This window comes from Streptomyces sp. NPDC054866 (assembly GCF_053610745.1).
Genome location: NZ_JBSGZA010000002.1, coordinates 670,190 through 717,708, shown reverse-complemented (window position 1 = coordinate 717,708; position 47,519 = coordinate 670,190). Strand labels below are relative to the sequence as shown.

At 71.4% G+C, this 47,519-nt stretch carries 38 protein-coding genes, 2 pseudogenes and 1 riboswitch (1 of these 41 cut by a window edge); of the genes and pseudogenes, 17 read left to right on the top strand and 23 right to left on the bottom strand.

What is annotated here, in order from left to right:
• Positions 1-538: 538 nt before the first annotated feature.
• Together ACWGI2_RS11975 and ACWGI2_RS11970 are read right to left on the bottom strand one after the other, a co-directional pair.
• Positions 539-2,215: an alkaline phosphatase D family protein gene (locus ACWGI2_RS11975; RefSeq protein WP_453695091.1), complete on the bottom strand. Its 1,677-nt coding sequence runs from the start codon at positions 2,213-2,215 to the stop codon at positions 539-541.
• Between the two features lie 121 nt (positions 2,216-2,336).
• Positions 2,337-2,984, bottom strand: a complete 648-nt coding sequence (locus ACWGI2_RS11970; RefSeq protein WP_453695090.1) for an HNH endonuclease family protein — start codon at positions 2,982-2,984, stop codon at positions 2,337-2,339.
• Positions 2,985-3,564: 580 nt separating this feature from the next.
• On the opposite strand from ACWGI2_RS11970, the gene ACWGI2_RS11965 reads away from it, so the two are divergent.
• Positions 3,565-4,143 carry a TMEM165/GDT1 family protein gene (locus ACWGI2_RS11965; RefSeq protein WP_160504813.1) on the top strand — a complete coding sequence of 193 codons (579 nt, stop codon included), beginning with the start codon at positions 3,565-3,567 and terminating at the stop codon, positions 4,141-4,143.
• Positions 4,144-4,389: 246 nt separating this feature from the next.
• Positions 4,390-5,055, top strand: a complete 666-nt coding sequence (locus ACWGI2_RS11960; protein WP_453695089.1) for an HAD-IA family hydrolase — start codon at positions 4,390-4,392, stop codon at positions 5,053-5,055.
• A 495-nt stretch (positions 5,056-5,550) separates the two neighbouring features.
• On the opposite strand, the gene ACWGI2_RS11955 is transcribed toward ACWGI2_RS11960, so the two are convergent.
• Positions 5,551-6,540 carry a peptidoglycan-binding domain-containing protein gene (locus ACWGI2_RS11955; RefSeq protein ID WP_453695088.1) on the bottom strand — a complete coding sequence of 330 codons (990 nt, stop codon included), beginning with the start codon at positions 6,538-6,540 and terminating at the stop codon, positions 5,551-5,553.
• 154 nt (positions 6,541-6,694) lie between these two features.
• On the opposite strand from ACWGI2_RS11955, the gene ACWGI2_RS11950 reads away from it, so the two are divergent.
• Positions 6,695-8,809 (top strand): DHA2 family efflux MFS transporter permease subunit, encoded by a 2,115-nt coding sequence (locus tag ACWGI2_RS11950; protein ID WP_453695087.1) that lies wholly within the window; start codon positions 6,695-6,697, stop codon positions 8,807-8,809.
• A gap of 28 nt (positions 8,810-8,837) precedes the next feature.
• On the opposite strand, the gene ACWGI2_RS11945 is transcribed toward ACWGI2_RS11950, so the two are convergent.
• From ACWGI2_RS11945 to ACWGI2_RS11930, 4 genes and pseudogenes are all read right to left on the bottom strand, one after another.
• Positions 8,838-9,389: a GNAT family N-acetyltransferase gene (locus ACWGI2_RS11945; protein WP_453695086.1), complete on the bottom strand. Its 552-nt coding sequence runs from the start codon at positions 9,387-9,389 to the stop codon at positions 8,838-8,840.
• Between the two features lie 67 nt (positions 9,390-9,456).
• Positions 9,457-10,095 (bottom strand): LysE family translocator, encoded by a 639-nt coding sequence (locus ACWGI2_RS11940; protein WP_453695085.1) that lies wholly within the window; start codon positions 10,093-10,095, stop codon positions 9,457-9,459.
• A 60-nt stretch (positions 10,096-10,155) separates the two neighbouring features.
• The gene (locus tag ACWGI2_RS11935) at positions 10,156-10,485 is read right to left on the bottom strand and encodes an antibiotic biosynthesis monooxygenase family protein (RefSeq protein ID WP_453395325.1); all 330 of its coding nucleotides are present in this window, start codon (positions 10,483-10,485) and stop codon (positions 10,156-10,158) included.
• Positions 10,486-10,516: 31 nt separating this feature from the next.
• Positions 10,517-10,925, bottom strand: a pseudogene (locus ACWGI2_RS11930) (DnaJ family domain-containing protein).
• 114 nt (positions 10,926-11,039) lie between these two features.
• Here ACWGI2_RS11930 and ACWGI2_RS11925 point away from each other — a divergent pair.
• Positions 11,040-11,432 carry a hypothetical protein gene (locus ACWGI2_RS11925; protein ID WP_453695084.1) on the top strand — a complete coding sequence of 131 codons (393 nt, stop codon included), beginning with the start codon at positions 11,040-11,042 and terminating at the stop codon, positions 11,430-11,432.
• Positions 11,433-11,450: 18 nt separating this feature from the next.
• On the opposite strand, the gene ACWGI2_RS11920 is transcribed toward ACWGI2_RS11925, so the two are convergent.
• Positions 11,451-12,119 (bottom strand): O-methyltransferase, encoded by a 669-nt coding sequence (locus tag ACWGI2_RS11920; protein WP_453395322.1) that lies wholly within the window; start codon positions 12,117-12,119, stop codon positions 11,451-11,453.
• Between the two features lie 266 nt (positions 12,120-12,385).
• Between ACWGI2_RS11920 and ACWGI2_RS11915 the strand changes: the two genes are divergently transcribed.
• Positions 12,386-13,468, top strand: a complete 1,083-nt coding sequence (locus tag ACWGI2_RS11915; protein WP_453695083.1) for a serpin family protein — start codon at positions 12,386-12,388, stop codon at positions 13,466-13,468.
• 243 nt (positions 13,469-13,711) lie between these two features.
• On the opposite strand, the gene proP is transcribed toward ACWGI2_RS11915, so the two are convergent.
• Positions 13,712-15,148, bottom strand: a complete 1,437-nt coding sequence (gene proP / locus ACWGI2_RS11910) for a glycine betaine/L-proline transporter ProP (RefSeq protein ID WP_453695082.1) — start codon at positions 15,146-15,148, stop codon at positions 13,712-13,714.
• A gap of 521 nt (positions 15,149-15,669) precedes the next feature.
• Here proP and ACWGI2_RS11905 point away from each other — a divergent pair.
• Complete coding sequence (locus ACWGI2_RS11905) at positions 15,670-17,733, top strand: bifunctional glycosyltransferase 87/phosphatase PAP2 family protein (RefSeq protein WP_453695081.1); 2,064 nt, start codon at positions 15,670-15,672, stop codon at positions 17,731-17,733.
• Here the strand turns inward: ACWGI2_RS11905 and ACWGI2_RS11900 are convergent.
• Positions 17,687-19,309 (bottom strand): hypothetical protein, encoded by a 1,623-nt coding sequence (locus tag ACWGI2_RS11900; RefSeq protein ID WP_453695080.1) that lies wholly within the window; start codon positions 19,307-19,309, stop codon positions 17,687-17,689. The two genes, ACWGI2_RS11905 and ACWGI2_RS11900, sit on opposite strands and share 47 nt — an antisense overlap.
• 149 nt (positions 19,310-19,458) lie before the next feature.
• Positions 19,459-20,703, bottom strand: a complete 1,245-nt coding sequence (locus tag ACWGI2_RS11895) for a cytochrome P450 (RefSeq protein WP_453395317.1) — start codon at positions 20,701-20,703, stop codon at positions 19,459-19,461.
• Between the two features lie 262 nt (positions 20,704-20,965).
• Here ACWGI2_RS11895 and ACWGI2_RS11890 point away from each other — a divergent pair, with 262 nt between their 5' ends.
• Positions 20,966-22,135, top strand: coding sequence for a steroid 3-ketoacyl-CoA thiolase (locus tag ACWGI2_RS11890; protein WP_453695079.1), 1,170 nt, complete (start codon positions 20,966-20,968; stop codon positions 22,133-22,135).
• Between the two features lie 85 nt (positions 22,136-22,220).
• On the opposite strand, the gene ACWGI2_RS11885 is transcribed toward ACWGI2_RS11890, so the two are convergent.
• The 7 genes from ACWGI2_RS11885 to ACWGI2_RS11855 all read right to left on the bottom strand — a co-directional run bounded on the left by ACWGI2_RS11885 (position 22,221) and on the right by ACWGI2_RS11855 (position 30,204).
• Entirely contained in the window at positions 22,221-22,676 is a 456-nt protein-coding gene (locus ACWGI2_RS11885) for an aggregation-promoting factor C-terminal-like domain-containing protein (RefSeq protein ID WP_453695078.1), read from the bottom strand.
• 346 nt (positions 22,677-23,022) lie between these two features.
• A complete protein-coding gene (locus tag ACWGI2_RS11880; RefSeq protein ID WP_453695077.1) occupies positions 23,023-23,856 on the bottom strand; it encodes an ECF transporter S component in 834 nt (277 codons plus the stop codon).
• The gene (locus ACWGI2_RS11875; protein ID WP_453695076.1) at positions 23,853-25,529 is read right to left on the bottom strand and encodes an ABC transporter ATP-binding protein; all 1,677 of its coding nucleotides are present in this window, start codon (positions 25,527-25,529) and stop codon (positions 23,853-23,855) included. The genes ACWGI2_RS11880 and ACWGI2_RS11875 overlap by 4 nt, the downstream gene beginning before the upstream one ends.
• Positions 25,526-26,965, bottom strand: coding sequence for a CbiQ family ECF transporter T component (locus ACWGI2_RS11870; protein ID WP_453695075.1), 1,440 nt, complete (start codon positions 26,963-26,965; stop codon positions 25,526-25,528). Before ACWGI2_RS11870 ends, ACWGI2_RS11875 begins: the two co-directional genes overlap by 4 nt.
• Before the next feature lie 7 nt (positions 26,966-26,972).
• Positions 26,973-27,644: an SCO2322 family protein gene (locus tag ACWGI2_RS11865; protein WP_453695074.1), complete on the bottom strand. Its 672-nt coding sequence runs from the start codon at positions 27,642-27,644 to the stop codon at positions 26,973-26,975.
• Entirely contained in the window at positions 27,641-28,858 is a 1,218-nt protein-coding gene (locus ACWGI2_RS11860) for a prenyltransferase/squalene oxidase repeat-containing protein (protein ID WP_453695073.1), read from the bottom strand. Before ACWGI2_RS11860 ends, ACWGI2_RS11865 begins: the two co-directional genes overlap by 4 nt.
• A 144-nt stretch (positions 28,859-29,002) precedes the next feature.
• Positions 29,003-29,073, bottom strand: a riboswitch (cobalamin riboswitch).
• An 81-nt stretch (positions 29,074-29,154) separates the two neighbouring features.
• Positions 29,155-30,204 carry an MBL fold metallo-hydrolase gene (locus ACWGI2_RS11855; protein WP_453695072.1) on the bottom strand — a complete coding sequence of 350 codons (1,050 nt, stop codon included), beginning with the start codon at positions 30,202-30,204 and terminating at the stop codon, positions 29,155-29,157.
• Positions 30,205-30,437: 233 nt separating this feature from the next.
• On the opposite strand from ACWGI2_RS11855, the gene ACWGI2_RS11850 reads away from it, so the two are divergent.
• From ACWGI2_RS11850 to ACWGI2_RS11825, 6 genes and pseudogenes are all read left to right on the top strand, one after another.
• Positions 30,438-31,904, top strand: coding sequence for an aldehyde dehydrogenase (locus ACWGI2_RS11850; protein WP_453395309.1), 1,467 nt, complete (start codon positions 30,438-30,440; stop codon positions 31,902-31,904).
• Entirely contained in the window at positions 31,904-32,137 is a 234-nt protein-coding gene (locus tag ACWGI2_RS11845; protein WP_453395308.1) for a ferredoxin, read from the top strand. Before ACWGI2_RS11850 ends, ACWGI2_RS11845 begins: the two co-directional genes overlap by 1 nt.
• Before the next feature lie 205 nt (positions 32,138-32,342).
• A complete protein-coding gene (gene lanKC, locus ACWGI2_RS11840; RefSeq protein WP_453695071.1) occupies positions 32,343-34,994 on the top strand; it encodes a class III lanthionine synthetase LanKC in 2,652 nt (883 codons plus the stop codon).
• A 45-nt stretch (positions 34,995-35,039) separates the two neighbouring features.
• Positions 35,040-35,165 (top strand): SapB/AmfS family lanthipeptide, encoded by a 126-nt coding sequence (locus tag ACWGI2_RS11835; RefSeq protein ID WP_383271570.1) that lies wholly within the window; start codon positions 35,040-35,042, stop codon positions 35,163-35,165.
• 781 nt (positions 35,166-35,946) lie between these two features.
• A complete protein-coding gene (locus ACWGI2_RS11830) occupies positions 35,947-37,677 on the top strand; it encodes an ABC transporter ATP-binding protein (protein WP_453695070.1) in 1,731 nt (576 codons plus the stop codon).
• A gap of 20 nt (positions 37,678-37,697) precedes the next feature.
• Positions 37,698-39,593 (top strand): annotated as a pseudogene (locus ACWGI2_RS11825) (ATP-binding cassette domain-containing protein); the annotation flags it as partial.
• A gap of 285 nt (positions 39,594-39,878) precedes the next feature.
• Here the strand turns inward: ACWGI2_RS11825 and ACWGI2_RS11820 are convergent.
• Both ACWGI2_RS11820 and ACWGI2_RS11815 read right to left on the bottom strand, forming a co-directional pair.
• On the bottom strand, positions 39,879-40,487 hold the full coding sequence (locus ACWGI2_RS11820; RefSeq protein ID WP_453695069.1) for a LuxR C-terminal-related transcriptional regulator: 609 nt from the start codon (positions 40,485-40,487) through the stop codon (positions 39,879-39,881).
• A 184-nt stretch (positions 40,488-40,671) separates the two neighbouring features.
• Positions 40,672-41,307 (bottom strand): TetR family transcriptional regulator, encoded by a 636-nt coding sequence (locus ACWGI2_RS11815; protein WP_453395305.1) that lies wholly within the window; start codon positions 41,305-41,307, stop codon positions 40,672-40,674.
• Between the two features lie 243 nt (positions 41,308-41,550).
• Here ACWGI2_RS11815 and ACWGI2_RS11810 point away from each other — a divergent pair, with 243 nt between their 5' ends.
• The 3 genes from ACWGI2_RS11810 to ACWGI2_RS11800 are packed head-to-tail and all read left to right on the top strand — an operon-like array spanning position 41,551 to position 44,740.
• Positions 41,551-42,909, top strand: coding sequence for a glycosyltransferase family 4 protein (locus ACWGI2_RS11810; RefSeq protein ID WP_453395304.1), 1,359 nt, complete (start codon positions 41,551-41,553; stop codon positions 42,907-42,909).
• Positions 42,909-43,652 (top strand): class I SAM-dependent methyltransferase, encoded by a 744-nt coding sequence (locus ACWGI2_RS11805; RefSeq protein WP_160504786.1) that lies wholly within the window; start codon positions 42,909-42,911, stop codon positions 43,650-43,652. The genes ACWGI2_RS11810 and ACWGI2_RS11805 overlap by 1 nt, the downstream gene beginning before the upstream one ends.
• On the top strand, positions 43,649-44,740 hold the full coding sequence (locus ACWGI2_RS11800; protein ID WP_453395303.1) for a prenyltransferase: 1,092 nt from the start codon (positions 43,649-43,651) through the stop codon (positions 44,738-44,740). Before ACWGI2_RS11805 ends, ACWGI2_RS11800 begins: the two co-directional genes overlap by 4 nt.
• 45 nt (positions 44,741-44,785) lie before the next feature.
• Here the strand turns inward: ACWGI2_RS11800 and ACWGI2_RS11795 are convergent, their stop codons facing one another.
• Entirely contained in the window at positions 44,786-45,076 is a 291-nt protein-coding gene (locus tag ACWGI2_RS11795; protein WP_453395302.1) for a hypothetical protein, read from the bottom strand.
• A gap of 125 nt (positions 45,077-45,201) precedes the next feature.
• Here ACWGI2_RS11795 and ACWGI2_RS11790 point away from each other — a divergent pair, with 125 nt between their 5' ends.
• Positions 45,202-45,753 carry a hypothetical protein gene (locus ACWGI2_RS11790; protein ID WP_453695068.1) on the top strand — a complete coding sequence of 184 codons (552 nt, stop codon included), beginning with the start codon at positions 45,202-45,204 and terminating at the stop codon, positions 45,751-45,753.
• A 78-nt stretch (positions 45,754-45,831) separates the two neighbouring features.
• On the opposite strand, the gene ACWGI2_RS11785 is transcribed toward ACWGI2_RS11790, so the two are convergent.
• Both ACWGI2_RS11785 and ACWGI2_RS11780 read right to left on the bottom strand, forming a co-directional pair.
• Positions 45,832-46,842 (bottom strand): LLM class F420-dependent oxidoreductase, encoded by a 1,011-nt coding sequence (locus ACWGI2_RS11785; protein ID WP_453695067.1) that lies wholly within the window; start codon positions 46,840-46,842, stop codon positions 45,832-45,834.
• Positions 46,843-46,957: 115 nt separating this feature from the next.
• Positions 46,958-47,519: the 3' portion of a hypothetical protein gene (locus tag ACWGI2_RS11780; protein WP_453695066.1), read on the bottom strand. The gene runs 305 nt beyond the window's last position; only the last 562 of its 867 coding nucleotides appear in the window; the start codon falls outside the window, past its right edge; it ends in the stop codon at positions 46,958-46,960.

Below are 47,519 nucleotides of genomic sequence, written 5' to 3'. Positions count from 1 at the left end.
TCAACTACCAGGGCCGCGAGGGCGGCCAGAGTGCGCGAGACGTGTGAGGTCCGTGAGCCCACAGCTCCCCGCCGCCAGGGCGGCTGGAGCGCGCGAGAGTCGTGTGGCTGCGAGGCCTGTCAGGCCGGTGAGCCCCCAGCCTCGCGAGAGCGAAGGCAGCGTGGGAGAAGGCTGACGCGGGGCTGTCAACTCCCTGCCGCACCCTGCTGCCTCAACTACCAGGGCCGCGAGGGCGGCCAGAGTGCGCGAGACGTGTGAGGTCCGTGAGCCCACAGCTCCCCGCCGCCAGGGCGGCTGGAGCGCGCGGGAGTTATGAGGCCCGCAGGCTCCGTGCGACCCGCGTACCCGTGCACCCCTGTGCTACCCCAGCCCCCGCGACTTCGCAAAAGCCGTCAGCCCCGCGGCTTCACGAAAACCGCGCGCCCCCGCGACTTCACGAAAGCCGTCAGCCCCGCGGCTTCACGAAAACCGCGCGCCCCCGCGACTTCACGAAAGCCGTCAGCCCCGCGCGTTCACGAAAGCCACCAACCCCGCGCGTTCAAGACAGCTTCGACTCCTGGGTTGTTTCCAGGCGTACGCCCACGCCCTTCACCACCCGCGCCTGATCCAGCCGTACATCCGCCGAACGGCCCCGCAGTGTCAGTGTCATGAGTTGGTTGCCGAACCAAGGGCCGCCCGTTTTGCGCCAGTTGATCGCTGCCCGTGCTGTTCGGCCGTGTCGTGCGAAGCGGCGGCCCAGGGCCCTGCCCACCCTGCTCCAGCCGAAGTGGAAGCCCAGCTTTATCGACGCGGGGATGGAGTTGTGGACGGGGGAGCACGTCAGTTGCAGGACGCGGGAGTCGGGGCCGCCGCCGCCCGGCCAGGTCGGTTCCGCGATGTACGCGTGGTGGACGTCGCCGGAGAGCACGCACACCGTCGCCGGGGCCCCCGCCCCCGTGCCCGCCTCGGCGATCAGGGAGGTCAGCGCGTCGAAGGACGAGGGGAACGCCGCCCAGTGCTCCAGATCCGAGCGCCTGCGCAGGTTCTCGCCGAAGCGGGCCCAGCGCGCGCCCCGCTCGCCACGGCACAGCGCGGCGTTCCAGCCCTCTGCGTCATGGATGAGGTGCGGCAGCAGCCAGGGCAGCGACGTACCGATCAAGAGGTGGTCGTAGCCACCCGTCACGCCCCCGTGTCCGCCCCCGCCCCCGCCGTCCAGAGCCTGCTCGCGCAGCCACCGCGCCTCGTCCGGGTCGATCATCGCGCGGTTCTGCTCGTCCAGGACCCGCGCCGCCCGCGTATCGATCATGAGCAGGCGTACGCGGCCGAAGTCCCGCCGGTAGCTCCACCGGGTCGCCCTGGGATCGGCGTCCGAGGCCGCGGCGAAGGCGCGCAGCGCGTCCGTGCCGTCCGGCGTCGCGCGCAGCAGGGCGTACAGCTCGTCGCGCTCCAGCTCCGCGGGCGGCAGATTGCCGATGTGCTGGTAGACCCAGTACGACATCAGGCCGCTCAGGACCCGCTCACGCCACCACGGCGTCGCCCGCATCTCGGCGAGCCAGGCCGCGCTGGTGTTCCAGTCGTCTATGACGTCGTGATCGTCGAAGATCATGCAGCTGGGCACGGTCGAGAGCAGCCACCGCACCTCGGGGTCGAGCCACGATTCGTAGTAGAGGTGGGTGTACTCCTCGTAGTCCGCGACCTGGTCGCCCGGCGGGTCGTTCAGATTCCGGCGGGCAGCGAGCCAGCGCCGCGTCGCCTCGGAGGTGTTGTCCGCGTACACCTGGTCGCCCAGGAGGAGCAGGACGTCCGGGCGGTCGGCCGCCGTGCCGGTGGCGATGCGGGCGGCGAGGGTGTCCAGGGCGTCGGGTCCGACGGGGTCGTGCTCGTCGCTCGGCGGAGCCGCCCAGCGGCAGGACCCGAAGGTGACACGGAGCGCCTCGTCGTCGCCCTCGCCCGGCGTGCGGATGGTGCTCGGCGGGAAGGGCGAGCCCGGCAGCGGCCACACGGGGCCACCGCTGTCGCCGAGCCGCACCTCGTACGTGGTCTCGGTGCCCGGACGGAGCCCGGTGACCGGGACGAGCGCGTAGTGGTGGCCCGCGATCTGGAACGTGTTCGCCGTGCCCTTGGCGCCGTCGGCGCACCGCACTTCGGCGGTGCACGGGCGGTCGGTCTCGACCCAGACCGTCGCCGTCGAACCGTCGACATACCTCAGCAGTGGACCCAGGCGCAGCCGTGCCACGATGATCACTCTCCTCCGTCGCCCCGTACGGTACGGAACGACGGAGGCCAGTGGGGAGGTTCCGGGGATTCCCGCTGGTTACAGGCCCGTGACCTCAGCAACTCTTGAGGATGCGGTGACTTCAGCAGCCGCTGAGGACCGAGGACAGCTTGGTCTTCTCCTCCGCGTTCACCGTGAGGTTGTAGTGGTGCTTCACGTCCACCCACATCCGGGCGTAGTAGCAGTGGTACGACGTCGTCGGCGGCATCCACTCCGCCGGGTCCTGGTCGCCCTTGCTCTGGTTGACGTTGTCGGTGACGGCGATCAGCTGGGGGCGGCTGAGGTCGTTGGCGAAACCTTCCCGCTGGGCGGTGGTCCAACTGCTCGCGCCGGACTTCCAGGCCTCGGAGAGCGGGATGACGTGGTCGATGTCGACGTCGGACGCCGCGGTCCAGGTGCCGCCGTCGTACGGGGATTTCCACGTACCCGAAGTGGCCGCGCAGCTGGAGTCCTGCTGGACGTTCGTGCCGTCGCGCTTGAGGACGACCTCGCGGGTGTTGCAGGTGCCGGACTGGGTCTTCCAGTGCGGGAACTTCTCACGGCTGTAGCCGTCGGACGAGCCCTCGGCCTTCTCGGTGAGCTGGCCCAGGTAGGTGCGGGCGGTGGCGGCGGAGACCGGCGCCGGGGGAGCGGCCTGGGCCGGGGCCCCGGTGAGAAGGGCCGCCGCGGAGGCCAGCGCGGTCAGGGCGGTGAGAGTGGCGAGGCGTCGACGCGCGTAGACAGCGGACATACGAACTCCCTTGATGTGGGGGGATGTTGGCCGTTGGGGCGGCCATGCTGACGCGGTGGGGTTTCCGGTGGATGTGCGTCAGGTGACAGGGTCGCGTCAATCAGGTGGTCAGTTCAAGAGTTCTGGCGCTGTGTCATGTGCGGTCATCTGTGCGGGAGTTGGTGCGGAGGTGTCGAAATGGCTGCCAGGTGTGGCGCGGATCACTTTTCCGGGGGGCGGCAGGCCCCCTGGTGCCGGAGGTCGAAAGGCCCTGGTTCCGGGGGGTCGAAAGGCCCTGGTCCGGGGTGCGTGGGCGTCCCGTACGATGGATGGCGCAGAAGGGGAGTAGCTCTTCGCCGGACCGTCGACATACTGCTCAGCTCGCCTGAGCCGGCGCCCGGAGGCAGGCCCCGTCATCCACGCGATGGATCGCGATGGACCGCGATGACCGCGGTGGACGAGGCCGGCCAGCGAGACCTTCGGCAAGCAGTGCCCGACGTACACGACCGTGTACGTCCGTGTGCGCTGCCGTGCCGAGGTGTCGTACGTACGTGACGTACAGAATGCTCTCGGTGGGGCAGCCTCGACCGATTGAGGAATCTTGATCAGCATCAGCGTGATGGCGCTCGTCTTCGGCGTCGTCTTCCTTGCCGAACTCCCGGACAAGACAGCGCTGGCCGGGCTCGTCCTCGGGACGCGCTACCGCGCCTCGTACGTCTTCGTCGGGGTCGCGGCCGCCTTCGTCGTCCATGTCGTGCTCGCCGTGGCGGCGGGCAGCGTACTGACGCTCCTGCCGCAGCAGTTGCTGCACGCCCTCACCGGTGTCCTCTTCCTCGGCGGGGCGGCGATGCTGCTCATGAAGGGCGGCGAGGACGAGGAGGAGGTCCGCGAGCCCAAGGACCAGAGCTTCTGGAAGGTCTCCGGCGCGGGATTCATGCTGATCCTCGTCGCGGAGTTCGGTGATCTGACGCAGATCATGACCGCGAACCTGGCCGCCCGGTACGACGACCCGCTCTCCGTGGGTCTCGGTGCGGTGCTCGCGCTGTGGGCGGTGGCCGGGCTCGGCATCGTCGGCGGAAAGGCGCTGATGAAGCGTGTTCCGCTCTCGCTCATCACCAAGATCGCGGCGCTGCTGATGCTGGGGCTCGGTGTGTGGAGCCTGTACGAGGCGATTGCCTGAGGGGTCTGGCCGGGGGCCTTGTCGGGCCTGGCTCTGGGTCTTCCTGGGGGCCCCGGTGGGGGTGTGACCTGCGGTGCTGGCGTCTGGTGGCCCCTTTTTGTATCGTAGAGGAACAAAGTGGCTCCGCCCGTGTTCCCTGACCGGCGGGCGGAGCCGCCTTGATTCTTCCGCTGCTCTTCCTCCGCGCTTCCTCCGCTCTGCTTCCGCGGAGTCCGTGAAGCCCCCTCTGTGCTCTGGAGTACGTCGATGACGGCTGAGACTGCCTCTGTACTGACCGCCCGGGCCCTCCTCCTGGACATGGACGGGACCCTCGTCAACTCCGACGCGGTGGTCGAGCGCTGCTGGCGGCGCTGGTCCGAGCGGCACGGGCTCGACTTCGACGAGGTCATCAAGGTCGTCCACGGGCGCCAGGGGTACGCGTCGATGGCGGTGCTGCTGCCGGAGCGGGCCATGGAGGAGAACTACGCGGAGAACCGCGAGATGCTGGCCGCTGAGACCGCGGACATGGAGGGTGTCGTTCCCGTGCCGGGAGCCGCCGCCTTCCTGGCCTCGCTCGAAGGGCTGCCGCATGCGCTCGTGACGTCCGCGGATGTGCCCCTGTCCACCGGGCGGATGGCCGCGGCCGGCCTGCCGCTGCCTGCGGTGAGGGTCACCGCGGAGAGCGTGGGGGCGAGCAAGCCCGACCCTGAGGGATTCCTCAAGGGGGCCGCCGAGCTGGGCTTCGACCCCGCTGACTGCGTCGTCTTCGAGGACTCCGGGGCGGGAATCGCGGCGGGGCTCGCCGCGGGTATGCGGGTCGTGGGGATCGGCCCTCGGGCGGGGGAGTTCGGGCCCACTGTGCATGTCGACGACTTGACGCAGGTCCGGGTCGAGCCGGTTGCGGGTGGGGCGCTTCGGCTGACGTTCGGCTGATCTGCGAGCTGAGCCGAGCCCCGTCAGGGGCGCGGGGAACTGCGCGATCAGCCCCCACGCACGTGCAGACGTGAGGCGGTCGGGGTTGGCGTAGCCGGTGTGGGACGCACTGTTTTCGGCGGACGAGGGCGGACCGCCCTGCTGAGCGGGCCCCGTCAGGGGCGCGGGGAACTGCGCGCCCAGCCCTCACGCACGTGCAGACGTGAGGCGGCGGGGGTTGGCGTAGCCGGTGTGGGGCGCACGGTTTTTGGGCGGCGGGGCAGCGGGACGTCGGCGGGGTAGCGGACAAGGGCGGACCGCCCTGCTGAGCGGGCCCCGTCAGGGGCGCGGGGAACTGCGCGCCCAGCCCCCACGCACCCGCAGCCGAGAGGCAGCCTCGGTAGCAGGCGTGAAGCCGCCGGGGCGGCAGCCTCGGTAGCGGACGAGAGGCAACCCCGGCGGCAGACGTGAGGCAACCGGAGCTGCCGAAGCCGGTGTGGGCCAGGCGCCCGCGCCTTACGGCTCCCTCGTCTCCCGCTCCAGCGCCACCCGCGTCCTCTCCCCGTAGACCCCCTCGCCATCCCCCTGCGTCCCCCGGGCGTACTGAAAGCGGGTCACCGCGTCCGCGACCGGGGTGGTGTACGTGCCGTGGGCCTCGCCCATGTAGAGGTACAGCTGTTGCAGGCGCTGCTGGAGTTCCTTGACCTCTGGGCCCTTGTCCCCACGCCTCAGGACTCCCTCGGCCCTCGGCGTCGCCGACTCCACCGAACCCGTCGCCCGCGCTGTCGAGCGGCTCGGAGGCGGGGTGGACCGCGGCTTGGGCGAGGCCGAGCGTGACGGGGACGCGGAGGGGCTCGCCTCGGGCGACGCGGGCGCGGACGAGGACGTGGACGGGGGCGCTGAAAGCGACGGGGAAGCCGTCGACGGCGGCGGCTCCGTGGCGGAGCCGGACGGGGCGGCGGTCGCCGCACGTGTCGGCACGTCCGGCATCGCCTGCTCCCGTTGCGGCTTGTCGGGCGAGAGCAGTACCGCCGCGAGCACCGCGACGGCCACCACGGCCACCGCCGCGCTCGCCCCCGCGTACAGGCCGGTACGGCCGCGCCGCGGCTCCGGTTCGTCGTCGTACGGCGGAGGGGGCGGGGAGGGCGGGGAAAGGGCCGAATCCGGTCCGCCGGGCGCGAAAAGCCCCACATCCGCCGACCGCGGCGGACCCACAGCCTCCGGTGGAAGAACGGGCACAGGAGCCGGCCCCGGCTCAAGAGCTTCCTCCCCCGCCTCCGCAGGACCAGGCTCCGGCAGCGTCACGTACGGCCGTATCCGCAGCGGATCGAAGTCCTCCGCGGCGGCGGCGTCCGCGGACCTCACGTCACGCGCCGCGTCGGCGGCCCGCTCCGTACAGCCGCAGGCAGGCGCGCTGCCCGGCTCCCGCGACGTACCGCACTCGGGACATCGCTGACCGTCCCTGTGGCCCTCGGCGCCGTCCGGACGTCTTTCCTTGCTGCTCACTCGTCGTACCCCACCCCTAGAGAACTCCAGCGATTATGCAGACCCTGGCTTCAACAGGCCATAACGGGTCACACGGACCAGGATGGAGAGGGAGAGCCCCCGCAGCACACACAGCAGGACACGCAGGACACGCAGGAGCCCTCAGGAGGTGTCCATGACGCAGGACGTCAGCGCCCGCCCCGTGGGGCCGGAGCCAGATCCCGTCCCCGGGCCACCGGACGAGCACGCGCACGGCGGCGTACTGGTCTCCATCGGTGCGCTGCTGCTCGGCATGCTGCTCGCCGCCCTCGACCAGACCATCGTCTCCACCGCGCTGCCCACCATCGTCAGCGAGCTCGGCGGCATGGAGCACCTGTCGTGGGTCGTCACCGCGTACCTGCTCGCCGCCACGGCCGCGACGCCGCTCTGGGGCAAGCTCGGCGACCAGTACGGCCGCAAGAAGCTGTTCCAGCTGGCCATCGTGATCTTCCTGGTCAGCTCGGCCCTCTGCGGCATGGCACAGAACATGCCGCAGCTCATCGGCTTCCGCGCGCTCCAGGGAATCGGCGGCGGCGGCCTGATGGTCCTGTCGATGGCGATCGTCGGTGACATCGTCTCGCCGCGCGAACGAGGCAAGTACCAGGGCCTGTTCGGTGCGGTCTTCGGTGCGACGAGTGTCCTCGGGCCGCTGCTCGGCGGCCTCTTCACCGAGCACCTCAGCTGGCGCTGGGTCTTCTACATCAACCTTCCGATCGGTGTCGTCGCGCTCGTCGTCATCGCAGCGGCCCTGCACATCCCGGTGCGCTCGACGAAGCACGTCATCGACTACCTCGGTACCTTCCTCATCGCGGCCGTCGCCACCTGCCTCGTGCTCGTCGCCTCGCTCGGCGGCACCACCTGGGAGTGGGGCTCGCCGCAGATCATCGTCCTCGCGGTGCTCGGCGTCGTGCTCGCCGTGGCCTTCGTGGTCATCGAGCGCAGGGCGGCCGAACCGGTCATCCCGATGAAACTGTTCCGGGTCAGGACGTTCACGCTCTCCGCGATCATCAGCTTCGTGGTCGGCTTCGCGATGTTCGGCGCGATGACCTATCTGCCGACGTTCCTCCAGGTCGTCCAGGGCGTCTCGCCGACGATGTCGGGTGTGCACATGCTGCCGATGGTGATCGGCATGCTGATCTCGTCGACCGCGTCCGGCCAGATCGTCAGCCGCACGGGCCGCTGGAAGGTGTTCCCCATCGCGGGCACCGGGGTCACGGCTCTCGGCCTGCTCCTGCTGCACCAGCTCGACGAGAACAGCTCGACGGGCGAGATGAGCGCCTACTTCTTCGTCTTCGGCTTCGGGCTCGGCCTGGTCATGCAGGTCCTGGTACTGATCGTGCAGAACGCCGTTCCGTACGGGGATCTGGGCGTCGCCACGTCCGGCGCGACGTTCTTCCGCTCCATCGGAGCCTCGTTCGGTGTCGCGATCTTCGGCACGATCTTCGCCAACCGCCTCGTCACCAAGCTCTCCGACGCCGTCGCGGGCCAGCAACTGCCGCCAGGCGTCAGCGCGGACTCCCTGACGGCCGACCCGCGGGGCATCGCCGAACTCCCGCCGACGCTGCGCCCGGACGTCGTGCACGCGTACGCCTCGTCCATCACGGACGTCTTCCTGTACGCGGCGCCGGTGGCCCTGGTCGCCTTCGTCCTGGCCTGGTTCCTGCGCGAGGACAAGCTGCGCGGCTCGGTCATGGCGCCCGATCCGACGCAGACGCTCGCCAGCAATCCCGTCGAGCGTTCGTCGTACGACGAGGTGGCGCGGGCGCTGTCGGTCCTCGGCACGCGGGAGGGGCGTCGCGAGATCTACGTACGCATCACCGAGCGCGCGGGCTACGACCTGCTGCCCGGTGCGAGCTGGCTCCTCCTGCGCATCAGCCGTCACGGCCACGTGGAACCGGCGGTGCTCGCCGAGCGCAGTCCCGTGCCGCTGTCCGTGATCACGGCCGCGTCCCGCCAGGTCGAGGAGCGCCACCTCGCCCGGCGCGAGGGCATGGGCCTGCGTCTGACCGACGAGGGCCGGGTGGCCGTCGCCAAGCTGGCCAAGGCCCGCGAGGAGTCCCTGGCCGAGCTGCTCGGCGACTGGTGGGGCCCCGACCGGCCCACCGACCTGGTCAAGCTCGTCGAGGAACTCGGCGCCGAGATGTGCGGCTCGGACGCCGAACAGCCGCACAACGGTCCGCACGGCGGCAGGTCTGGCGGCAGGCCTGTTGGCAGGTCCGGCAGGCCACCACAGCGCGGCGTTGCGGCCTGAGCGGCGCCGCAACGCCGCTCAGTCCGGATCAACTGACCGCAGGGGCCAGCTTCTTGGCGTACCAGCACTCGGCGTACATCCGCTCGGTGAGCGGCTCGCTCTCCTCGTAGCCGTGCCGTGCGTAGAGCGCTCTGGCCTCGACCAGATCGAGGCGCGTGTCGAGGATGATCCGCTCGGCACCGAGGGCGCGGGCGGCGTCCTCGGCGGCGGCGAGGAGGAGCGTGGCGCCGCCTTTGCCGCGCATGTCCTCGTGGAGGAAGACGCGCTTGAGCTCAGCGGTACGGAAACCCTTCAGGTCGCCCATGAGCCGTACTCCGGCGGTCCCTGCGGGCTCGTCCCTGTACCGGGCGACAAGGAGTGTGCCGGTGGGCGGGCGCAGGTCGTCGCCCGTCTCCGCCGCGATCTCACGCTCCAGCTCCGCGGGGTCGGTCCTGCGCCCCTCGTGGAGGAGGTAGTACCGGTCGCTCACCTCTGTGTAGTACGCGCGCCAGAGCGCCGCGGCGACAGGGGAGTCGACGGCTTCGGGGGCGACGGTCCAGGAGGCGGGTCTCGCTCCGGCGCGGGGATCGATAGGGATCATGGGGGCCATTCTCGGGAGGCGACTGCCGTACCCCGCAAGCGAATTACTCCCACCCAGGCGCCTCTGCTCAGTCCTTGCGCCCTGTGGCGGCGACGCTGACGCCGAGCCCGATCATGGTGAGCCCGCCGGCTCCGCCGACCATCGAGAGCCGCCGCGGCGATTGCGCGAACCACCCGCGCGCGGTGGCCGCGACCAGGCCCCACACGCTGTCGGATGCCAGGGCGATGGCGTTGAAGACGAGGCCGAGCACCAGCATCTGCAACATGACGTGCCCTTGCTCGCGGTCGACGAACTGCGGCAGCACGGCGGCGAAGAAGACGATGGTCTTGGGGTTGGCCACACCGACCGCGAACCCTTCCCACAACGTACGCAGCCCACTGTGGGCGGGAGCGTCACCGGTGAACGCGGCGTACAGCGACCCGCGTTGGCGCACCGCTTTGACCCCGAGGTACACCAGGTAGGCGGCGCCCAGGAGCTTCAGCGCCGTGAAGACGACGACGGAGCGTTCGACCACGGACCCGACCCCGAGCGCGACGGCCACGACGAGCACGTACGCGCCGACCGTGTTCCCCACCACCGAGGTCAGCGCGGCGCGACGCCCCTGAGCCAGCGCCCGCCCGATCACGAACAGGACGCTGGGCCCGGGAATCACGATCAGCAGGAACGACATGGCCGCGAAGGCGAGTATCCGGTCGGTGGACATCATGGGGCCCATGGCACCACGGGGGCGGGGGCGCCGGTACCGGTTTTCCGCTCAGTCCAGCGGCTACTGGCTCTTGGGCGCTGCCTGCTGCACGACCTCGAAGGACCACACCGCGGCACTGCTGGACGCGGGCTTGGGCCGCTCGCCGCCGCCTGCACCCCCACCCTGGTGCGCGGCCTTCATCGGACCCTCCATCCAGGCCTTGAAGGACTCCTCGTCACGCCAGCGCGTGTAGACCAGGTAGTCGTCGGTGCCCTCGATGGGGCGGAGAAGCTCGAACCACTCGAAGCCGTCCGAGTTCTCCACGGCGCCGGCGCGGGACGCGAAGCGCTTCTCCAGGACCTCTCGCTGTTCGGCGGGCACGGTCAGGACGTTGATCTTTACGATGCTCATGCGCCCATCCTCGCGCATGCCCCCCGTGCGTTCAGGCCGGGTGGCGTTCGCGCCAGGTGTGGGCCACTTCTTCTACGTCGAAGGGCTTCAGGCCCAGGGGCGGGCCCGGGGGTGGCATGCGCAGGGCCTCGCGGATCTTGGTGTTGAGGTCTGTGACGAGCTTGCGGGCCGCCTGTTCGGAGGGGGCGTCCGGGGCCGCGGCCAGGACGTCCTCGGCCTCCTTGCGCAGGGCGAGGGTCGGGGGGGAGGTGGGAGAGGCCTTCGCGGGCCATCTTCTGCTTGATCCACCACTGCTCGTCGTACGAGGAGGTGTCGAGGCCCTTCGGGAGCGGCTTGCCGTAGCCCGGCAGGGTGGCGAAGTCGCCTCGCTCCTCGGCCTCGCGGATCTGTTTGTCGATCCATGACTCGAAGCTGACCTCAGGTGGTTTCCGTTCAGTCATGGGTTCATTGTTCCAGGCCCGGTGCGGTCGCGTGAGGTGCGCCATAGGATGCGGCGGCGTGGGGGCGTGTGCGGCCGCCGCGCGTTCTGACCGCTGAGAGCTGGGGGAGCGTACGTGCTGGAGCTGACCATGGCCTGCGTGTCCGGGGCGGACGAGGGGGCGACGGCGGGCATGCTCATGGCTGACGCGCCGAGCGCACCGGGTTCCGCGTTGCGGGTGGGGCGCGATCGCAGCGTGTGCCGTCTTGTGCCGCCCGATGACTGGCTGTTCGTGTCGCGTACGCATCTGGAGTTCCGCTGCGGGCCCGACGGGACCTGGAGGCTCACCTGGCTGCGCGGGTCACATCCCGAGCCCTCGTCGGAGGTGCGGCTCACCGTGGGCGGGGTGCCGTCGCCTCTTGAGTACGGGGGGTCGGCGCCGCTGCCCCGGGGCGGTTCCGGTGACGTCGTCATCCAGGACCGGGCCGGGCCTCGCAGCGTGAACGTCGGGTTCTACGTGGAGGGTTGATGGGTTGAGGTCCCGTACTCAGTCCAGTACTCGGGCAAGCGCCAGGCCGTCGTAGCCCTTTGTGCCCACCGTCTGCAGCGCCGTTCCGCTCAACTTCGGGTGGCTGGCGAAGAGTTCCAGCGCCTTGCGAGTGCCCTGCACGCTGGGGTCGGTGGAGTTGGCGTTGGCCACCTCTCCGCTCCGTACGACGTTGTCGACGATGATGAGGCTGCCGGGGCGGGTGAGCTTGAGCGACCACTCCACGTAGTGCGGGTTGTTGGCCTTGTCCGCGTCGATGAAGACCAGGTCGAAGGGGGGCGCCTCCTCGCTTACGAGCGCGGCCAGCGAGTCGAGTGCCGGGCCCACCCGGACCTCGGTGAGCTTGTCGAGGCCGGCACGGGCGAGGTTGGCGCGGGCCACGTCGGCGTGGACCGGGGAGTACTCCAGGGTGATCAGGCGGCCGTCCGCGGGCAGGGCGCGGGCCAGCCAGATGGTGCTGTAGCCGCCGAGCGTGCCGATCTCGAGGATGCGGTGCGCACCCTGGATCTGGGCGAGGAGCTGGAGCAGCTTGCCCTGGTTCGGCGCGACGCTGATCTGCGGCAGACCGGCGGCGTCGCTGTCGTGCAGGGCCGCGGTCAGGGCCTCGTCGGCGGGGGTCAGGAGATCGGTGAAGTACGTGTCGACCGCGGTCCATTGCTGCTGGGTCATGGGGGCCTTTCCTGGTGTTCGTTAGGTTCGCTAAGGATGTTAGTGGGGTGGGGGTCGATTGTCAGTGGTGACTCGCATACTGGGGTTGTCGGTCTGTGATGGCGGTACGAGGGCTGTGGGCTGCGGGGGTTGAGATGACGTACGGGGCGAGGGCTGGGACCGGGACTGGAGCTGGGGCTGGAACCGGGGCTGAGGCTGGGACTTGGGCGGGGCAGATGCTGCCCGCGTCGGCGATTCGGGGGCTTGCCGAGCGGTGGCTGCCGCTGATGGCTTCGCCTGGCTCGGGGGGCGGGCCGGGGCAGGGCCGCAGTGACGGTGCGGGTGCGGGGGACTTCGTGTGCTCACCCGCCGGGCTGTGGCTCGCGCTGGCCGCCGTCGCGGTGGGCGCGCGGGAGGAGACCGCCGGGGAGCTGCGGGAGTTGCTCGGCGTGGCGGGTGAAGAGGCCGCCGGTGCGGTCACGGCAGCCGCGCGGGCGTTCGCCGGCACGGACGCGGTGGCCGTCGCCACCCGGGTGTGGAGCCGGGTTCCGGTGTACCGCGCCTATCGGGAGGCGCTGCCCGACGTGGGATTCGGGCCGATGGACCCGGACGGCATCGACGCGTGGGTGCGGGAGGCGACGGACGGGCTCATCGAGCGGCTGCCGGTGGTGATCACTCCGGATGTGCTGCTGGTGCTGGTCAACGCGCTTGCGCTCAAGGCGCGTTGGGAGATCCCCTTCGAGGGGGCGGGCACACGCGATCAGGACTTCACGGACGCGCTGGGCGTGCGGCACCGGGTGCCCACGATGCACCGGCCCGTTCCGCTGAACTGTGCCTGGACGGTGGGCGGCGCGAGTGTCATCGAGCTGAAGTGCCGGTCGGAGGACGGGCGGGCGCCTGCGCGGGTGCGGTTCGTGCTCGGTGAGCCGGGAGCCGGGGCCGCCGAGGTGCTGCCGCTCGCGTGGGCGCCGGAAGGCCGGTGGACGGGGATCGACGCCGAGCAGATCAATATGGCGTTGCCGCGGATGTCCTTGCGTACGCGGGTCGACGCGACGGAGCAGTTGGCGGTGCTGGGTGTGCGGTGGGCCATGAGCGAGGGGGCCGACTTCTCCGGGATGTCGCCGGAGCGGCTTGCGATATCGCAGGTGGTGCAGGAGGCCGTGGTGAAGGTTGCGGAGGAGGGGGTTGAGGCGGCGGCGGTTACGGCTGTGCCGATGGCTCCTGGTGGGGCTCCGTATGTCCCTCGACGGATCGAGTGGATCGCCTTTAACCGGCCGTTCGGGGTTGTGGTGCTTGATGGGGGTGGGGAGGTGCCGTTGTTTGTGGGGTGGCAGGCGGGGGTGCCGAGCCCTGCGGGGGTGCCGAGGTAGGGGCGGGTCCCTGCGGGGCTTTCCCCAACCCCGCCCCTTCCCGAAAACCCGCTCTGGCGCGGGGGCCTTGCGTGCCCTCATCACCGGCTCCGCCGAGTTCGTCCTCAAACGCCGGACGGGCTGGTTGATCCCGTCCTCAAGCGCCGGACGGGCTGGTTGATCCCGTCCTCAAGCGCCGGACGGGCTGGTTGATCCCGTCCTCAAGCGCCGGACGGGCTGGTTGATCCCGCGGAGGTCCGTTGTTTACCGCTTGCCGGACGGGGTGGTTGATCCCGCCGGGGCGGTAGAGCCTAGCTCGATCGCCGGGCGCGAACCCGGCAGTGGCCTGCCCGCGCTTTCGGTCATGAACCACACCGCGATTCCGCCCACCACGGCCGCCGCCATCATGTAGTACGCGGGCATCATCATGTTCCCCGTCGCTCCGATCAGTGCCGTCACCACCAGCGGTGTCGTGCCTCCGAAGATCGATACGGAGATGTTGAAGCCGATGGAGAGCGAGCCGTAGCGGACCTTGGTCGGGAAGAGGGCGGGGAGTGTCGACGGCATCGACGCCGTGAAGCAGACCAGGAGCAGGCCGAGCGCCGCCATGCCGAGGCCGATCGCCCAGAGCGAGCCCTGGCGGATCAGGAGCAGGGCGGGGACGGAGAGGAGCAGGAAGCCCACGCAGCCCGCGGCGATCACCGGGCGGCGGCCCACCCGGTCGGTCAGCGCGCCCGCGAACGGCTGGACGCACATCATCAGCGCCATCACCGCGAGGATGACCATGAGGCCGTGCGTCTCGTCGTACTTGAGCTCGCTCGTCAGGTAGCTCGGCATGTACGACAGCAGCATGTAGTCCGTGACGTTGAAGACCAGGACCAGGCCCATGCACAGGAGCAGCGCCTTCCACTGGCCCTGGACCATGTCGCGCAGGCGGACCTTCGGGCGGGACTGCTCGTCCTTGTGTGCCTTACTGAGCTCCGCGGCGAACGCCGGGGTCTCCTCCAGCTTCATCCGCAGGTACAGGCCGATCAGGCCCATCGGGCCCGCGATGAGGAACGGGACGCGCCAGCCCCAGGAGAGGAGATCCTCCGTGGAGAGGAGGGCCGTCATGACGGTCACCAGGCCCGCCCCGCCGATGTAGCCGGCGAGCGTGCCGAACTCCAGCCAGCTGCCGAGGAAGCCCCGCTTCTTGTCGGGGGCGTACTCGGCGATGAAGGTCGACGCGCCCGCGTACTCACCGCCCGTCGAGAAGCCCTGCACCAGGCGGGCCAGCAGAAGGAGGATCGGGGCTCCTACGCCGATGGACGCGTAGGAAGGGATCAGGCCGATCGCGAAGGTTCCCGCCGCCATCATGATCATGGTGAGGGCGAGGATCTTCTGGCGGCCGACGCGGTCGCCGAGCGGGCCGAAGACCATGCCGCCGAGCGGGCGGATCAGGAACGCCGCCGCGAACGCGCCGAAGGCGGAGAGCAGTTGGGCCGTGGGGTCGCCCGAGGGGAAGAAGACCTTGCCGAGCGTCACGGCGATGTAGCTGTAGACGCCGAAGTCGAACCACTCCATCGCGTTGCCGAGAGCGGCCGCCTTCACCGCCCGCTTGACCAGCGCCGGGTCGACGACGGTGACGTCCGCCGAGGCGTGCGCGGACGGAGGGGCCTGGGTCTGCGGAGCTACGGGTGCGACGGGGGCGGCTGCCGGCAAGGGTTCGCTCGCCTGCCTCTCGGTTGACTGCAAGGGCAGAGCCGCCCAGCGAGGGGCGGCCCGCAAGCGACCATAGGTGTAGGTGGCATCATTACGGTCGGTGTCCGGCCAACCGCACACTGCCCGGAAAGTGCCGCTATCCAGGGCAAATGGTTCCGCTTCCGCTGGTGGCCGGAAGGCGCCTTTGTGATCTATGTCGCGGCTCGTGCGGGGAACCGCCGTGCGGGGCCCGGGCCGTCGTTACATGGATGGAAGGTGGACGGCCTGTGGAGATCCGGTCGTCAACCGGACAAAAGGCCTGGTTGGGAAGTCTGCGCAAAAGCCGGTAGAAAGCGGTGTGGCTGCCAGGTGAAATGGAGGTTGCGCGCGTCTCATCTGAGGGCGCGGGCCTTTCGGGTCCGACGAGGGCGCGAGCCCTTCGGGTCCGGCCGCACACCTCGGAACCGAGGGAGAACTCTCGGAGCCGACCGGACGTTGGGACCGAGCAGAGATGACGAGCGGGGCGGGAGGGCCGACGGCGCGTGGCGAATGTTGAGCACGGGGGACCGGGAAATGCCTTTGGGGCGGGTACGCCCGGCACACCGAGGACGCGGATCGGGGTGCTCCGCGTCACCCTCTGGCTGATCGCTGCCGTACTCGCGGTACGACAGGTGGCCGTCGTCCTGCGTACGCCGAAAGGGGAGCGGCTCACCGATCTGGAGACCTGGATCGGCCCGGAGGGCGTCCTGCATGTGAACGGTTCCTTCTACGACGCGGACAAGTTCACCGGCACTCCATTCGCCGGACTCGTGCTCAAACCGTTCTCCCGCGCGGCCGAGCAAGCACTCGGCTGGGGCTGGACGTTCGGCACGCTGACCCTGGTCGTGATCCTCGGCATGGTCGCGGCCCGTGCGCTGCCGCAGCCCGTGTCCCGGCGCACCTCACTGCTCGCCGCGCCCGTCGCGATCTGCCTCCTGATGCTGTCGCTCCCGGTGCGCAACACCCTGCACCTGGGCCAGACCAGCATCATTCCCGTGCTCCTCGTCCTGCTCGGCTGCTTCGCCGTCCGGGGAGAGCGCGCCAGCGGCGTCCTCATCGGCATCGGGGCCGCGCTCCAGCCCACGCTGCTGCTCTTCGCCGCCCTGTTCTGGTTCACCGGCCGCAGGCGCGCCACGGCGTCCACCGGCGCCACGTTCCTCGCCGTCACCGCGCTCGCCTGGGCCGCGATGCCGCACGACTCGTGGACGTACTGGATACACCACCTGGCGGGCGCGGGCCTCGGCGCGAGTCCGGACGGTCTCGCCAACCAGTCGCTGCACGGCGCCCTGCTCCGGTTCGGCCTCGAAGGGCCGCTGGAGATCGGCGTGTTCGTGGTCCTGGGCGTGGCCGTCATCTGGTTCGGCGTGCGCCGCGCAGTCCGTTACGCCAAGGACGGGCAGCTGCTGCTCGCCGTCGCGATCACCGGCTGCGTCGCCGTCGCCGTGTCCCCGACGACCTGGCAGCACCAGCTCCTGTGGGTGCTGCTCGCGGTGGTGGGCCGGGTCGGCAAGAAGCAGTCCGACCGGTACATGTGGCCGATCGCCGTCATCCTCGTGTCGACGCTGCCGGCGAAGATGATGCTGCCGAACATGCCGGTCGTGGAGCCCATCCGCGACAACGTCGTGCTGATCGCCGCGCTCGCCGCCGCCACGGTGGTGCCGTTCCTCTCCCGCGCGCACCCTCAGTACCAGGAGCCCGTCCCGACCGACTACGCCAAGCCCGTTCCCGCGCGCTGGAGTCGGGTGCCGCTGCTCCCGTTCTGGCGGCGGGTCACGACCCGGCCGAACCTCCTCCTCGAACTGCTCCTGATCCGCGTCGGCTACTCCGCCTACCAGCAGGCGCGGCTGGCCGCGACGGGCGGCACCAACTCGGGCGGCCGTGCCACCGCCGAGCAGCACGGCGAGCAGATCTACTCCATCGAGCAGTTCCTGCACATCGACATCGAGCACTGGGTCAACCACGCGGTGGTGAAGGTCGACTGGCTCGAGGAGTTCTTCAACTTCTACTACACGTCGTTCCACTTCGTGGTGCCGCTGACCGTCCTCGGTGTGCTCTACGTCCGGCGTCCCGCCGACTACCGCTGGGCACGCTCGGCGCTCGGCTTCGCGACGGTCCTCGCGCTCGTCGGATTCTGGCTCTACCCGCTGGCCCCGCCGCGCCTGATGCCCGGGCTCGGCTTCATCGACACGGTCCACGGCGTGCAGGACTTCACCCAGCCGGACTACGGCACGCTGACCGCGCTCACCAACCAGTACGCGGCGATGCCCTCGCTGCACTTCGGCTGGTCGCTGTGGTGCGGCGTGGTGATCGTGATCCTCGCGCCGAAGTGGTGGATGAAGGCGCTCGGTCTGCTGCACCCGCTGTTCACGGTCTCCGCGATCGTCGCCACCGGGAACCACTGGGTCCTGGACGCGGTGGGCGGCGCGAGTGTCGTCGGCGCGGGCTTCGGCCTCGGCTACCTCCTGGCCGGGCCCCGCGTGGGCAGGACGGTGAAGGTGGCGACGGGGGCGGAGCCGCCGGTCATCGACATGACGAAGGACGCGGCGAAGGACCGTACCCCGAGCTGATCCTGTACGTGCCCGGCGTGGACACCGTGAGTCGGGTGAAGTCGCCGTCCCGCTTCAGGCAGGCCCCCTCCGCCCGGAGCCACGGCGAGTACACCAGGCGCAGCGTCACCGGCTCGCGGGTGGGGACGCGCACCACCATGGCGGAGCCGGTGGACCGTACGACGGTCGCGGGCCTGGACACCATCGGCACCGCGTCCTTCACCCGGAACACCCGCCAGTTCGCGTCCCGCCACACAGGTTCGAGCCACTTGGGGCCGCTGGCGACCAGGGCCGCCTCGTCCTCGGCGAACCCGTCCGGCTTGCCCGAAGGCAGCACCACATAGCCGACCGCCCACTTGTCCAGCCACGCCCGGTAGGTGGCGGCCGAGAAGGACCCGTCGTAGAAGAGGCGGCCGCGCTCGATGTCGAGCTGCCGGTTCCAGCCGCGCGCCATGTTCACGTACGGCGCCAGGGCCGTGGCCTCGCGGTGGTTGCGGGCCGGGACCACCTCCACGCGCCCCCGGTCGGCGCCGAGCCGCTCCAGCTCCCGCACCACGCCCTGGGTGTCGGCGGCCCACTTCGGCACGGCCGTCGACACCGTCAGATCGTCCGCCGTCTTCTGCGTCACCCAGGCCGTGGAAAGGACGAGCGCGACGATGAGCACGACGCGGCGTACGCGGGACAGCGCGGGCATCAGCAGGGCGCCGAGCAGCGCGGCGGGCGCGAGGAGCTCGGCGAGGCGCTCCACGTTCGTGCCGATCGGGGACGGGATGAGATACGTCAGGACCGTCCCCGCCGCGTACACGCCCGCCCCCCACCGCAGCACCCGCCACTCGCGCGGAGCCGCCACGATGAGCGCCAGGCCGAACACCACGGGCGGGAAGATCCGGTCGAACGGCATCAGATGCTCGCCGGTGAACGGGAAGAGCGCGGTGGTCGCCCCCACGACCACCACCGGCGGCACGATCAGCGCCGCGGCCCGGCCCCAGTCCCGTACGAGGAAATAGGCGGCGCCCGCCACCACGAGGAAGAGTCCGGCCACCGGGCTGGACATGGTGGCGAGCGCCGCGCACACCACGGCGACCCCCACGCGCCGCTCCCGCACGAGCGCCAGGCACGCGGCGAACCCGAAGGCGATGCCGAGCGCGAACGTCGTGCGCCCCGACGCGACGTTGCACCACACCGCGAGCGAGGCGAGCACCGCGGGCCACAGCGGGCGCCGCATCCCGGTGCGTTCGACGAGCGCGGCGACCAGCCAGGCACCGGCGACGCCCGACACCACCGTCACCGTCTTCACGCCCACGGCGGCCATCAAGTAGGGCGAGATCAGGCTGTAGTTGGCGGTGTGCATGCCGCCGTACCAGAACAGGCCGTACGCGGCGGCCCCGTGCTCCGAGGCGAAGCGCGCCCAGGCGTACTGCGCCGCCAGGTCGCCGCCGCCGGTGGCGAGGAACGCCGCCCACACCGCGTACAGGGGAAGGGTGGGCAGGGTGGCGACGAGCGGGATCCGGTGGCGTCGGCAGAAGGCGCGGAGGGAGGTCTTCCGCTCATTGGGTGTGCTGCCCGATGGTGCCAGGGAGAGACCTGCGGAGACCACGGCGACCGTTTCCGTTCGAAGTCTTGGAAAGGCAAGGTTCACTTCTCAAGACGCGTCACGCAACGGAAACGTTGGCTCCGCGGGAAAAGACCCGGGGGAGGCAGGGGCAGGGCGTAGGGGGGAGTCGCCCCTGCCTCCCTGGCAGCGGGTCAGCCCGTGCTGACCTGCAGTTCCTTGACCCCGTTCAGCCAGGCCGAGCGGAGCCTGCGGGGGTCGGATACCAGACGCAGATCGGGCAGCGCGTCCGCGATCGCGTTGAAGATGAGGTTGATCTCCAGGACGGCCAGGGACTTGCCGAGGCAGAAGTGCGGGCCTCCGCCGCCGAATCCGAGGTGCGGGTTCGGGTCGCGGGAGATGTCGAACTTCTCCGGCTCGTCGAAGACCTCGGGGTCGTTGTTGGCCGAGGAGTAGAAGATCCCGACGCGGTCGCCCTTCTTGATCTTCGCCTCGCCGATCTCGGTGTCCTGGGTCGCGGTGCGCTGGAAGGAGACCACGGGGGTCGCCCAGCGCACGATCTCCTCCGCGGTGGTCTCGGGGCGCTCGCGCTTGAAGAGCTCCCACTGCTCCGGATGGGTGAGGAAGGCGTGCATGCCGTGGGTGATGGCGTTCCGGGTGGTCTCGTTGCCGGCCACCGCGAGCAGGATGACGAAGAAGCCGAACTCGTCGGAGGAGAGGTTGCCTTCGTCCTCGGCGGCCACCAGCTGGCTGACGATGTCCTTGGCCGGGCATTCCTTGCGGGCGGCGGCGAGGTTCATCGCGTACGAGACGATCTCCATGGCCGCCTCGGCACCGACCTCCTCGGTGATCGCGTACTCCGGGTCGTCGTAGGCGGCCATCTTGTTGGACCAGTCGAAGATCTTCGTCCGGTCGTCCTGGGGTACGCCGATGAGCTCGGCGATGGCCTGGAGGGGAAGTTCCACGGCGACGTTCGTGACGAAGTCGAAGGAGCCGTCGGCCGCGGCGTTCGCCAGGGCGGTCTCGACGATGGAGCCCGCGCGGTCGCGCAGGGCGTCCTCCAGGGAGCGTATGGCGCGGGGCGTGAAGCCGCGCTGCACGATCTGGCGGACCCGGGTGTGCTCGGGCGGGTCCATGTTCAACATGATCATCTTCTGGACCTCGATCTGGTCCCGGCTGATCGTCTCGTTGAAACGGATGACCGCGGTGTTGAGGTTGGAGGAGAACAACTCCGGGTGCGTGGACACGTACTTGACGTCCGCGTGCCGTGTGACGGCCCAGTAGCCCGCGTCGTCGAAGCCGGAGATGCGCGGCGGCTGGGCGATCCAGCGCACCGGTTCCGTCTGCCTCAGCTGGGCGAACTCCGGTAGGGGTACGCGCTCTTGGAGCAGGTCGGGGTCGGTGAAGTCGAACCCGTCGGGCAGCGCTGGACAGGGCATCGGCAACTCCAGGAGTTCAGTTCTGGCAGCTCTGTAGCTGTCCTGACGGTCCATCAGGAGATGCCCGCAAGGTAGTAACGGGTTCTACAAGTGGCAAGGCCCGCGACGGGCTGGCTTTCGTGCAGGTCGTGCGCAAGGTGCGTGCAAGCCCCTTGCGGCGGCGGGGTCGGGCTCAGCAGACTGCTTGCAGAACTAGAACGCGTACTAGTTCTCCGCGTGGGTGCCGGGACACTCCCGCGGGATGTGGATGGAGAGGACGCCCATGGCCGCGGAACCTGTCATCGTCGAAGCCGTACGCACCCCCATAGGTAAGCGCGGCGGCGCGCTCGCCAATCTCCACCCCGCCTATCTGCTGGGCGAGACCTATCGCGAGCTCCTCGGCCGTACGGGCATCCACGCCGACTGTGTCGAGCAGATCGTGGGCGGCACGGTGACCCACGCCGGGGAGCAGTCCATGAACCCCACGCGCACGGCCTGGCTCACGATGGGCCTTCCGTACGAGACCGCGGCGACGACGGTGGACTGTCAGTGCGGCTCGTCGCAGCAGGCCAGCCACATGGTCGCCAACATGGTCGCGGCGGGCGTCATCGACGTGGGGATCAGCTGTGGCGTCGAGGCGATGTCACGGGTGCCGCTGGGCTCGGGCTCCAAGCACGGTCCCGGCAAGCCGTTCCCCGAGGAGTGGAACGTCGACCTGCCCAACCAGTTCGAGGCGGCCGAGCGCATCGCCCGCAACCGCGGCCTCACCAGGGAGAACGTCGACTCGCTCGGCCTCATCTCGCAGGAGCGCGCCGCCACTGCCTGGGCCGAGGAGCGCTTCAAACGCGAGACGTTCGCCGTCCAGGTGCCGACGACGGAGGAGGAGCAGGCGGCGGGGCAGGGCATGTGGCGGCTCGTCGACCGGGACGAGGGGCTGCGGGACACCACGATGGAGGGCCTTGAGCGGCTCAAGCCGGTGATGCCGACCGCCGTGCACACCGCGGGGAACTCCTCGCAGATCTCGGACGGCGCGGCGGCGATCATGTGGGCGTCGAAGCGGATGGCGCGAGCCCTGAAGCTGAAGCCGCGCGCGCGGATCGTGGCGCAGGCGCTGGTGGGCGCCGATCCGCACTTCCACCTGGACGGGCCGATCGACGCGACGCGGGCGGTCCTGGGCAAGGCGGGGATGTCTCTGAAGGACATCGACCTCGTGGAGATCAACGAGGCGTTCGCGTCGGTGGTGCTCAGCTGGGCGCAGATCTTCGAGCAGGACCTGGAGAAGGTGAACGTGAACGGGGGCGCGATTGCGTTGGGGCATCCCGTGGGGGCGACCGGGGCTCGGCTCATCACGACTGCCCTGCATGAACTGGAGCGCCGGGACAAGGAGTTCGCGCTGATCACCATGTGCGCGGGGGGTGCTGTGGCTACGGGGACGATTATTCAGCGGCTGTGAGTGATCCATTCCCTTGCGTACGACGAAGGCGGCCACCCCGCAGAGGGGGTGGCCGCCTTCGTGTGCTTCAGGGCGTCCTGTCGGCTCAGTAGGAGCCGTTGGCCTGCCAGTGGTTCCACGCGCCGACCGGGCTGCCATAGCGCTCGTTCATGTAGTCGAGGCCCCACTTGATCTGGGTCTCGGGGTTGGTCTTCCAGTCCGAACCGGCCGACGCCATCTTCGAGGCGGGCAGGGCCTGGACCAGGCCGTAGGCGCCGGAGGAGGCGTTCGTGGCCTTGGGGTTCCAGCCGCTCTCGTGCTCCACGATCTTGCTGAACGCCTTGTACTGAGCGGGGTCCGGGATCATCTTCTTCGCGATCGCCTGCGCCGAGGAGGGAGCCGCGGCGGGGGCGGCGGCCGGAGCGGCCGCCTTCGCCTCGGTCGGGGCCGCGGCCTGGGCCGGACCCGCCGCGAGCACCATGCCGGTCGTGGCGGCGGCCACGGCGGCACCGGTGAGGGCCTTCTTCGGGGTGGCGATACGGCGGAGGAGCGTGGCGGACAAAGCGTGACCTTCCGTGGGGGACATGGTGTCGCGGGCACGCCGTTGGCCACGGGAGTGTGGCGGGGGGAATGCGTCGGCGCCCTGGGCCTTGAGGCCGGCGGCGCCGTGCGACTCGATCCAGAGAAGCAGGGCTGGAGCGCCTCCGCAATGACCGTTTTTACTAGTGGATGTCGCATGTGGGCGAAAGGTCCCGCGTGTGACGTGGCTCTCAATTCGCAGGTCAGGGCACGTTTTGACGCGTACGCGCCAGGGGGTCGTATCTACGGCCCGCCCTAGTAGAGGACCAAAGTACTGTGGGCCGCCTCACCGCGAAGGCCGCCCCGCGTGACGCAGAGCCAGCGCCCGCCTACGCCTTCGGCCCCTCGAATGTGACCTGGGCCTCGAAGGCGGCCCGGCGCGTGGCCCGGCGCAGCGCCTTCAGGACGGCCGGCCCGAGGGCGAGGCTCAGCAGGACGGTGACGACGGCGCGGGGCAGGTCCCAGCCGAGGGAGGTCGCCAGGCAGTACGCGATGAAGCGGCCGAGGTTGTCACCGACGGGATCGCCGGGCACGAAGGAGACGCCGGTCGCGAGGCCGCCGAGGTAGGGCCAGCCCTGCAGATTCATGACGGTGCCGTACAGGACGGACGAGACGGCCCCGTAGGCGGCGAGCAGCCACAGCTCGCGGCGCCCGCGGATGCTGTCGGGGCCCGGCAGCAGCCCCGCGCCCATGCAGACCCACCCCATGGACAGCATCTGGAACGGCATCCACGGACCGACGCCACCGGTGAGCAGCGCGGAGGCGAACATCGACACGGCACCGAGCACGAACCCGAACCCGGGTCCGAGCACGCGCCCGCTGAGCACCATGAGGAAGAACATCGGCTCGATCCCGGCCGTCCCCGCCCCCAGCGGTCGCAGCGCGGCACCGGCGGCGGCGAGCACCCCGAGCATCGCGATGGCCTTGGCGTCGAGCCCGACGTCCGCGATGGTCGCCACGACGACGGCGAGCAGCAGCGGAAGCAGGGCCGCGAACAGCCAGGGCGCGTCCTGGGCGTGCGCGCTGAGCCCCGACGTACCGCCCGCGATGAGCGGCCACCCGAAGGCCACGACGCCGACCGCGCTGACGAGCGCGAGGGCGCCGATGGAGCGCGGGCCGAGGCGGATGGGCCTGGCCTGGCGGACGACGGGGGCGCGGCTCACGCGGGCCCACCCCCGCCGTCCAGCGCGTGCCGTACCTCCGACACGGTCAGCCACTTCTGCGGGGCGAGGATCTTGGTGGTCTGCGGGGCGAAGGACGGCGACGAGACCACGATGTCCGGGGTCGGGCCGTCGGCGACGATCTCCCCGTCGGCGAGGATCGCCACCCGGTGGGCCAGTTCCGCCGCCAGTTCCACGTCGTGCGTGGCGAGGACGATCGCGTGGCCCTCGGCGGCCAGACCGCGCAGGAGCGTGACGAGGCGGGCCTTGGCCGCGTAGTCGAGGCCCCGGGTCGGCTCGTCGAGGAGGAGCAGTGGAGGGCGGGCCGTCAGGACGATCGCCAGGGCCAGGGTGAGGCGCTGGCCCTCGGAGAGGTCGCGGGGGTGCGTGTCGTCCGCGATGCCGGGGAGCAGCTCGGTGACCAGGGCTCGGCAGGTGCCCGGAGCGGCCGACGCGTCGTGGTCGGCCGCCGCGCACTCGGCGGCCACCGTGTCCGCGTAGAGGAGGTCCCGCGGCTCCTGGGGGACCAGACCCACGTGCCGGATCAGCTCGCGCGGGCCTGTGCGGTGCGGGGTCGCGCCGCCGACGCGTACCGAGCCCGACGCCGGTTCGAGCACGCCCACCAAGGTCGACAGGAGCGTGGACTTCCCGGCGCCGTTGCGGCCCATCAGGGCCACGGTCTCGCCCGCGGAGACGGTGAGGTCCACGCGGCGCAGGGCTTCCACCCGGCCCCGGCGCACGGCCAGACCGGAGACGCTCGCGGCGGGTGCCTCCGGGGCATCCGTCTTCTTCGTACGCCGGAAGAGGCTCGGCCGGCCCGCCGCCGGACGTACGGCCACGCCTTCCTCTCGGGGCTCGGCCCCGGCCAGGCGCTCCCGCAGCGCACCCGCCCTGCGTCGCGCGTCCCGCACCGTCAGCGGCAGCGGGGACCAGCCCGCGAGGCGGCCGAGGCCCACCACCGGCGGGTAGACCGGCGAGCGGGCCATCAGCTCGGCGGGATCCCCGAGCACGGGCGGCTCGCCCGGCGCCGCGAGCAGCAGCACCTGGTCCGCGTACTGGACGACCCGCTCCAGGCGGTGCTCGGCCATCAGGACCGTCGTGCCCAGGTCGTGCACGAGCCGCTGCAGTACGGCGAGCACCTCCTCGGCGGCGGCCGGGTCGAGCGCCGACGTCGGTTCGTCGAGGACGAGGACCTCGGGGTGCGGCGTGAGCACCGAGCCGATGGCGACGCGCTGCTGCTGGCCGCCGGAGAGCGTGGCGATGGGGCGGTCGCGCAGATCGGCGAGGCCGAGGAGGTCCAGGGTCTCCTCGACCCGGCGGCGCATCACGTCGGGCGCGATCCCGAGCGACTCCATCCCGTACGCCAGCTCGTCCTCGACCGTGTCCGTCACGAAGTGCGAGAGCGGATCCTGGCCCACCGTGCCGACGACGTCGGCGAGTTCACGCGGCTTGTGCGTACGGGTGTCGCGCCCCGCCACGGTGACGCGCCCCCGCAGCGTGCCCCCGGTGAAGTGCGGCACGAGCCCGCTCACCGTGCCGAGCAGCGTCGACTTGCCGACCCCGGAAGGCCCGACGAGGAGCACCAACTCGCCCTCGGGCACGGCGAGATCGACCCCGCGCACGGTGGGCCCGTCGACCCCTTCGTACGTCACGGAGACATCCTCGAAGCGGATCATGAGGGCTCCTCGGTGGGTACGGGGGCGTCGGACTCGGAGGGCGCGGCGGCGGACTCGGGAGGGGCGGGCGCCGGTCTCCCCGCGGAGGGGGTCGCCGGCTTGTCCACGTGTGCGGACGCCGAGTCCCCGGCAGGCGCGGGCGGCGGCCCAGCGGGCGCGGGGTCCGGCTCCCCTGCTGGCGCGGACGCCGGGCTTCCCGCTTCGGCGGATGCCGACTGCCTGGCCCGCGTCGGGGTCGGGTTTCCCGCTTCAGCGGATGCCGATTCCCTGGCCCGCGCCGGAGTCGGTTTCCCTGTCCGCTCAGGCGCCGCCTCCCCCGCGGGTACCGGCGCCACGAAAGCCGGCAGTAGCCCGACGAGCACGGCGGCCGCGGGCCACAGCGGCAGCGTCGGCGCCGTCAGGGGGACGACCCCGGGGTGCAGGGCGGACGCGTCGTACGTGGCGGCCCAGATCATCAGGCCCGCCACGGCGATCCCCGACCCGGCGACGAGCCACGCGCGCACGCCCCACGGGTCGGGGCGGTAGCGGGTGCGGACGGAGCGCCGGCCGCCGAGGCGCAGTCCCGCGAGGGCGGCGGCGAGACCGGCGGCCAGGACCGGCAGACCGTAGCCCGTGCCGTCCGCGGAGAGCAGGCCGTACGTACCCGCGCAGACGCCCATCAGGCCGCCGAGCGTCAGGAACGCCGTCGCCTTGCGCACCCCGGCGGGCACCGGCGCGCTGCGGCCGAACCCGCGCGCGTCCATCGCGGCGGCCAGAGCGACCGACCGCTCAAGGGCGCCCTCAAGAACAGGGAGCCCGACCTGGAGCAGTCCCCGGATGCCCTTGTCGGCGCGCCCACGAAGGCGCCGCGCGGCACGAAGTCGCTGCACATCCATGATCAGGTTCGGCGCGAACGTCATCGCCACGACGATGGCGACCCCCACCTCGTACAGCGCACCCGGCAGCGACTTGAGCAGCCGAGCCGGGCTCGCGAGGGCGTTGGCGGCGCCGACGCAGATGAGGAGCCCCGCGAGGCGCACCCCGTCGTAGAGCGCGAAGAGCAGCCCCTCGGCCGTCACCCGGCCCCCGATCCGCACACCCTTCGCCCAGTCGGGCAGCGGCACTTCGGGGAGCGTCACGATGACATGCGAACCGGGGATGGGGGAGCCGAGGACGACGGCGAAGACGAGCCGGATCGCAATCACGAAGAGGCCGAGCTTCACGAAGGCGCCGTACGACCGTGCCCACGGCGCCGACGTCCGGCGGGCAGCGACGACATAGCCCGCGACCCCGATCAGGAGACCGAGCAGCAGGGGGTTGGTGGTGCGGGACGCCGCGACGCCGAGCCCGAGCGCCCACACCCACCAGGCGCCCGGGTGCAGCGCGTTGCTCCGGTGCGCCTGGGGGGCCAGACGCCGTCGCAGCGCACCGGGAGCGGTGCTCGGGTGATCGGTCATCGTGCGGTCAGCCGCGTCGGCGGCGTGCCTGCCAGACGGCGGCGGCGCCGAGCAGGGCGATGGCGGCCACGCCCGCGATCAGACCGACGGAGGGACCACCGGAGTCGCCCTCACTGTCGCTCGCGGTCGGCTTCTTCTCCGTGTCCGTGGACTCTCCGTTGCCCGAGACCTGTTCCCCGCAGCCCGACTTCGGGTAGTTCGCGATGGCGCACAGGAGCGCGTTGCTGTCGTAGCGCAGGGGCTTGGCGACCGCGGCGAGCGCGTCCGCGCTCGTCGCGTCGTCCGCGACCTGCGCACAGGCGGTACGCGGCTTCGGCGGGGTCTCACCGCCGGGGGCGTCACCCGGCGTGCCGAAGTCGATGACCAGGGCGATCCGCTTGCGGTCGTCCTTGGCGGGGGTCTTGGCGCAGATCGTGTCGAAGTCCGCGGCGCCGCGCGGCTTCGCGGAGTCCTGCGAGTCGTCGGACACGGAGAACCGGAAGCCCTGGACGGCCCCGTCGTCGGGGCGGGCGGTGCTCGGCCCCTGGCTCGCGTACGCCCACGCGGAGCCGTCCCGGTCCCAGAAGGACCAGTAGCGGTAGCCGACGGCCTGGGCGGGGGCGGCGGCGAGGACACCGAACAGGGCGGCGAGGAGCGCCCCGGTCACCAGGCGTCCGCACCGCGCGCGACCCCGCGTCACAGCTGCTGCTTCTTCTTGTTGCCGCTGTAGAGGAAGCCGATGCCGATACCGGCGACCATGCCGACGCCGATGATCCACCAGATGCTCACGCCGCCGTCGTCGCTGTCCTTCTTCTCGTCGGCAGCCTGCTCGGTGGCTTGCGGCGCGGGGCCCTGAGCGTTGAGCTGCTTGACCAGGTCCGCGCCGCCGAAGTCGCGCGGGTCCATGCCGGAGGCGTGGGCGGCGAAGATCAGCTGGGCGTAGGCGGCGGGGCCGGACTTCTTGGCCCAGTCCGCCGAGTTCTTCGACAGCCACTGAGCCGACTTCTTGGCCTGCTCGGGCTGGCCGGCCGCGGCGAGCGCGAGCACGGAGTCGGCGGTGTTGCCCAGGTCGGGCATGTTCTTGGCGCCGGGCATCGACGACATCAGGTGGTCGTCGCCATCGGCGAGGGTCTTCAGGAGGTAGCCGGTGCCGTTCGCCGCGGCCTGCTCGGCGGTGTCCGCCTTCGCGCACTTGGGGGCGGCGGACTTCTTCTCGGCGGCGTCGACGACCAGGCCCTTGCCGTGGGCGCCGAGCACACCGGCCGCCGTGGCGTCCGCGTTCGGCGAGAGCTTGCCGGACTTGACGTCCGCGAGGCCGAAGGCGCCGCCGTCCTTGTCGCAGCTCATCGAGAGCGCGGGCAGCGCGTCGAGCGGCGACTTGCCGTCCTGCGACTTCACCGACCGCGGCTTCTCGCCCGCCGCGGCGAGCGCGCCGATCACGATGCCGGTGGAGTTGGCGTCGGAGTCCATGCCGGGGCTGTAGCCCCAGCCGCCGTCCTTGTTCTGCACCGACTTCAGCCAGCCGACGCTCTTGTCGACGGCCTTCTTCTGACCGCCGAGCGCGGCGAGCGCCTGCACGGCGGCTGCCGTCGCGTTGCTGTCGAACATCGTCTTGGAGTCGCACGGCTCGCCCGCGTCGGCGCGGTACGCGGCATAGCCGCCGCTCGCGCACTGCTGGCCAGTGAGCCAGTCGACGGACTTCGCGGCGGGCTTCACGCCGGCCGAATCCTGGGCGAGCAGGGCGTACGACTGCCGGAACACCCCGTCGAACTTGGGGTCGGCGTCGCCGTACAGGGCGGAGGGAAGAGCGGCGGAGGGCGACGGCTTCGCGGTCTCCGCAAAAGCGGCCGGGGCGGCGGCCGAACCGAACACGGCGACGGCGGCCAGGACCGCTGCGCTGCGGCGAACGTTCATGATGCGGCGGGTGCCTCTCCCTGCGGGGAGCGGGGCAGCACGGGCACGTAGCGGGCACGGGCTCCGGGCGGCTCCGGCTCCGTATACCTCGACGGTGCCGTTCATCGGGGGCCCCGATGAAGCGAGCCGGTCATGCTCCGTACCGGGCATTCCGGCTCACCGCTCAGGTGCGGTATACGGCTGCGGGTCAGCGCCGGATTCGCACCGGCTTCCCCCCGTACGGGCATGATGACGACGGGGGCCACTCTACCGGCCCGTAGGGAGAGTGCCCCGGGGCGCCCGCCCCCGGCCGCGGCTCACACCGCGCGGTACCGCACCGGATCGCTGCCCACCGCCTCCGCGCGCCCCAGCTTCACCAGGCGCCGCACATGGGCCTCCGCCTCGGAGACCGCGATGTTCCGCGAGCCGTAGCGGATCTCGGCCCAGGGGCGGTTCCACTCCATCTGCTCGGCGAGCTGCCAGGGTGTGAGGGGCTCGGCGAGGAGGGCGAGCAGGTCGGTGAGGCGCTCCTCGTGGTGGGCCAGGATCTCCCGCACGCGGGCCGGGGCGTCGGTGAACGCGTACTGGTGGGCCGGAAGGACCTCGGCGGGGCCGAGGCGGCCGACGCGCTCCAGGGAGTCGAGGTAGTCACCGAGGGGATCGGTGATCCTCTCGTCCTCGGGGTCCTCGTACAGGCCGATGTGCGGGGTGATCCCGGGGAGCAGATGGTCGCCGGAGAACAGACGCCCGTGGCCGGGCAGTCGCGCCGGGTGCTCCTCCTCCAGGTGCAGGCAGACGTGGCCCGGGGTGTGGCCGGGGGTCCAGATCGCGCGGAGCCTGCGCCCCGGCAGTCCGAGCAGCTCGCCCGGCGTGATGTCGCGGTCGGGGAGCGCGGCGGCGAGTCCTGGCAGCCGGGGCGTGCGGCCCGCGTCGCGAGCGGCGATGAGCGGGGCCATGTGCTCGGCGGGGGCGCCCGCGGCCGTCAGCTTCTCCACCATGTAGTCGAACCAGCGCGCGGGCGGTCCGGTCCGCGTGCGGCGTACGACCGACGCGTCCGCCTCGTGCATCGCGATCCACGCGCCCGATGCCTCGCGGACCTTGGCGGAGAGGCCGTGGTGGTCGGGGTGGTGGTGGGTGATGACGACGCCGTGCACCGCGTCGACGGAGGTGCCGCAGGCGGCGAGGCCGGAGGCGAGGGCGTCCCAGGACGTGGGGTCGTCCCACCCCGTGTCGATGAGGACCGGACCGCTGTCGGTGTCCAGGAGGTGCACGAGGGTGAAGCCCAGAGGGTTGTCGGGGATGGGGACCTTGATGCTCCATACGCCCCCGCCGTGCTCCGTCACCTGCGGATCGGTCACCTGCGTCATGGGGTGCCCTCATCTCTCCGTAACTAGAACTAGTTCCAATGATCGCCCAAGTCGACCGATTCGTCAGGGCACTTGGGCAGGCCGGTCGTAAGTGAGGCGCCGGTCACATTCTCCGCCCGGCTCCGCCGTGGACTCCTGGAACTAGAACTGGTATCAGTTCTGCATCAGTGAGTTCTGAAACTGTGTCAGAAAGCGTGCCGCACACGGCGGAATCCCGCAGGAGGCAGTCAGCCATGACCGAGCTCGTGGAACACGGACAGCTTTTCATCGGCGGGGAGCTGGTGGATCCCCTCGGCAAGGACGTCATCGAGGTGACCTCGCCGCACACCGGGCAGGTCTTCGCGCGGGTGCCGCACGCCGCGCCCGCCGATGTCGATCGGGCCGTCGCCACCGCGCGCAAGGCGTTCGACGAGGGCCCCTGGCCCCGGATGACGCTCGACGAGCGGATCGAGGTCGTCACCAGGATCAAGGACGCGTTCGCCGTACGGCACGAGGAGATCGCCCGCGTCATCAGCACCGAGAACGGCACCCCGTACACATCGAGCGTGATGGTCCAGGCCCTCGCCGCGATGATGGTCTGGGACTCGGCGCTCACCGTCGCGAAGAACTTCACGTACGAAGAGGCGCGCGACGGAGCCCTCGGCAAGATCCTCGTGCGCCGCGAGCCGGTCGGTGTCGTGGCGGCCGTGGTCCCGTGGAACGTCCCGCAGTTCACCGCCGCGGCCAAGCTCGCGCCCGCGCTGCTCGCCGGGTGCCCGGTGATCCTCAAGACCTCGCCCGAGACGCCGCTCGACGCGTACATACTCGCCGAGATCGCCACCGAGGCCGGGCTGCCGCAGGGCGTGCTCTCGATCATCTCCGCGGACCGCGAGGTGAGCGAGTACCTCGTCGGGCACCCCGGCATCGACAAGGTGTCCTTCACCGGTTCCGTCGGCGCGGGCAAGCGCGTCATGGAGGTCGCCGCCCGCAATCTCACGCGCGTGACCCTGGAGTTGGGCGGCAAGTCGGCCGCGGTGATCCTGCCGGACGCGGACGCGTCGGCGGCGGTCGCCGGCATCGTCCCCTTCGCCTGGATGATCAACGGCCAGGCGTGCGTGGCCCAGACCCGCATCCTCGTGCCGCACTCGCGCCACGACGAGTTCGCCGAGGCCTTCGCCGCCGCGGCCTCCGCGCTCAAGGTCGGCGACCCGCTGGACCCGGAGACCGAACTGGGCCCGCTGGTCGCCAAGCGCCAGCAGCAGCGCTCGCTCGACTACATCCGCATCGGCCAGGAGGAAGGCGCCAAGATCCTTACGGGCGGCGGGCGTCCGGCCGGACTGGACGAGGGCTGGTACGTCGAGCCGACACTCTTCGGCGGCGTGGACAACTCGATGCGCATCGCCCGCGAGGAGATCTTCGGCCCGGTCATCTGCCTCATCCCGTACGGCGATGAGAGCGAGGCCGTGAAGATCGCCAACGACTCGGACTACGGGCTCAGCGGCAGCGTGTGGACGGCGGACACGGAGCGCGGCATCGACATCGCGCGGCGGGTGCGCACCGGGACGTACTCGGTGAACACCTTCAGCCTCGACATGCTCGGTCCGTTCGGCGGCTACAAGAACTCCGGTCTCGGGCGGGAGTTCGGGCCCGAGGGGTACGGCGAGTACTTCGAGCACAAGATGATCCACCTCCCCGCGGGCTACGAAGGGGCGGGTGCCTGATGGGTGACCGCTGGCACGTCGAGGTGGACCGGTCGGTCTGCATCGGCTCCGGGATGTGCGTGATCACGGCGCCGGGCGGTTTCGCGCTCGACTCCGCCCGCCAGTCGCACCCCGCGGATCCCGAGACCGACGCCAACGAGAAGGTGCTCGAAGCGGCCGAGGGGTGCCCGGTCGAGGCGATCACGATCACGTTGTCCGAAAGTGGGGAGGTTGTGTTCCCGCCAGAGGACTGATCATGCCTGTTCCGCCGCGGAATTTACTTCCGTGACGGCGCCCGAGCCGATATGCGTACATCCTGTGCGCATTATGTGTGCTCGAAAGTGTGCGAACAGGACTTTACCCATGCGTTCCGCATAGCTGATCGATGACATCCGTGACTGTCCGTCCCCTTTGCGGCCTGGAACTGTTCAGACCCAGACCACTTGGGGAGGGGACGGCGTGGACAAGCGGTACGAGGTCTACTGTCTGGCCGACAGGTACTTCTACGAGACTCCGGACCGCTTGTCCGTGGGCGGAACCGCCCCTGAGTTCGCGACGGCGGGGCGCCCGGTCCCGCGGGGATGGCGGTCGGCCCGCGAGGGTGACTGGCTGACCTACGTCCCCCTCGACGAGGACGGGCACGCACGGCCCGCGCCCCAGCAGGGCTGGAAGATCCATGTGTCCGCCACGCTGCAGAACGCGGACCGCATCGCCGCCGCGGTCAGGGACTACTGCGTGCCGCGCGCCGTGCCCTTCAAGTTCATCGCGGGACGGCACCTGCTCCACCTGCGCAACAGCAAGTACGCGGGACGTGACGGCAGCGGCAAGTTCGCGACGATCTACCCGGCCGACGAGCAGCAACTGCACGTTGTCCTGCGGGAGTTGGGGCGGTCCCTCGAGGGATGCGAGGGGCCCTACATCCTCACCGACCTGCGCTGGCAGGAAGGGCCGCTGTACGTCAGATACGGCGCCTTCACGCGCCGCATGTGCGTCAACGAGCGCGGCAGCCTCGTGCCCGCGATCGAGGACGACCAGGGCCGCCTCGTCCCCGACTCGCGCGACCCGGCCTTCCGGGTGCCCGAGTGGGTGACGCTGCCGCCGTTCCTCGAATCCCAGCTCACGGCGCGTAACAACACGACGGTCACCGACCTGCCGTACCGCATGGAGAAGGCGCTGCACTTCTCCAACGGCGGCGGGGTCTATGTGGGCACCGACACCCGTGACGGCCACAAGGTCGTCCTGAAGGAGGGGCGGCCGTACGCGGGCCTGGCGTCGGACGGGGCCGACGCCGTGGCCCGCCTGGAGCGCGAGCGGGACGCGCTCCAGAAGCTCACGGGGCTCGGCGTCGCGCCCGAGGTACGCGACTGGTTCGAACTCGGCGGCCACCGCTTCCTCGTCATGGACTTCCTGGAGGGCAGCACCCTCAACTCCTTCTTCGCCGACCGGCATCCGCTGCTTGTCAGTGAGCCGGACGACGACGCGATCGCCGCGTACACGGCGTGGGCGCTGCGGATCCACCGGGCCGTCGAGGAGGCCGTCGCCGCCGTGCACGAGCGGGGTGTCGTCTTCAACGACCTCCACATGTTCAACATCATGGTCTCGCCCGACGAACAGTCCGTCTCCCTCCTCGACTTCGAGGCGGCGACGACGGTGGGCGAGGGCGGCCGGCAGGTTGTGGCCCACCCCGGATTCATCGCACCCGCGGACCGCGAGGGCGTGGACGTCGACCGCTACGCCCTCGCGTGTCTGCGGCTCGCCCTCTTCCTGCCGATCACGACACTCCTCGCCGTGGACCGGGGCAAGGCCGCACACCTCGCGACGGTGATCGCGTCCCAGTTCCCCGACGTACCGAAGGAGTTCCTCGACGGAGCCGTGGCGGAGATCGAGCGCGGCGGGCAGGAGCAGGCCGGTGCGAAGGGTGCCGCAAGGCTGACCTCGCAGGTGGCCTCGAAGGTGACCTCCGAGGTGGCCGCGCCGCTCGTCGACGTCGCCGACTGGCCGTACAGCCGGGACTCCATGGTCAAGGCCATCCTCGCCTCGGCCACCCCGGAGCGCGACGACCGGCTCTTCCCCGGCGACATCGCGCAGTTCACCGACGGCGGCGGGCTCGGTCTCGCGCACGGCGCGGCCGGAGTGCTGCTCGCCCTCGCCGAGAGCGGCGCCGAACGCTACGAGGAAGGCGAGCGCTGGCTCCTGAAGCACACCGAGCCCGCGCCGTCCGGCACGCCCCTCGGGCTCAACGACGGCCTCGCGGGCATCGCCCACGTACTCGACCGGCTCGGTCACCGCACCCGCGCGCTCGATCTGATGGAGCTCGTCCTCCGGGAGAACTGGCAGCGGCTCCCCTCCGACCTGCACGGCGGCCTCGCCGGACTCGGCCTCGCGCTCGACGCCATCGCGCACAGCACGGGCGAGGAGTCCTTCGCCCAACACGCGTTGCAGGCAGCCGAGGTGATCGGCGAGCGGCTCACCGCGGAGCCCCCTTCGAAGGGGCGGCCACGGGCCGGTCTGCTGCACGGCGCCACCGGGCCCGCGCTCCTCTTCCTGCGGCTGTACGAGAGGAACGGCGACCCGGCGCTTCTCGACCTGGCGGCGAAGGCCCTGCGGGCCGACCTCGCCCGGTGCGTGACGCGGCCCGACGGCAGCGTCGGCGTCGACGAGGGGTGGCGCACGATGCCCTACCTCGGTGACGGCAGCGTAGGCATCGGGATGGTCGTCGACGACTACCTCGCGCACCGGGAAGACGCCGGGTTCGAGGCGGTACGGCCGGGGATCCTGACCACCGCGCGCTCACGCTTCTGCGTGCAGCCGGGCCTGTTCCAGGGGCGGGCCGGACTGCTGCTGCACCTCAACCGCAGCACCGCGCCCGGCATCACGTCCGCGGACGTCGCCGCGCAGATCGAAGCACTCGGCTGGTTCGCGATGCCGTACGCCGGTCAACTCGCCTTCCCCGGCCACCAGATGCTGCGCCTCTCGATGGACCTGCACACCGGAACGGCGGGCTGTCTTCTCGCCCTCGCCGCCGCCCTGGGGGACGGCGGAGCACACGTCCCCTTCCTGCCGCCGCCGAGGCGGCCCCAGAGCCGGTCCCGCCACCCAGCGGGGTCGTGACACAACCCACAAGGACATCAACGTCCCCAAGTGAGAGGGAAGATCATGGCGCTTCTCGACCTGCAGAGCATGGAGTCCGACGAGATGACCGGTGGCGGCCACGGTGGCGGCGGCAGCAACGTGAGCCTGCTGCTGTGCTGGAGCGACGCGAGCGTGCTGCTCTGTCTGTGACGCAGACCCGTGCCTGAGCGGCACGGTTCATGAGGGACCGGGCGGCGCCTCTCCTCAGAGGCACCGCCCGGGTCCACCACGCCTGCCCGCGAAGGCCCCGGTCACGGTGCCCCGCGTAGGCCGACGGCCACGGACGCCGACGCCACGGGGGTCGACGTCACGGACACCGCGCGTCGACATCCGTCGCGGAGGCTCTGTCGTGGACGACCGGCGGCGGAAGCCCTGTCGCGGATGCCCGGTCACGGGTGGCCCGGCTCGGGTGGCCCGCCTCGGGCGACCGTTACGGGCTCCGCGTCGACAGCCGTTGCGGACGCCTTGTCACGGACGCCCGGTCACGGACGCCCCGTCACAGGCGGCCCGCCTCGGGCGACCGTCACGGACGCCGACCGTCCGGAGGGTCGACGTCACGGGCCCCCCCGCGTCGACATCCGTCGCGGAGGCTCTGTCGCGGACGACCGGCCACGGGTGGCCCGTCACGGGCGACCGTTACGGGACCCGCGTCGACAGCCGTTGCGGACGCCTTGTCGCGGACGTCCTGTCGCGGACGCCCGGCCACGGGTGGCTCGCCTCGGACGCCGACGCACGGACGCTGACGCACGGAGCCCCGCTGCGGACGCCCCGCGGCGGGTGCCCATCGCGGGCGCCCCGTCGTACAGCCGGCCCGGACAAGCGGCGGTCACAGGCGCCCAGCGTCGGGCATTCCGGCACAGGCACTGCCCCGCCAGGCCGCTCGGCCAGGCAACTCCGCCACGGATACGAGGACTGCGAGGACCCGGACCGCATGGCGATCACGATCGACCGGCCGCCCCATCAACCCGACCACGACGCGGGCCTGTTGAAGGACGCGACACGGTACAGTGCCGCCCGCTGCGTCGCCCTCGCGCTGTGCAGCGTCGCGGGGGCGGGTGCGAGCCTCTTCCTGCCGTTCGCCATCGGGCGCGCCCTTGACGCCGTCCTCGCGGGGCACGCGGCCGGGCACGTCGGCGCCGAAGCCACCCGCTGGATCCTCGTGTGCACCGCGCTCATCGCCGCGAGCGCGCTCCTCGACGCCTTCGACGGCGTCCTCACCGGAACCACCAACGCCCGCACCACGGCCTGGCTGCGCGGCCGTGTCGGACGCCACGTGCTGGGCGTCGGGCCACGCGCCACCGCCCGCTTCGCCCCCGGCGACCTGGTGGCCCGCCTCATCGACAACGCGGCACACGCGGGCGTCGCGCCCGCCACCCTCGCCGCGCTGCTCGCCGCCCTGGTCGCGCCCGTGGGCGCCGTGGTGGCCCTCGCCCTGATCGACGGCTGGCTGGCCGTCGTGTTCATCGCCGGGGCGCCCGTACTCGTCCTGCTCCTGCGGTGGTTCGTGCGCGTCTCGTCCGACTGCGTGGCGCGCTACCAGCAGGTCCAGGGCAACATCGCGGGTCGCCTCGGCGAGGCGATCGGCGGGGCACGGACCATCGCCGCCGCGCGCACCGAGGAAAAAGAGGCCAGGCGCGTCCTCGACGCGCTGCCCGAACTCTCCCGCCAGGGCCACCGGATGTGGCGCGTCCAGGGCCGCTCCCAGGCGCAGGCCGTAGCCGTCGCACCCCTTCTGCAGATCGGGGTCGTCGCGGTGGCCGGTCACCTGGTGGTCCAACAGCACATCAGTGTGGGTGAGTTGCTGGCCGCCTCCCGGTACGCGGTCCTCGCCACCGGGATCGGCATGCTCGTCGGACAACTGGGAGCGCTGGTGCGGGCCAGGGCCGCGGCGCGCCGCCTGGGGGAGGTGCTCGCGGAACCCGCCACCTCGTACGGGGCCTCCGAACTGCCCCCTGGGGACGGCCTGTTGGAGCTGCGCGGCGTCACCGTGATCCGCGGCGGTCGCACCGTGCTCGACGGCGTCGACCTGACCGTTCCCGCGGGCGGCACGCTCGCCGTGGTCGGGCGCTCCGGAGCGGGCAAGTCGCTGCTGGCGTCCGTCGCGGGCCGGCTCGCCGACCCCGACGAAGGGGACGTACGGCTCGACGGCGTCCCACTGCGTTCGCTCGCCCGCGAGGAGCTGCGGCGCGAGGTCGGCTACGCCTTCGAGCGGCCCGCGCTGCTCGGCACGACACTGGAGGACACGATCGGCTTCGGCGCCCCGCGCCCGGCGCCGCCCCGCATCCGCGAGGCGGCCCGCGCGGCTCACGCAGACCCCTTCATCACCCGGCTCCCCGACGGTTACACCACCGCCTGCGCGGACGCGCCCCTCTCCGGAGGCGAGGCCCAACGCCTAGGCCTGGCACGGGCGTTCGCGCGAGGAGGGCGGCTCCTGATCCTGGACGACGCGATGTCGAGCCTGGACACGGTGACCGAGCACCACATCGCCGAGGCCCTGCTCCACCACACCCCGCACCGCAGCCGCCTGATCATCGCCCACCGTGCGGCGACGGCGGCCCGCGCGGACGTGGTGGCGTGGTTGCACGACGGCCGGATTCGAGCGGTTGGGACGCATGCGGAGCTGTGGGAGCGGGCGGAGTACCGGGAGGTGTTCGGCACGTGAAGGAGTCTTCCGGCGCCCGGATGCCGCACGGCCCCTACCGCCGAGGCGTCCGCTTCCTGTGGCGCAGGTGGCCGGTGGTGCTGCGGCTCGCGCTCTGGTCCGTACTGGAGACCGGGCAGACCTTCCTCACCGGGTACGCCCTCGCGCGCGCCCTGGACGACGGGTTCCTCGCCGGGCGTGAGGCGGTGGGCCTCGGGTGGCTCGGCGCGGCCGGGCTCGGCGTGGTCGTGGCCGCGTACGGCACGGGGCGGGTGTACCGCGCGGTCGCCGATCTGGTGGAGCCGCTGCGGGACACCCTGGTGCGGCAGGTCGTCGACCGGGGGCTGCGGGACGCGGACGGCGGCTCCGTGTCCCGGCTCACCCAGCAGGTGGAGATCGCCAGGGACACCTTCGCCGGCCTTGTCCTGGTGTCCCGCTCCTTCGTCTTCACGGCGGTGGGCGCGCTGATCGGCCTGTTCTCGCTGGCTCCGCTCCTCCTCCTGGTGGTCGCGCCGCCGCTGCTCGCGGGGGTCGGCCTGTTCGTGGCGAGCCTGCGTCCGCTGGCGCGGCGCCAGGAGAGGTTCCTCGTCGCGGACGAGGGAATCGCGAGCCAACTGGGCGTGGTGGCCCCGGGGTTGCGGGACGTCACGGCCGCGGGCGCGGAGCGGGACGTGGCCGAGGACCTGGACCGGGGCATCGCCACGGAGTACGCGGCGGCCCGTGCCCTCGCCCACTGGGGCGTCCTGCGCACGGCGGCCCTGGCGACCGGCGGCCAACTCCCCCTGGTCCTGCTCCTCGTCACGGCACCCTGGCTCCTGAACCAGGGCGTCACACCGGGCGCCCTGGTAGGAGCGATCGCATACGTGACCCAGGCCCTGCTCCCGGCCCTGCACAACTTGATCCACGGCCTGGGCACAAGCGGCTCCCGCCTGGCCATAGTCCTACGCCGCCTGACAGGCCCAACGGCGCCGACGGCACCCCCTGGCGAGGCCTCTGCTCCCGGCGGGGCGCCCGCCTCCGCCGGGACGGCGGGGCCCGGTGGGGCGGCTCCTGGCGGGGCGCCTACCCCTGGCGGGCTGGGGGCGAGGGCTCGCGGCGGGGCGCCTACCCCTGGCGGATCGGCGGCTCCCGGTGGGGCGTTCGCCCGGGGTGGGACGCCTGCCCGTGGCGAGGGGCTGGCCCCTGGCGGGGTGTCTGCTCGTGACGAGGCACTCGCCCCTGGCGAGGCACCCACTCCGGGTGGGGTACCCACCGAGGCGCCTACCCCGGGCGGGGCGCCAGCCCGTGGCGGGGCGTCCGCTTCCGGCGGGGGATCCGCCCGCGGTGGGGCGCCTGCCCTAGGCGGGGCGTCTGCCCGTGGCGAGGCACTCACCCCCGGCGGTGCATCCACCCCCGGCGCGAAGGCCACCCCCGGCGGGATTCCCACCCCCGGCGAGGCACCCACCCCCAGCGGGTCCACCCCCGGCGAGGCCCCCGCCCCCAGCAGCGCAGACGTGCCTGGCGACGTGCCCGCCCTTCAGCTCTCCTCCGTCACCTTTGCCTACGGCCCCCTCGCCGAGCCCGTCGTGCGTGGGCTTTCGCTCAGTGTTCCGCGGGGTGGCCATCTTGCCGTTGTCGGGCCCAGTGGGATCGGGAAGTCCACCCTTGCGGGGCTTGTGGCCGGGCTGTTGGAGCCCGGTGGTGGGGTTGTCCGCGTGGGTGGGCGGGGCGTGCGGGGGCGAGAGGCCGTTGGGGGGCGGGTGTTGATACCGCAGGAGGCGTACGTCTTCAGCGGGACCGTGCGGCAGAACCTGGAGTATCTGCGGGCCGACGCCGTCAGCGACGCGGAGTTGCTGGCCGCCGCGCGGGCGGTCGGGCTCAGCGGGGTGATCGAGCAGCTCGGAGGGCTCGACGCCCCGGTCGACCCCGCCGCGCTCTCCGCGGGCGAGCGCCAGCTCATCGCGCTGACCCGCGCCTACGTCTCGTACGCGCCCCTCGCCCTGCTCGACGAGGCCACCTGCCACCTCGACCCGGTGGCGGAGGCCCGCGCCGAGCGGGCGTTCGCGGCGCGGCCCGGCGGCACCCTCGTGGTGATCGCCCACCGCATCAGCTCGGCCCGCCGCGCCGACCGGATCCTGGTGATGGACGGCACGCACACCCTGTGCGGCCGCCACGATGAGCTGCTCGAACGCTCCTCGCTCTACCGTGAGTTGAACGGCAACTGGGGGCCGGCGAACGTCACCTCACACCCAGCCCTCCCCGCGCGAGATCCGTATGGCGTCGATCCTGTTGCGGGCCCCGGTCTTCCGGGTGATCGCAGCCATGTAGTTGCGCACCGTCCCGTTGGTCAGGTGCAGGCGGTGCGCGATCTCGGCGACGGGCGCGCCACCGGCGGCCAGTGAGAGCACCAGTAACTCCCGGTGGGTCAGAGGCATCTGAGCCGCCTTCAGAAACCCGAACCCCAGCGATTCGTCCACGAACCGCTGCCCCGCCGCCACCTGCCTGATCCCGGCGAGCAGCCGGTCCGGCGGGCTCGCCTTGTCCACGAAGCCGAGGGCGCCTGCCTCCATGCAGCGGCGGAGCAGCCCCGGCCGGCTGCCGGACACCAGGACGAGGAGCGGGCAGCCGAGGCCGCCGTTCACGGGATGGGACTGCTCCCCGAACTCGGCGGAGGCGTACGCCGTATCGCCGTCGGGGTCGACCACGCAGACATCGGGACGCACCGCACCCACACGGTCGCGGGCGTCGTGCCACGGTGCATGGAACACCTCCAGGTCCGGCTCACGGGCGAGGCGTTCCGCCAGAGCCGATCGCAGCAGACAGGCGTCGTGCACCAGAAGTGCCCGGATCACGTTTCGCTCCTCGAGGTTCCCGCTGTCGGTCCCGGTTGCTTCATTCAGCACGTAGACCATTCATAGCGGCGCCGACCGCTCGTACGGCCGCGAGATCTGGCCAAGCGGGACCAGGAGAGGCTCAGGGGCGCAATTGCCGGGCGAGCGTGCGCCCCCCGTGCACCGATTCAGGGGTTGCGGACGGTTACGCGGTCTCGGGGGACGTCAGGTCGATCAGGCGGCACACCATCTCGATGTCGATCTTGACCTGCGCGATCGACGCCCGCCCCGAGAGCCAGGTGATCAGCGCCGAGTGCCAGGTGTGCTCGATGACCCGGACCGCCGAGAGCTGCTCGGGGGTCGGCGCGTCCTCCAGGCCCATCGCGTCCAGGATGATCGCCGTGGTCAGCCGCGAGACCGTGTCCACCTCGGGGCTCACGGAGCGGTCGGCGAAGGTCAGCGCCCTGACCATCGCGTCCGCCAGATGCGGCTCACGTTGCAGGGCACGGAAGGCCCGCATCAGCGTCTCGGCCACCCGGTCGGCGGGCGTGTCACCCGCGGGCGGGCGCTTACGGATCGTGGTGTGCATGTGCTGCAGCTGGTCCTGCATGGTGGCGACCAGGAGATGCACCTTGGAGGGGAAGTAGCGGTACAGCGTGCCGAGGGCGACGCTCGACGACTCGGCGACCTCCCGCATCTGCACCGCGTCGAACCCGCCCCTGCTCGCGAGTTGAGCGCTGGCGTGCAGGATGCGGCGGCGGCGCGCCTCCTGCCGCTCGGTCAGGGGCGGCGACGCCGGATCAGCTGCTGCGACTTCCGCTGCCTTGGCTTCCGCTGTCATATGTCCCGTTGTTCCGTCGTCCCGGTCCGGTGATGTGGTGGGGATGTGGTGGGCCAGCATGGCAGGGCGCCTGCCGTGGCGCGAATCACCTGATCCGGGCCTTACAGCGCGGCTACCTGCCGGTAGATTCAAAGCTCGTTCCGCGATCAATCAGCGATCATTCAACGATCAAGTCTGAAACTTGTTCTAGATTACCGTCCCGGCGTAACCTCGCGGACAACCGCAGGGAGAAGGGGGCCGAGAGTGACCGCTGAGGCCATGGAGGCGGGCCCCCGGACGGGGCCGTACGCCGATGGTGACCGTCCGTTGCGCATCGCTCTCCTCACGTACAAAGGGAACCCGTTCTGCGGGGGACAGGGCGTCTACGTACGTCACCTCTCACGCGAGCTGGCCCGCCTCGGCCACAGCGTCGAAGTGATCGGCGCGCAGCCCTACCCCGTCCTGGACGAGGGACTCGAAGGCCTCAGGCTCACCGAGCTGCCGAGCCTCGACCTCTACCGCTCGCCCGACCCCTTCCGCACGCCGAAGCGCGACGAGTACCGCGACTGGGTCGACGCGCTCGAAGTGGCGACGATGTGGACCGGCGGCTTCCCCGAACCCGCGACGTTCAGCCTGCGCGCCCGCCGCCATCTACGCGCCAGGCGGGGCGAGTTCGACGTCGTGCACGACAACCAGACGCTCGGCTACGGCCTGCTGGGCGACCTCGGCGCCCCGCTCGTCTCGACGATCCATCACCCCATCACCGTGGACCGCCGGTTGGACCTCGACGCGGCGCCGGACTGGCGGCGCCGCATGTCCGTACGCCGCTGGTACGCGTTCACGCGCATGCAAAAGCGCGTGGCCCGCCGTCTGCCCTCCGTGCTCACCGTCTCCGGCACATCGCGCCAGGAGATCGTCGACCACCTCGGCGTACGCGCGGACCGCATCAACGTCGTGCACATCGGCGCCGACACCGACCTCTTCTCGCCGGACCCCTCGGTCCCCGAGGTGCCGGGCCGGATCGTCACGACGTCCAGCGCCGACGTCCCGCTCAAGGGCCTCATCTACCTCGTCGAGGCGCTGGCCAAGGTCCGCGCCGAGAACCCCGCCGCCCACCTCGTCGTCGTCGGCAAGCGCGCCGAGGACGGTCCTGTCGCGCAGGCGATCGAGAAGTACGGCCTCGAGGACGCCATCGAGTTCGTCAAGGGCATCACCGACGCCGAGCTGGTGGACCTGGTCCGCTCGGCCGAGGTCGCCTGCGTCCCTTCGCTGTACGAGGGCTTCTCGCTCCCCGCGGCCGAGGCGATGGCCACGGGGACCCCGCTCCTCGCCACGACCGGCGGCGCGATCCCGGAGGTCGCGGGGCCGGACGGCGAGACCTGCCTCGCGGTGCGGCCCGCCGACCCGGGCGCCCTCGCCGCGGGCCTGATCCGGCTGCTCGGCGACCGCGAACTGCGGGCCCGCCTCGGAGCGGCAGGCCGCGAGCGGGTTCTCGCCAAGTTCACCTGGGCCCGCGCCGCCCAGGGCACCGCAGAGCTGTACCGCGCGGCGATCGCCCGCACCCCAGGCCCGCAAACCGGCCGCCCCGCCGCCAGCCCGACGTACTCCGGGAGCCCTAGCTGATGCTGACCGTCGACTTCACCCGCTTCCCGCTCGCCGCGGGCGACCGCGTCCTCGATCTGGGCTGCGGCGCGGGCCGGCACGCCTTCGAGTGTTACCGGCGGGGGGCTCAGGTGGTGGCCCTCGACCAGAACGGCGAGGAGATCCGCGAGGTCGCCAAGTGGTTCGCCGCGATGAAGGAGGCGGGCGAGGCGCCCGCGGGCGCGACCGCCACCGCTATGGAGGGTGACGCGCTCAACCTCCCCTTCCCCGACGCCTCGTTCGACGTCGTGATCATCTCCGAGGTGATGGAGCACATCCCCGACGACAAGGGCGTACTCGCGGAGATGGTCCGCGTCCTGAAGCCGGGCGGCCGCATCGCGGTGACCGTCCCGCGCTACGGCCCCGAGAAGATCTGCTGGGCCCTGTCGGACGCCTACCACGAGGTCGAGGGCGGCCACATCCGCATCTACAAGGCGGACGAACTGCTCGGCAGGATGCGCGAGGCGGGCCTGAAGCCCTACGGCACGCATCACGCGCACGCGCTGCACGCGCCGTACTGGTGGCTGAAGTGCGCGTTCGGCGTCGACAACGACAAGGCGCTGCCGGTGCGGGCGTACCACAAGCTCCTGGTCTGGGACATCATGAAGAAACCGCTGGCCACGAAGGTGGCGGAGCAGCTGCTCAACCCGGTCGTGGGCAAGAGTTTCGTGGCGTATGCGACGAAGCCGCACCTGCCGAAGGCCGACGCGAAGACCGACGCGTGACGAGCCCGGAGCGGACGGAACACCTGGTCCTGCCGGGCGTCCTGACGGCGGATCAGGCCACGAGGACAGTCCGCGGAATTCTGGCGGTCCAGCGCGAGGACGGCGCGATCCCGTGGTTCCGCGGCCACCACCTCGACCCCTGGGACCACACCGAGGCCGCCATGGCCCTGGACGCGGCGGGCGAGCACGCGGCCGCGGCCCGCGCCTACGACTGGCTGGCGCGGCACCAGAATCCGGACGGTTCCTGGTACGCGGCGTACGCCGACGGGGATCCGCGCGACGTGACGGACCGGGGCCGCGAGACGAACTTCTGCGCGTACATCGCGGTGGGCGTCTGGCACCACTACCTCTCGACCGGCGACGACACGTTCCTGGACCGCCTGTGGCCGACGGTGGTGGGCGCGGTGGAGTTCGTGCTCGCCCTCCAGCAGCAGGGCGGCCAGATCGGCTGGAAGCGGGAGCAGGACGGGACACCGGTCAACGACGCGCTCCTGACCGGCAGTTCGTCCATTCACCAGGCGCTGCGCTGCGCCCTGGCGATCGCCGAGCAGCGCGAGGAGCCGCAGCCTGACTGGGAGTTGGCGACGGGCGCCCTTGCCCACGCGATACGCAGCCACCCCGAGCGCTTCCTGGACAAGGACCGCTACTCGATGGACTGGTACTACCCGGTCCTCGGCGGCGCGCTGACGGGCGCGCAGGCCAAGTCCCGTATGGAGGAGGGCTGGGACCGCTTCGTGGTGCCGGACCTGGGCGTGCGCTGCGTCATCCCCAACAACTGGGTGACGGGCGGCGAGAGCGCCGAACTCGCCCTGTCCCTCTGGGTGTTGGGCGAATCGGACCGCGCCCTGGAGATCCTCCAGTCGATCCAGCACCTGCGCGACCCGGAGACCGGCCTCTACTGGACGGGCTACGTCTTCGACGACAAGGCGATCTGGCCCGAGGAACTGACGACGTGGACGGCGGGCTCCCTGCTGCTCGCGGTGGCGGCACTCGGCGGCGACGAGGCCACCTGCGCGGTGTTCTCGGGAGAACGCCTGCCGGTGGGCCTCGCGCCGGAGTGCTGCGGGGCGGCCGCGGGGGGCCAGTAGCGCCGGGTCAGGGGCGCCGGGTCAGGGGCGTGGCGGCTCCGTTGCTCAGTAGCGGCGGAGCCGTCCCGCGATGGCATGGCCGACGAAGACGTAGACGAGGGCTGCCAGGCCGTAGCCGCAGACGACTCGGGCCCATGCCTCGTCGAACGTGAACAGGTCATGGGACCAGCCGGCCAGCCAGCGGGCCACGTCATGGATGAACTGGACGAGGTCGTTGGCGCGGTTCGCGTCCAACAGATACATGAGGATCCACAGGCCGAGGATGATGGCCATCACGTCCGCGACGATGACGATGACCCTCGCTGCGCTGCTGCCACGTGCTTGTCGGGTGGACATGGGAGGACGGGTACCAGGCTCGGCCTGGCCGAAACCCGTACGGGCTCGCCCGAGTGGCGGCTCCCGCCGGACGGGGTGAGGCTGCCGGGAGAGCCGTCCGCCCCTGGAGGCCCCTGGAGGTCCCCGTGTCGCTGTCCGCCGCGGCCGTACGCCGGTCTTTCGTCGCACCTGTGCTGTGCGGAGCCCTGCTCGCGGGGACGACCGCGTGCGGCGGTGACGACACCGCTGACGCTTCGTCCACGCCGTCGGGCACCAGCTCCGCGGAGAAGCAGAAGTTCGCGAAGACGCGGTTCGTGGCGAACGCGGGGATCGCCGCGGGGGCGACGTACCAGTGGATCGTGAAGCCCTTCCGGGCGGGGAAGTTCAAGAAGGGCGCGGACGGCAGGAAGTTCGCCTTGATCAAGGCGGGGCTCGCCGGAACCCTCGCCTACAACCGCCTGAAGGCGGCAACGAAGAACGCCAAGGGCGACCCGACGCTGGCCAAGGCGGTGGCTCCCCTCACCGCGGGGATCGACGCGCTGAAGGACCTCCCCTCGAAGCTGCGCAAGGGGGAGTCGACGGACTCGGTCGTGAACTCCTTCGACGACGTCATCAACCAGGTGAAGGGCGCGGGGAAGAGCGCGGGCGCGGAGGTCAAGGACAAGGTGCCGTCGGCGGGGGAGCTTTCGAAGGGCTGAGTCTGGCTCCGGAGCCTTGGGCGCCGTTGATCACCGGCTCCGCCGAGTTCGTCCTCAAACGCCGGACGGGCTGATTTCTCAGCCGTTCAGCTCCGCCAGCACCCGCAGCGTATGAGCGTCCGGCGCCAGCACCAGCAGATCCGTGACCGGACCCTTGCGCCACAGCTCCAACCGTTCCGCGATCCGTTCCCGAGGTCCCACCAGTGAGATCTCATCGGCGAAGGTGTCCGGCACCGCCATCACCGCCTCCTCCCGGCGCCCCGCCAGAAACAGCTCCTGGATCCTCCGCGCCTCCGCCTCGAACCCCATCCGCGCCATCAGATCCGCATGAAAGTTTCGCGCGGAGTGCCCCATTCCGCCGATATAGAAGCCCAGCATCGCCTTGACCGGAAGCAAACCCTCCGCCACGTCGTCGCAGACCTTCGCCCGCGCCATGGGCGCGACCATGAAGCCGTCCCGCGCATCCGCCAGCGACGCCTCGTACACATCGGACCGCATCGGCGACCAGTAGAGCGGCAGCCACCCGTCCGCGATCCGCGCCGTCTGCGCGATGTTCTTCGGACCCTCCGCGCCGAGCAGCACCGGCAGATCCGCCCGCAGCGGATGCGTGATCGGCTTCAGGGGTTTGCCAAGGCCGCTCCCGTCCTCCCCCTGGTAGGGGTGCGAGTGGAAGCGGCCGTCCAGAGCCACCGGCCCCTCCCGCCGCAGGACTTGGCGGATGACATCCACGTACTCCCGCGTCGCGGTCAGCGGTGACTTGGGAAAAGCCCGGCCGTACCACCCCTCCACCACCTGCGGCCCGGAAAGCCCGAGCCCGAGCATCATCCGCCCGCCGGACAGGTGGTCCAGGGTCAGGGCGTGCATCGCGGTCGTCACCGGCGAGCGCGCCGCCATCTGCACGACCGCCGTGCCCAGCTTGATCCTTGAGGTCTGCGCCGCGATCCAGGTCAGGGGAGTGAAGGCGTCGGAGCCCCACGCCTCCGCCGTCCACACGGAGTCGTATCCGAGCCGCTCGGCCTCCTGGGCCAGTGCCACATGCCCGGGGTCGGGGCCGCGCCCCCAGTAGCCGAGTGCGAGTCCCAGGCGCATACGCGATCCCCGATCCTTCCTGACGGGCCGTCAGTTCAGTGCAGGGTGGCGACTGTACGACAACGGCCCCCCGCCCGGAAGGGCGAGGGGCCGCGATGCTGCCTGTGGCAGGGACTCAGCCGCGCTGGATCCCCGTGGTGTCCTGCAGCACGCCACGACGGCCGTCCTGCGTCTGGGCCACCAGGCCGGGACCGCGCTGCTCGACGGCCAAGTACCAGGTACCGGGCGCCAGTTCGGCGATCGGCGTCGGCGAACCGTCCTCCGCGTACAGCGGACGCGGCACCGGCACGGCGAACCAGAACGGCGAGAAGTCACCGGTGGCCTGCGCCTGTCCGGGAGGCGGCGTCTGCTGCCCCGGCTGCGGCTGACCCGGCTGGGCGCCGAAGGGCTGACCCTGCTGCGGCTGACCGGGCTGAGCGCCGTACGGCTGCCCCTGCTGCGGCTGACCCTGCGCACCGGGGTACCCGTAACCACCCTGCGGCTGACCGCCGTAGGGCTGGGGGGCGGCGGGGCGCGGGGCGCCGACGAGGGGGGCCTTGAAGGCGGGGACCGTCAGGGCGAGGATCGCACCGGCGGCCAGGATGAGCGTGGCGATCAGGGAGAGGATGAGGCCGATGCCGGCGTCGACACCGGTATCGCCCCCGCCCGAGCCCACGTTGTCGTAACCGCTGGACGGG

Bases quoted from the DNA above. Each gene is read 5' to 3' on its own strand.
- ACWGI2_RS11785 (WP_453695067.1), bottom strand. From the start codon at position 46,842: ATGCGCCTGGGACTCGCACTCGGCTACTGGGGGCGCGGCCCCGACCCC.
- ACWGI2_RS11970 (WP_453695090.1), bottom strand. From the start codon at position 2,984: ATGTCCGCTGTCTACGCGCGTCGACGCCTCGCCACTCTCACCGCCCTG.
- ACWGI2_RS11895 (WP_453395317.1), bottom strand. From the start codon at position 20,703: ATGCCCTGTCCAGCGCTGCCCGACGGGTTCGACTTCACCGACCCCGAC.
- ACWGI2_RS11830 (WP_453695070.1), top strand. From the start codon at position 35,947: ATGGCGATCACGATCGACCGGCCGCCCCATCAACCCGACCACGACGCG.
- ACWGI2_RS11875 (WP_453695076.1), bottom strand. From the start codon at position 25,529: ATGATCCGCTTCGAGGATGTCTCCGTGACGTACGAAGGGGTCGACGGG.
- ACWGI2_RS11935 (WP_453395325.1), bottom strand. From the start codon at position 10,485: ATGAGCATCGTAAAGATCAACGTCCTGACCGTGCCCGCCGAACAGCGA.
- ACWGI2_RS11890 (WP_453695079.1), top strand. From the start codon at position 20,966: ATGGCCGCGGAACCTGTCATCGTCGAAGCCGTACGCACCCCCATAGGT.
- ACWGI2_RS11920 (WP_453395322.1), bottom strand. From the start codon at position 12,119: ATGACCCAGCAGCAATGGACCGCGGTCGACACGTACTTCACCGATCTC.
- ACWGI2_RS11805 (WP_160504786.1), top strand. From the start codon at position 42,909: ATGCTGACCGTCGACTTCACCCGCTTCCCGCTCGCCGCGGGCGACCGC.
- ACWGI2_RS11870 (WP_453695075.1), bottom strand. From the start codon at position 26,965: ATGACCGATCACCCGAGCACCGCTCCCGGTGCGCTGCGACGGCGTCTG.
- ACWGI2_RS11950 (WP_453695087.1), top strand. From the start codon at position 6,695: ATGACGCAGGACGTCAGCGCCCGCCCCGTGGGGCCGGAGCCAGATCCC.
- ACWGI2_RS11960 (WP_453695089.1), top strand. From the start codon at position 4,390: ATGACGGCTGAGACTGCCTCTGTACTGACCGCCCGGGCCCTCCTCCTG.
- ACWGI2_RS11860 (WP_453695073.1), bottom strand. From the start codon at position 28,858: ATGAACGTTCGCCGCAGCGCAGCGGTCCTGGCCGCCGTCGCCGTGTTC.
- ACWGI2_RS11815 (WP_453395305.1), bottom strand. From the start codon at position 41,307: ATGACAGCGGAAGCCAAGGCAGCGGAAGTCGCAGCAGCTGATCCGGCG.
- ACWGI2_RS11845 (WP_453395308.1), top strand. From the start codon at position 31,904: ATGGGTGACCGCTGGCACGTCGAGGTGGACCGGTCGGTCTGCATCGGC.
- ACWGI2_RS11795 (WP_453395302.1), bottom strand. From the start codon at position 45,076: ATGTCCACCCGACAAGCACGTGGCAGCAGCGCAGCGAGGGTCATCGTC.
- ACWGI2_RS11915 (WP_453695083.1), top strand. From the start codon at position 12,386: ATGGCTTCGCCTGGCTCGGGGGGCGGGCCGGGGCAGGGCCGCAGTGAC.
- ACWGI2_RS11945 (WP_453695086.1), bottom strand. From the start codon at position 9,389: ATGATCCCTATCGATCCCCGCGCCGGAGCGAGACCCGCCTCCTGGACC.
- ACWGI2_RS11850 (WP_453395309.1), top strand. From the start codon at position 30,438: ATGACCGAGCTCGTGGAACACGGACAGCTTTTCATCGGCGGGGAGCTG.
- ACWGI2_RS11940 (WP_453695085.1), bottom strand. From the start codon at position 10,095: ATGATGTCCACCGACCGGATACTCGCCTTCGCGGCCATGTCGTTCCTG.
- ACWGI2_RS11855 (WP_453695072.1), bottom strand. From the start codon at position 30,204: ATGACGCAGGTGACCGATCCGCAGGTGACGGAGCACGGCGGGGGCGTA.
- ACWGI2_RS11835 (WP_383271570.1), top strand. From the start codon at position 35,040: ATGGCGCTTCTCGACCTGCAGAGCATGGAGTCCGACGAGATGACCGGT.